The sequence below is a fragment of the Fulvivirga sedimenti genome (genome assembly GCF_020328055.1).
The window spans coordinates 980,415-1,038,085 of the sequence record NZ_JAIXNE010000001.1; the positions used below are offsets into that span (position 1 = coordinate 980,415).

57 protein-coding genes (2 of these 57 cut by a window edge) are annotated in these 57,671 nt (G+C 44.9%); 26 read left to right on the forward strand and 31 right to left on the reverse strand.

Annotated elements, in window-relative coordinates:
* The 3 genes from LDX50_RS04520 to LDX50_RS04530 form a co-directional block, all read left to right on the forward strand.
* A protein-coding gene (locus LDX50_RS04520; protein WP_225697219.1) for a pyridoxal phosphate-dependent aminotransferase crosses the window boundary here: on the forward strand, window positions 1–376 show its final stretch. Its footprint begins 812 nt before the window's first position; 376 of the gene's 1,188 nt are visible here — the last part of the coding sequence; its start codon lies off the left edge, out of view; its stop codon occupies window positions 374–376.
* Between the two features lies 1 nt (window position 377).
* On the forward strand, window positions 378–1,478 hold the full coding sequence (locus tag LDX50_RS04525; RefSeq protein WP_225697220.1) for an AEC family transporter: 1,101 nt from the start codon (window positions 378–380) through the stop codon (window positions 1,476–1,478).
* Window positions 1,479–1,539: 61 nt separating this feature from the next.
* Window positions 1,540–2,331 carry an alpha/beta fold hydrolase gene (locus LDX50_RS04530; RefSeq protein ID WP_225697221.1) on the forward strand — a complete coding sequence of 264 codons (792 nt, stop codon included), beginning with the start codon at window positions 1,540–1,542 and terminating at the stop codon, window positions 2,329–2,331.
* A 168-nt stretch (window positions 2,332–2,499) separates the two neighbouring features.
* Here LDX50_RS04530 and LDX50_RS04535 read toward each other — a convergent pair whose 3' ends face one another.
* Complete coding sequence (locus tag LDX50_RS04535; protein WP_225697222.1) at window positions 2,500–3,042, reverse strand: ferritin; 543 nt, start codon at window positions 3,040–3,042, stop codon at window positions 2,500–2,502.
* A gap of 252 nt (window positions 3,043–3,294) precedes the next feature.
* On the opposite strand from LDX50_RS04535, the gene LDX50_RS04540 reads away from it, so the two are divergent.
* Together LDX50_RS04540 and LDX50_RS04545 are read left to right on the forward strand one after the other, a co-directional pair.
* Window positions 3,295–4,062, forward strand: a complete 768-nt coding sequence (locus LDX50_RS04540; RefSeq protein WP_225697223.1) for a glycosyltransferase — start codon at window positions 3,295–3,297, stop codon at window positions 4,060–4,062.
* A gap of 1 nt (window position 4,063) precedes the next feature.
* Complete coding sequence (locus LDX50_RS04545) at window positions 4,064–4,600, forward strand: DUF1697 domain-containing protein (RefSeq protein WP_225697224.1); 537 nt, start codon at window positions 4,064–4,066, stop codon at window positions 4,598–4,600.
* 32 nt (window positions 4,601–4,632) lie between these two features.
* On the opposite strand, the gene LDX50_RS04550 is transcribed toward LDX50_RS04545, so the two are convergent.
* From LDX50_RS04550 to LDX50_RS04565, 4 genes are all read right to left on the reverse strand, one after another.
* The gene (locus LDX50_RS04550; protein ID WP_225697225.1) at window positions 4,633–5,280 is read right to left on the reverse strand and encodes a hypothetical protein; all 648 of its coding nucleotides are present in this window, start codon (window positions 5,278–5,280) and stop codon (window positions 4,633–4,635) included.
* A 116-nt stretch (window positions 5,281–5,396) separates the two neighbouring features.
* Complete coding sequence (locus tag LDX50_RS04555; protein WP_338029990.1) at window positions 5,397–6,146, reverse strand: 3-keto-disaccharide hydrolase; 750 nt, start codon at window positions 6,144–6,146, stop codon at window positions 5,397–5,399.
* A 23-nt stretch (window positions 6,147–6,169) separates the two neighbouring features.
* A complete protein-coding gene (locus LDX50_RS04560; RefSeq protein WP_225697226.1) occupies window positions 6,170–7,522 on the reverse strand; it encodes a Gfo/Idh/MocA family protein in 1,353 nt (450 codons plus the stop codon).
* A 14-nt stretch (window positions 7,523–7,536) separates the two neighbouring features.
* The gene (locus LDX50_RS04565) at window positions 7,537–8,133 is read right to left on the reverse strand and encodes a 3-keto-disaccharide hydrolase (protein WP_225697227.1); all 597 of its coding nucleotides are present in this window, start codon (window positions 8,131–8,133) and stop codon (window positions 7,537–7,539) included.
* A gap of 222 nt (window positions 8,134–8,355) precedes the next feature.
* On the opposite strand from LDX50_RS04565, the gene LDX50_RS04570 reads away from it, so the two are divergent.
* Window positions 8,356–8,979 carry a thioredoxin family protein gene (locus LDX50_RS04570; protein ID WP_225697228.1) on the forward strand — a complete coding sequence of 208 codons (624 nt, stop codon included), beginning with the start codon at window positions 8,356–8,358 and terminating at the stop codon, window positions 8,977–8,979.
* A 9-nt stretch (window positions 8,980–8,988) separates the two neighbouring features.
* Here LDX50_RS04570 and LDX50_RS04575 read toward each other — a convergent pair whose 3' ends face one another.
* Complete coding sequence (locus LDX50_RS04575; protein ID WP_225697229.1) at window positions 8,989–10,233, reverse strand: NRAMP family divalent metal transporter; 1,245 nt, start codon at window positions 10,231–10,233, stop codon at window positions 8,989–8,991.
* 197 nt (window positions 10,234–10,430) lie between these two features.
* Between LDX50_RS04575 and LDX50_RS04580 the strand changes: the two genes are divergently transcribed.
* Window positions 10,431–10,853, forward strand: a complete 423-nt coding sequence (locus tag LDX50_RS04580) for an Hsp20/alpha crystallin family protein (RefSeq protein ID WP_225697230.1) — start codon at window positions 10,431–10,433, stop codon at window positions 10,851–10,853.
* A 47-nt stretch (window positions 10,854–10,900) separates the two neighbouring features.
* Here the strand turns inward: LDX50_RS04580 and LDX50_RS04585 are convergent, their stop codons facing one another.
* Complete coding sequence (locus LDX50_RS04585; protein WP_225697231.1) at window positions 10,901–11,803, reverse strand: hypothetical protein; 903 nt, start codon at window positions 11,801–11,803, stop codon at window positions 10,901–10,903.
* 42 nt (window positions 11,804–11,845) lie between these two features.
* Between LDX50_RS04585 and meaB the strand changes: the two genes are divergently transcribed.
* The 7 genes from meaB to LDX50_RS04620 all read left to right on the forward strand — a co-directional run bounded on the left by meaB (window position 11,846) and on the right by LDX50_RS04620 (window position 21,193).
* A complete protein-coding gene (gene meaB / locus LDX50_RS04590; RefSeq protein ID WP_338029991.1) occupies window positions 11,846–12,952 on the forward strand; it encodes a methylmalonyl Co-A mutase-associated GTPase MeaB in 1,107 nt (368 codons plus the stop codon).
* Window positions 12,953–12,956: 4 nt separating this feature from the next.
* Window positions 12,957–14,090, forward strand: coding sequence for an ABC transporter substrate-binding protein (locus LDX50_RS04595; RefSeq protein WP_225697232.1), 1,134 nt, complete (start codon window positions 12,957–12,959; stop codon window positions 14,088–14,090).
* Entirely contained in the window at window positions 14,090–15,106 is a 1,017-nt protein-coding gene (locus LDX50_RS04600) for an iron ABC transporter permease (protein WP_225697233.1), read from the forward strand. The genes LDX50_RS04595 and LDX50_RS04600 overlap by 1 nt, the downstream gene beginning before the upstream one ends.
* Window positions 15,103–16,092: an ABC transporter ATP-binding protein gene (locus tag LDX50_RS04605; protein WP_225697234.1), complete on the forward strand. Its 990-nt coding sequence runs from the start codon at window positions 15,103–15,105 to the stop codon at window positions 16,090–16,092. Before LDX50_RS04600 ends, LDX50_RS04605 begins: the two co-directional genes overlap by 4 nt.
* A 100-nt stretch (window positions 16,093–16,192) precedes the next feature.
* Entirely contained in the window at window positions 16,193–17,524 is a 1,332-nt protein-coding gene (locus LDX50_RS04610) for an NAD(P)/FAD-dependent oxidoreductase (protein WP_225697235.1), read from the forward strand.
* Window positions 17,524–19,320 carry a 4Fe-4S binding protein gene (locus LDX50_RS04615; RefSeq protein ID WP_225697236.1) on the forward strand — a complete coding sequence of 599 codons (1,797 nt, stop codon included), beginning with the start codon at window positions 17,524–17,526 and terminating at the stop codon, window positions 19,318–19,320. The genes LDX50_RS04610 and LDX50_RS04615 overlap by 1 nt, the downstream gene beginning before the upstream one ends.
* A 127-nt stretch (window positions 19,321–19,447) precedes the next feature.
* Complete coding sequence (locus LDX50_RS04620) at window positions 19,448–21,193, forward strand: L,D-transpeptidase family protein (protein WP_225697237.1); 1,746 nt, start codon at window positions 19,448–19,450, stop codon at window positions 21,191–21,193.
* Here LDX50_RS04620 and floA read toward each other — a convergent pair whose 3' ends face one another.
* The 4 genes from floA to LDX50_RS04640 all read right to left on the reverse strand — a co-directional run bounded on the left by floA (window position 21,194) and on the right by LDX50_RS04640 (window position 25,666).
* Window positions 21,194–22,183 carry a flotillin-like protein FloA gene (gene floA / locus LDX50_RS04625; RefSeq protein ID WP_225697238.1) on the reverse strand — a complete coding sequence of 330 codons (990 nt, stop codon included), beginning with the start codon at window positions 22,181–22,183 and terminating at the stop codon, window positions 21,194–21,196.
* A 3-nt stretch (window positions 22,184–22,186) separates the two neighbouring features.
* A complete protein-coding gene (locus tag LDX50_RS04630) occupies window positions 22,187–22,654 on the reverse strand; it encodes an NfeD family protein (RefSeq protein ID WP_225697239.1) in 468 nt (155 codons plus the stop codon).
* 32 nt (window positions 22,655–22,686) lie between these two features.
* On the reverse strand, window positions 22,687–24,807 hold the full coding sequence (locus LDX50_RS04635; RefSeq protein WP_225697240.1) for a WG repeat-containing protein: 2,121 nt from the start codon (window positions 24,805–24,807) through the stop codon (window positions 22,687–22,689).
* 100 nt (window positions 24,808–24,907) lie between these two features.
* On the reverse strand, window positions 24,908–25,666 hold the full coding sequence (locus LDX50_RS04640) for an SDR family NAD(P)-dependent oxidoreductase (protein WP_225697241.1): 759 nt from the start codon (window positions 25,664–25,666) through the stop codon (window positions 24,908–24,910).
* Window positions 25,667–26,038: 372 nt separating this feature from the next.
* Between LDX50_RS04640 and LDX50_RS04645 the strand changes: the two genes are divergently transcribed.
* From LDX50_RS04645 to LDX50_RS04660, 4 genes are read left to right on the forward strand one after another with little or no spacing between them, the layout of a single operon-like run.
* Window positions 26,039–26,863 carry an alpha/beta hydrolase gene (locus LDX50_RS04645; RefSeq protein ID WP_225697242.1) on the forward strand — a complete coding sequence of 275 codons (825 nt, stop codon included), beginning with the start codon at window positions 26,039–26,041 and terminating at the stop codon, window positions 26,861–26,863.
* Between the two features lie 13 nt (window positions 26,864–26,876).
* Window positions 26,877–28,949: a glycoside hydrolase family 97 protein gene (locus LDX50_RS04650; protein WP_225697243.1), complete on the forward strand. Its 2,073-nt coding sequence runs from the start codon at window positions 26,877–26,879 to the stop codon at window positions 28,947–28,949.
* A 49-nt stretch (window positions 28,950–28,998) separates the two neighbouring features.
* On the forward strand, window positions 28,999–30,081 hold the full coding sequence (gene gcvT / locus LDX50_RS04655; protein WP_225697244.1) for a glycine cleavage system aminomethyltransferase GcvT: 1,083 nt from the start codon (window positions 28,999–29,001) through the stop codon (window positions 30,079–30,081).
* Window positions 30,082–30,084: 3 nt separating this feature from the next.
* On the forward strand, window positions 30,085–30,795 hold the full coding sequence (locus LDX50_RS04660; RefSeq protein ID WP_225697245.1) for a 2-phosphosulfolactate phosphatase: 711 nt from the start codon (window positions 30,085–30,087) through the stop codon (window positions 30,793–30,795).
* Here the strand turns inward: LDX50_RS04660 and LDX50_RS04665 are convergent.
* Genes LDX50_RS04665 through LDX50_RS04680 form a run of 4 tightly spaced genes read right to left on the reverse strand, consistent with a single transcriptional unit; the run spans window position 30,792 to window position 32,753 of the window.
* Window positions 30,792–31,118, reverse strand: a complete 327-nt coding sequence (locus tag LDX50_RS04665; RefSeq protein WP_225697246.1) for a nucleotide pyrophosphohydrolase — start codon at window positions 31,116–31,118, stop codon at window positions 30,792–30,794. The genes LDX50_RS04660 and LDX50_RS04665 overlap by 4 nt on opposite strands.
* Window positions 31,118–31,570, reverse strand: coding sequence for a D-aminoacyl-tRNA deacylase (gene dtd, locus LDX50_RS04670; protein ID WP_225697247.1), 453 nt, complete (start codon window positions 31,568–31,570; stop codon window positions 31,118–31,120). Before dtd ends, LDX50_RS04665 begins: the two co-directional genes overlap by 1 nt.
* Window positions 31,567–32,232 carry an NAD(P)H-binding protein gene (locus tag LDX50_RS04675; protein ID WP_225697248.1) on the reverse strand — a complete coding sequence of 222 codons (666 nt, stop codon included), beginning with the start codon at window positions 32,230–32,232 and terminating at the stop codon, window positions 31,567–31,569. Before LDX50_RS04675 ends, dtd begins: the two co-directional genes overlap by 4 nt.
* Window positions 32,232–32,753 (reverse strand): DUF7935 family protein, encoded by a 522-nt coding sequence (locus LDX50_RS04680; protein WP_225697249.1) that lies wholly within the window; start codon window positions 32,751–32,753, stop codon window positions 32,232–32,234. Before LDX50_RS04680 ends, LDX50_RS04675 begins: the two co-directional genes overlap by 1 nt.
* A 130-nt stretch (window positions 32,754–32,883) precedes the next feature.
* On the opposite strand from LDX50_RS04680, the gene LDX50_RS04685 reads away from it, so the two are divergent.
* On the forward strand, window positions 32,884–33,198 hold the full coding sequence (locus LDX50_RS04685) for a HesB/IscA family protein (RefSeq protein ID WP_338029992.1): 315 nt from the start codon (window positions 32,884–32,886) through the stop codon (window positions 33,196–33,198).
* Here the strand turns inward: LDX50_RS04685 and folB are convergent.
* The 3 genes from folB to LDX50_RS04700 are packed head-to-tail and all read right to left on the reverse strand — an operon-like array spanning window position 33,181 to window position 35,306.
* Window positions 33,181–33,546, reverse strand: a complete 366-nt coding sequence (gene folB / locus LDX50_RS04690) for a dihydroneopterin aldolase (RefSeq protein WP_225697250.1) — start codon at window positions 33,544–33,546, stop codon at window positions 33,181–33,183. The two genes, LDX50_RS04685 and folB, sit on opposite strands and share 18 nt — an antisense overlap.
* A gap of 2 nt (window positions 33,547–33,548) precedes the next feature.
* Window positions 33,549–34,346, reverse strand: a complete 798-nt coding sequence (locus LDX50_RS04695; protein WP_225697251.1) for a DivIVA domain-containing protein — start codon at window positions 34,344–34,346, stop codon at window positions 33,549–33,551.
* 24 nt (window positions 34,347–34,370) lie between these two features.
* Window positions 34,371–35,306: a WD40 repeat domain-containing protein gene (locus LDX50_RS04700; RefSeq protein WP_225697252.1), complete on the reverse strand. Its 936-nt coding sequence runs from the start codon at window positions 35,304–35,306 to the stop codon at window positions 34,371–34,373.
* 34 nt (window positions 35,307–35,340) lie between these two features.
* On the opposite strand from LDX50_RS04700, the gene LDX50_RS04705 reads away from it, so the two are divergent.
* Window positions 35,341–35,979, forward strand: a complete 639-nt coding sequence (locus LDX50_RS04705) for a 4'-phosphopantetheinyl transferase family protein (protein WP_225697253.1) — start codon at window positions 35,341–35,343, stop codon at window positions 35,977–35,979.
* A gap of 3 nt (window positions 35,980–35,982) precedes the next feature.
* Window positions 35,983–36,564 (forward strand): redoxin domain-containing protein, encoded by a 582-nt coding sequence (locus LDX50_RS04710; RefSeq protein ID WP_225697254.1) that lies wholly within the window; start codon window positions 35,983–35,985, stop codon window positions 36,562–36,564.
* On the opposite strand, the gene LDX50_RS04715 is transcribed toward LDX50_RS04710, so the two are convergent.
* The 7 genes from LDX50_RS04715 to LDX50_RS04745 all read right to left on the reverse strand — a co-directional run bounded on the left by LDX50_RS04715 (window position 36,502) and on the right by LDX50_RS04745 (window position 42,516).
* Window positions 36,502–39,330 carry an efflux RND transporter permease subunit gene (locus tag LDX50_RS04715; RefSeq protein WP_225697255.1) on the reverse strand — a complete coding sequence of 943 codons (2,829 nt, stop codon included), beginning with the start codon at window positions 39,328–39,330 and terminating at the stop codon, window positions 36,502–36,504. The genes LDX50_RS04710 and LDX50_RS04715 overlap by 63 nt on opposite strands.
* Window positions 39,330–39,743, reverse strand: coding sequence for a MauE/DoxX family redox-associated membrane protein (locus LDX50_RS04720; RefSeq protein WP_225697256.1), 414 nt, complete (start codon window positions 39,741–39,743; stop codon window positions 39,330–39,332). The genes LDX50_RS04715 and LDX50_RS04720 overlap by 1 nt, the downstream gene beginning before the upstream one ends.
* Window positions 39,740–40,765 (reverse strand): hypothetical protein, encoded by a 1,026-nt coding sequence (locus tag LDX50_RS04725; RefSeq protein WP_225697257.1) that lies wholly within the window; start codon window positions 40,763–40,765, stop codon window positions 39,740–39,742. Before LDX50_RS04725 ends, LDX50_RS04720 begins: the two co-directional genes overlap by 4 nt.
* Window positions 40,766–40,806: 41 nt before the next feature.
* Window positions 40,807–41,004 carry a hypothetical protein gene (locus LDX50_RS04730; protein WP_225697258.1) on the reverse strand — a complete coding sequence of 66 codons (198 nt, stop codon included), beginning with the start codon at window positions 41,002–41,004 and terminating at the stop codon, window positions 40,807–40,809.
* Window positions 41,005–41,226, reverse strand: a complete 222-nt coding sequence (locus tag LDX50_RS04735; protein WP_225697259.1) for a hypothetical protein — start codon at window positions 41,224–41,226, stop codon at window positions 41,005–41,007.
* Window positions 41,227–41,248: 22 nt separating this feature from the next.
* A complete protein-coding gene (locus tag LDX50_RS04740; RefSeq protein WP_225697260.1) occupies window positions 41,249–41,434 on the reverse strand; it encodes a hypothetical protein in 186 nt (61 codons plus the stop codon).
* A 71-nt stretch (window positions 41,435–41,505) separates the two neighbouring features.
* Window positions 41,506–42,516, reverse strand: coding sequence for an efflux RND transporter periplasmic adaptor subunit (locus tag LDX50_RS04745; protein ID WP_225697261.1), 1,011 nt, complete (start codon window positions 42,514–42,516; stop codon window positions 41,506–41,508).
* A gap of 79 nt (window positions 42,517–42,595) precedes the next feature.
* On the opposite strand from LDX50_RS04745, the gene LDX50_RS04750 reads away from it, so the two are divergent.
* Entirely contained in the window at window positions 42,596–45,169 is a 2,574-nt protein-coding gene (locus tag LDX50_RS04750) for a hypothetical protein (RefSeq protein ID WP_225697262.1), read from the forward strand.
* Here LDX50_RS04750 and LDX50_RS04755 read toward each other — a convergent pair.
* Genes LDX50_RS04755 through LDX50_RS04770 form a run of 4 tightly spaced genes read right to left on the reverse strand, consistent with a single transcriptional unit; the run spans window position 45,084 to window position 49,385 of the window.
* Window positions 45,084–45,929 carry a transglutaminase-like domain-containing protein gene (locus LDX50_RS04755; protein WP_225697263.1) on the reverse strand — a complete coding sequence of 282 codons (846 nt, stop codon included), beginning with the start codon at window positions 45,927–45,929 and terminating at the stop codon, window positions 45,084–45,086. The genes LDX50_RS04750 and LDX50_RS04755 overlap by 86 nt on opposite strands.
* Window positions 45,930–45,949: 20 nt before the next feature.
* Window positions 45,950–47,575 (reverse strand): acyl-CoA carboxylase subunit beta, encoded by a 1,626-nt coding sequence (locus tag LDX50_RS04760; RefSeq protein ID WP_225697264.1) that lies wholly within the window; start codon window positions 47,573–47,575, stop codon window positions 45,950–45,952.
* A 23-nt stretch (window positions 47,576–47,598) separates the two neighbouring features.
* A complete protein-coding gene (locus LDX50_RS04765) occupies window positions 47,599–48,579 on the reverse strand; it encodes an MlaD family protein (RefSeq protein ID WP_225697265.1) in 981 nt (326 codons plus the stop codon).
* 5 nt (window positions 48,580–48,584) lie between these two features.
* Entirely contained in the window at window positions 48,585–49,385 is an 801-nt protein-coding gene (locus LDX50_RS04770; RefSeq protein ID WP_225697578.1) for an N-acetylmuramoyl-L-alanine amidase family protein, read from the reverse strand.
* A gap of 85 nt (window positions 49,386–49,470) precedes the next feature.
* Between LDX50_RS04770 and LDX50_RS04775 the strand changes: the two genes are divergently transcribed.
* Complete coding sequence (locus LDX50_RS04775) at window positions 49,471–52,203, forward strand: putative LPS assembly protein LptD (protein WP_225697266.1); 2,733 nt, start codon at window positions 49,471–49,473, stop codon at window positions 52,201–52,203.
* On the opposite strand, the gene lysS is transcribed toward LDX50_RS04775, so the two are convergent.
* Window positions 52,200–53,939 carry a lysine--tRNA ligase gene (lysS, locus tag LDX50_RS04780; protein WP_225697267.1) on the reverse strand — a complete coding sequence of 580 codons (1,740 nt, stop codon included), beginning with the start codon at window positions 53,937–53,939 and terminating at the stop codon, window positions 52,200–52,202. The two genes, LDX50_RS04775 and lysS, sit on opposite strands and share 4 nt — an antisense overlap.
* A 59-nt stretch (window positions 53,940–53,998) precedes the next feature.
* On the reverse strand, window positions 53,999–55,189 hold the full coding sequence (locus LDX50_RS04785; RefSeq protein ID WP_225697268.1) for a proline dehydrogenase family protein: 1,191 nt from the start codon (window positions 55,187–55,189) through the stop codon (window positions 53,999–54,001).
* Between the two features lie 85 nt (window positions 55,190–55,274).
* On the opposite strand from LDX50_RS04785, the gene pheA reads away from it, so the two are divergent.
* The 3 genes in view from pheA to aroB are tightly spaced (at most 2 nt apart) and all read left to right on the forward strand, a layout consistent with a single transcriptional unit that may run on beyond the window.
* Window positions 55,275–56,348 (forward strand): chorismate mutase, encoded by a 1,074-nt coding sequence (pheA, locus tag LDX50_RS04790; protein WP_255647316.1) that lies wholly within the window; start codon window positions 55,275–55,277, stop codon window positions 56,346–56,348.
* Between the two features lie 2 nt (window positions 56,349–56,350).
* Window positions 56,351–57,433, forward strand: a complete 1,083-nt coding sequence (locus LDX50_RS04795; RefSeq protein ID WP_225697269.1) for a bifunctional 3-deoxy-7-phosphoheptulonate synthase/chorismate mutase type II — start codon at window positions 56,351–56,353, stop codon at window positions 57,431–57,433.
* Window positions 57,417–57,671, forward strand: the beginning of a protein-coding gene (aroB, locus tag LDX50_RS04800; protein ID WP_225697270.1) for a 3-dehydroquinate synthase. The gene runs 789 nt beyond the window's last position; only the first 255 of its 1,044 coding nucleotides appear in the window; the start codon lies at window positions 57,417–57,419; its stop codon lies off the right edge, out of view. Before LDX50_RS04795 ends, aroB begins: the two co-directional genes overlap by 17 nt.

A 57,671-nucleotide genomic window follows, 5' to 3' on the forward strand; every position in this document is an offset into this window, starting at 1 on the left:
CCAACCGGCACTGATCGAAAAGATCCAGACCATCACACGGGGTGGAATGGGAATAACGCAAACCTCTCTTGCGGCCGCGCTCGCCAGTATGGATGCGGCGGACTTCCTAACCATGTCGCGTGAAAAGAATGCCGAAGTACGGGAATACGTTACGACAACAGTAAAACAAATGGGTTACAAACCTGTCCCATCCTCTACCAGCTTCCTGATTTTTCCTATTGCCATGGATGGCAAAGAGTTTTTGAAAAACATGTATGAAAAACAGGTGGGCGTCCGTGCTTTTGAGTTCATGGACAAAAACTGGTGCCGCGTAAGCATGGGCACCATGGATGAAGCGAAACTGTTTACAGAAGCACTGGCTTCGGTTTTGAGCTGATATGTTCCAGCAATCACTCGTTTTTATATTTCTGATTGTTTTGGGGATCCTCCTTCAAAAGAAGATCTCCGATGCCCGGGAATTAAAAGGGCTGAAAATCATCATTCTCAGTATCGCATTGCCGGCAACCATATTCATTGCGCTGCTCTCCATTCAGTTCGACAGCCGCTATTTATTTCTTCCGCTGGGTGCTCTCGGTTTTAATATCCTGATGCTTGTCCTGGTGAAATATTTTGGCCCTGCTTTCGGATTTAATCCGAATTCCAAAGAACACCTGACCGTTATGATGCTGATACCTTCACTGGCTCCCGGTCTGTCCTGTTTTCCGTTTCTGGCGGAATTTATGGGAGAGGACGGTTTGGCATTAGGAGCCCTCGCAGATGTGGGAAACAAGGTCTTCGTCCTGATCCTGCTCTATCTCCTCGCAATCCATTGGTATCATGGGATGTCGAAGGAAAAATCAACCGGAATGGGGAAATTAAAATCCCTGATGGTCGCCATGATCAATGAGCCCATCAATATGATCATCATCATCGCCCTGGTAATGGTGGCATTTGGCATGAATATGAGCACTTTTCCGGCTTTCCTTCGGGATGGGATCGGAAGGGCTTCGATGATCATGACGCCGCTGATCCTGCTATTCATCGGACTATCCGTACGAATCAAATGGAGAGATTTGAAACAGTTATTCTTTCTGCTCACCTGGCGGTCAGGTGTCGCCTTTATGGCAAGTGCCCTGATCATCGGACTGGTTCCCGCACTCACCCCGACCCTGGCGCTGCTCATTGTGGTTTTTCCGCAAAGCGCAACTAGTTTTTGGCCCTATGCACATATGACCGCCATTAATCAGATGGGCGGCCAGCCGGTTTTTGATACTAAAATGGCTATTTCCGTGCTTGCCTGCTCCCTGCCTTTTTCAACACTAACCATACTGGGCGTGTTTTCATTTGAAAGTTACTTTGTCAACCCCTGGTACCTGGGAGGAATTGGAGCCACCCTTTTCCTTATTTCTTTACTTCCCCGGATTTCCCAGCGTGTTATTGCAATACGCACAAATTCGACACAGGTAACTGAGTCCACCAATTATCAGTACGCTGAGTAAATAAAGCGTTTCCTGTATTTCTTATATTAATGTAGATTTAAGATACAATCAACAGGGTCACATGCTTCGATTATTTCTTATTCTTATCTTCCTTGCCCCGGTTTTCGTCCGGGCACAGGTAAAGCAGGAGACCATCAGCCTGAATCACACTGATCTCTATTATGAAGTTTACGGTTCGGGGGAACCCTTGCTTTTGCTGCATGGCTGGGTACAGTCCGGGTCTTACTGGAAGCCTTTTATTAATGATTTCATGGATACATATGAAGTATATGTTCCAGACCTGCATGGCCATGGAAACTCCGGTATTCTGCGTGATGACTTCAGCATACAATCCGCAGCCATGGATATCCTGTTGATGATGGATAAATTGGGACTTGAGCAAGTCCGTATAATCGGCTTCAGCTTTGGCGGCATTCTCGCACTTGAACTGGCCAACCGTCACCCCGACCGTATTGAAGCCATGGTAGTGATTGGCGCGGTCTATGATTTCAACGGAGCAGAACAGAATCAGGGTGAATTCAACTGGAGAGAACTGCCTCCGGAGTATATCAATTATTTATATGAGATCCATCCAGGAGGTGAAGCTCAAGTGGAAGAACTTTTTTCTTCAGACACTAATTATAAGGTACACATCACACGTGGTGAGCTTCAAAATATTCGGGTAAAGACGCTCGTAATCTCCGGTGATCGCGATACAGTGGCCGGCTGGAAGACCGCTGTGGAGCTTCATGATTTTCTTCCCAATTCCCAACTCTGGATGATTCCCGACAAAGGACATACTCCACTGGATAAATTTAATCACCAGGAATTCGTGAATAATGTATTTACCTTCTTTTCGGAAATGATCCGGTGATGGAATTTGATATTTACACCCCCCTGTACCCCCCCTCGAGGGGGGACGTACTTTCTGCCCACAAGGGGTAACAAACAGCCACTACTGACTATCCGCCAGAGGCGGACGCCTTTGGCGCTGACTACCTACCTACGCTCACGCTCCGGCAGGCAGGCTGACTAAAAAGAGTTACGCTTCCGCTTCTCCCTCTGCACCTTCCAGGTTACCGATCTCCTGATCGATCGTCCAGAGTCCGACGCCTTCTTCGCCAATGATATCGAAAAGCTCGAGGGCCCGACGAGCGAGGGTCTCTTCTTCACGCTGTTCGGTCACAAACCACTGAAGGAAATTGAACGTTGCAAAATCCTTGGTCTGAAAACAATGATCCACTATGCTGTTGATAGAAAGGGTAACTTCAATTTCGTGCTTCAGGATCAATTCAAAGACCTCCCGAAGGCTCTTGAATTTGTGTTTAATGCCGGTAATTTCAGGCTGTAACGCATGTCCGCCAGCATCATTCACGTAGTTAAACAAACGAAGCATATGATCGCGTTCTTCTTCCGAATGTGTGTAAAGAAATTGAGCAGAACGTGCATATCCCTGGGTATCACACCAGGAAGCCATGGATAAATAGTAGGCGGAGGACTTTCCTTCCATCATGATCTGCTTATTCAGCAGCGCTTCTGTTTCTTCTGTGAGAGATCTTCTGGGGGTTACTAATTGTTTGGACATGTTTGTTTCAATTATTTTTATAGCACCAAATTACAAATTCCTGCTGGAAATTATGTGATGATAGTAGCCATAAAACAAGAAAACACAAATCTTCCAGTCCTTCCAACAAATCAAAGTTTCTAACGGAGATTACGGAAAAATGCGAGCATAGATAAATATGGTATTTTTACTTTTTGATATGAATTTGGGCCTCAATTCTGCTAAAGAGACCGGCAAGATGGTTAATTTTAAAATTCAGATAATTGCTGAACCATGGATTCATTACCGGAAAGCCGTACCGTATCGCTCGTTCTCACCAGCTGCAATCGCTTTGATCTTCTTGAAAAGACCCTAAAGAGTTTTTTTGAGTTTAATACCTACCCCATTGCTCAGCATATCATCATTGAAGACAGTCCGAATCGTGATAAACTCCTTCGCGTCCTGGCCAAATTTCCGGATATCGCGTTTATTGCACTGAACAATGACCCCCAACTAGGACAGATGAAGAGTATCGAGCGGGCCTATTCAGAGGTGACCTCTGAATTCATTTTTCACTGTGAGGACGACTGGGAATTTTACCGGAAAGGATTTGTGGAAAATTCAATGGCGGTCCTGGATCATGATGAAAAAATTTCGAATGTCTGGCTGCGCGGATTTGAGGAAATACCTGAAAGCCGGTTCGAAAAAGAGGTGCATACCTGCAAAAGTGCTCCGGTCAAATTTAGGTACGTCTATCCAACCTATACACATCCGAAAAATGGAATCACATGGTATGGTTTCAGCCTGAACCCGGGCCTGCGCCGTTATTCCGATTATTTACTCGTTAAACCGATCTCACAGTTCGACCGGGAAAGTGCGATCGGCAAAGCATATTATGAACTTGGCTACAAGGGAGCCATGTTACTGGATGGTTATGTTCGACATATTGGCTATCACAGGGGAATCCGGTATAAGGCGAATCAGCCCGAATGGTATAAAAACTTTCAGGTGAGGTGGCGAAAGTTTAAAGCGAAAGTGCTAAAAACAACCAGACTCGATTAAGATGAAATATGTAGCCTTGCTTCGTGGAATCAATGTAGGCGGCCATCATAAGGTGCCCATGGCCGACCTTAAAAAATGTATTGCGGAAAATGGTTTCAGCGATATAAGTACGTTGTTGAATTCCGGAAATGTGGTATTCAGCTCAACCGACAAACATGATTGTGAAGAATTACGCGAACACTTCGAGTCTTTTCTTGAAAGCCGGTTCGGTTTTTCCATACCCGTTTTTATCATTCCGGGACATGAAATTGAGTCTCTCACGATGGAGAATCCGTTTGCTACTGTAAACATTACACCGGATACCAGAAATTATGTGACCTTCTTCCGTACCATAATTAATCCATTGCCAAAGCTGCCGTGGACGTCGGAAGACGGCGCACTCCGGTTTCTCAATCGACGGGAGAATATACTGATCAGCAGCCTGGATATATCCGTCACAGGAACACCCGAAGCCATGAAAGTCCTGGTATTTCATTTCAGCAAGGATAACACAACGCGGAACTGGAATACCATTGAGAAATTGAGCAAACTGCTTTGACCTTCAACAAACGAATCGCTTTTAAGGATGGATTAGAAATTAAATTTCTGAATCCTCCTGATCAGTTTTTGAATTCGGTGGATGTGAGAATCCTTCACCAGTTCAGGAAGCCTTTGTTGAAGAATTCCAACGACTTTGGGAGTATCTTCAGCCCTAAGCACTTCAAATATCTTTTCACCGTACTGACCTAATTGATTGTCCGGTGCATTGATCAATTGTTCGCAAAACAATTCAAAGGCATCTTCCCGGTACACTGGAATCTGATAAAGTCCGATGAGTATAACCATGCCATGGTCTTTGGTAACTACTGTTCCGTGTTCTATCCTGTCAACAATCAACGGCAAATGGGCATAAAGCTGGTCGGAAATCAAGGAAGTCATATTCGACAGGGTGATCATCGTGGCCCAGACCGCCCTGTTATGTTTACTTTCCAGGAATGGAAAGACTTTATTAACATGAGGCACCAGCATTTCCGGGGCCAATGCCGATAAATGAGACAGGCACAGAAGAATATCTGTTTTAATCCTGATACCGGCTTCCCGATCCAGGCATGAAATCAAATATGCAAGCCCTTGCTGATCCTGGTTACTGATTAGTTTTTCTGCCAGATTCCGGTTAGGGCCCTGGTCTGCCTTGCCCTGGGCTGTGGATAGTAGATTCAGGAGATCCTGATTTGCCATAATGGACTTTACGAAAATAGTTGATCCGGAGTTGACTGAAAGGAATACATTCACAAATCCCTGATGACGTCAGGAAAGAAAAAGGTCCGGCTCTCAAAGAGCCGGACCGTGGATTCTTAAAGTTCCTTAACCTTGATATTCCTGTACCAGGCCAGGTCGCCATGGTCCTGCAAGCCAATCAGTCCGGATTTGAATTCTCCGTAATCAGGGTAATCCTTCCATTTTCCGGCGGCCTTGCGCTCCTTCCAGTCATCAGACCAGGGCACAAAGGTGATAAGCATCTCACCATTCAGCCAATATTCCACCTTTTCAGGCGTAAAGATTATCCGCGTCGTATTCCATTCGCCAGCAGCCTTTACCTTTTTCTTTTCGGGATCACCGACATACATGCCATAGTCAGCCCCAACCTTTTGCCACTCCTCCAGGGGATCAGGATATCCGATATCATCAAGTACCTGGTACTCCGGAGCTGTCTCATAGGGAGCAGCATATTTTTCGCCTTCCTGCACATGATAGAATATTCCGCTGTTGCCGCCTTCAGATATTTTCCACTCGAGGGATAATTCAAAATTATCAAATTCCTGAGGCGCATAAACGATATCACCTCCGATATCGGTATTGCCGCCGGTTCCCAGGGATTTGAGAGCTCCATCCTCGATTACCCAGTTTCCGGGGAGCCCGGGTTCGCCATTATAACTTCTCCAGCCATCGGCACTACTGCCATCAAACAGCATGATCCATTCAGATTCCTGCGGCATTGCAGCTTCTTCCGTTATTTCCTCCTCTGCTTCTTCTGCGGGCTGACTGTTCTGGCACGCGGAAAAACCCAACAGTATAATTGCCAGTAGATATACATTCTTCATCATTTGTTATTCAATTTTTGTTAAGGTTAAACAAGTTCCATTTTTTCGGGATCCCATTGAAGGAATTTCTTCTGAAAATAACTGTCGTTGCAAAGCAACGCCGGCGCAGCGGCCCGGAATCCAAAAACCGGATCCTCTACAACCGTTCCATTATTCCTGATGGCATTGATAAGATTTCCGTGATGATCGTAATGTGCACCCTTCCATCCATCTTCAGCCCTGTAGACCATTTCCCGGGGAGGGAGAATCTTTTTCCTGTCGGATATTTCAATTCCCGCCCGCTTCATTTGCTCTATTTCAAACGGATCATCTGTTGATACCTCGTTTCGCTTAAGAACAACCTCTTCCCATTTTACATCCATTGACCCCTTGCTTCCAACTATTCTTAAATATGTCGTTCCACTTGTTCCATCAACGAAATTACAGCGGAGAGAAAGGTTGAAGCCCGGATGCTCTCTGGCTTCAGGATATGTAAACGTTCCTAACAGAACATCAGGTACTTCCCGCCCGTCTTTCCAGTATCTTAATCCGCCCTGAGCACTAATAACGTTAGGCCCCTTCGATTCTGTAATGAAATGCAGACTTGAAAACAGATGTACAAACAAATCGCCGGACATACCCGTGCCGTAATCAAGATAATTTCTCCAACGGAAAAACCTCATGGCATCAAATTCGCGCTTTGTCGTATTTGAGATGTACCGGTCCCAGTTCACCGTTTCTGGTGAGGCGTCCTCCGGAATGTAATACTGCCATGCTCCTACCGGTGAATGACGCGCCCAAAAACCTTCCGCATAATTAATATCGCCGATTGCACCCTGTGCCAGTAATTCACGTGCCTTTTCATTTCCAAGTGAGGACAAGCCCTGGCTTCCGACCATGAAAATCTTGCCCGATTTTTTCCATGCATTGATTAACTCATGACCTTCCTTCACACTATGGACCATGGGTTTCTCACAGTATACATGTTTACCGGCATTCAAGGCATCAATAGAAATTTGTTTATGCCAGTGATCTGGTGTCGCGATAATCACTACATCAATATCCTTTCTCTTCAGAATATCCTCATATTTATCTGTAGTAAACAACGTTGATCCCCATGACTTTTTAGCTTCCTCGAGCCGACCTTTATACAGATCACACACGGCCACCAATTCAACGCCCTCGTGTTGGAGCATCGTTTTGGTATTCTCGGTTCCCATAATTCCTGCGCCAATCAATGCATACCGGAGCACCTCCTTATCCGCAGACCTGTATTTCCTGTTCAGAATCTCAAATGCAGGATTCTTTTGTCGGGCAGCCACAGGTATCGAAACCAGGCTCATACCGGCGAGTCCGGCAGCTTTAATAAAGGACCTTCTGTTCTTTTTCTTTTCTGTCATGATCCCCCCTCCTGTTATAATTCTTTTACCATAATATTCCGCCATTTCACCTTGATGCCACCGCCATCATGGATCTGAAGTGCAATGGAACCGACACCAGCGCCAATTTTCTCATCTTCCAGAGTTACCATTTGCTTGCCGTTCAGCCAGGTTGTTACAGTTGATCCTGTAACTTTTATGCGCATGGTATTCCAGTCACCCATTTTTAACGCCTTATCGGCTTTTTTGTCAGGCTTAATAAGCCAGCCCCTGCCGTAGCTTTCATAGATTCCTCCCGTATCATGTCCCGGAGGGGCAACTTCCACCTGCCAACCCGTGATCTTGGTTCCCTCGATCGTTGATCGGAAAAAGACACCACTGTTGCCATCGGCTTCCTGTTTGAATTCCAGGGTAAGTTCGAAATCCTTATAAAATTTATCAGTGGCAAGATAACCGTATTGTGCATCCGGGCCACTTTCACATACGAGCAGGCCATCTTCAACATACCACTTTTCTGTTCCGTAAATTTCCCACCCGTCAAGGTTTTTTCCATTGAATAGTGAGGTTTCCCTGCTCTGCCAGGCCACAAGGATGACAGAACTGATTAAAACGAGAATGATTCGACTCTTCATAATGTATCAATTATTAGTTCATTATTTCTTTTGGCTTAAGATATGCGATCCATTTGAAAATCAGAAATGGCAATGTGATAACCGGTTAAATAGATTTCCAACATTCATCAACCCCAAAAGACGGATAACATCAAAAACAGGGAATGTCGGTCATCCGACAATCGTCGAAAAAGAATTTCAGAACTGAACCCTATCCGGCATGCTTCTGTTAACCAACATAATATGAAAACCATGACACACATCCGGCGGGAAACAGATCAGGAAATCTGGCAACGCTACCTCGATCAGGGACAAAATTTTCATACATATTATGAAGAGCTCGTGACCCTGGCCAAGGCTGTAAAAGCAGGAGAGATGACCCATGATAAATATGCCCACTACTACCCACTGAATCTTCAGCGTATGAAACGGGGTGTCAGGCAGGTCGTTCCATCTGAAGAAATTATTCAATTAGTTGATGCCCTGGACAAAAAGATATACTGGATTGTTTTAACGGCACAGTGGTGCGGAGATGCCGCACAGACCCTGCCATTGTTTCACAAGATAGAACAGCTCAATTTGGATAAAATTAAGCTGGTGATGCTGGAAAGAGATGAATACCCTGAATTGATGGACCGGTTTCTCACCAATGGCGGACGTGCCATTCCAAAATTGATTCAGCTCAATGATTCTTTTAAAATAACGGCCACATGGGGACCCCGGCCCCACCCGGCTCAGGAACTCGTCATTAAGCTGCGGGAAAATAACCTTCCGTACGCCGAGGAACTCCACACATGGTATGCCGTTGACCGCTATAAATCGCTTCAGACCGAGGTATATGAATTATTGAAGCAACATCAAAAGTAATTTGTTCTTTCAGAGAATCAGAAGAACATAAAAGTAGATCAGGGTAAAGACCGACAGAAATACAAGACCTGCAATGGCGAGTTTCTTCAGCCAGGGCGGAGGCCTGAAATCCTGAAGGATCTCTTTTGAAAAAATCGCACGATAATTAATATAGGCGGCCGCAGGTGCCACCACAAAAGACAAGATCGTTGCGAAATCAACCAGCTGCTTCAGGTTTCCAAGGAATTGAGATATCACAAAGAAACCGCCCAGGGCAACAACGATTACCCACAATGTATACTGCCGGCTGTGCTTTCTCCCTGTGAGAATTTCGGTCAGGCGCGTCATTACCCTCCCATAGCCGTCCAGCACGGTAATACTTGTAGAAAACATCGTACTGAAGGCAGCAATCGCTATAATAAAATAACTCCACTCACCAATCGAATCTGTATACATGCCGATCAGCTGGCCAGCAAAAACAGGTGCACTATTGGATAATTCCGTGCCGGAGCCATAAATCACCATCGCGCCCAGCGACAGAAATATTACCGCCAGCACAGTACTCATAAGATATCCGATATTAAAATCAAGCAATGTTTCCTTCAGCAAAGGTTTATATCCGGTCTGCTTCACGCGCGCCTCAGCCCACAATCCCGTCCAGGTGGAGATGTCCACTGCCGTAGGCATCCATCCCATCAGGGCAACCGCAAAAATTATCCCGGCCGGTGTCATCACTTCAGGCGGGATAAATCCTTCAACGGGTGGTTTGGTACCCTTAAAAACCGCACTGAAAAACGCAACAATCGTTGAAAGGAGCAGTACCACACTCACTACCTTGAGCAACCCATCCAGCGCGGAGTACTGTCCGCTCGCCAGAATTACAATACATATGCCCATTATTATAGCTGCCCAAACATTGGTATCCAGCGACCAGGGCATCAGGTTGCCAAGCAGTCCGGCAGCCACAAAAGTTACTGCCGCCGTTACAATGAACATCGTTATAACGGTAATCAAAGTATACAGCCAGATGATCCATCTCCCCATCTTGGCATATCCATCGAGGATACTCACCCCCGTTGCACCCGTGTACCGCGAGGCAAATTCAAAAAAAGGATACTTGAAAAGGTTGGCGGCAATCACCGCAATTAACAGAACAAATCCGTAATCGGCTCCCGCACGGGTCGATTGTACCAGATGGGACACTCCAATACACATGCCCGCAAAAACGATTCCCGGGCCCAATGCCTGGAAAAAATGCTTCCGGTTTTGACTCATAACCGCGAAAGTTAAGTGATTATGTTACGCGAAACAATACACTAATTCATGCCATATTGACTTATATTTAGCTCGGATATTCAATAAATCTGTCAGATTGGCGCAATTTATCATGATTTTTAGTGGGTTTCCCGAATTGGGACAGAATTTGATATAGGCCTTGTAAAGTAATTTGAAACTAAAATTCTAAAAATATCATGGCACTAGTAAGATACAACCCGTTGAATGATTTCATTCCTGCCACATTCGGTAATCTGGTAGAGAATTTCATTAATGACCGCGTAAGTGATGAGCCTGTATTCATGCCGGCTGTGGACATAGTACGGGAAGACAATCAGATTCTTCTGCACGTTTATGCACCTGGAATGAAGAAAGATCAATTCACTATTGATTTGAACGAACACCAGTTAATAATCGCAGGAGAGCGCACCCTCGATGATGAAGCCCGCAAGAAATTTACCAAAATCGAAAGCCGGTATGGTAAATTCCGCAGGGTATTCAAATTGAATGAGGATATCAACGAAGAAAAGATAACTGCTGAATATCAGGATGGAATATTGAAAATCGTGTTGCCTTTTGAAAAGAAAAAGGAAACTAAGAAGGTCATCCAGATTAAATAATTCAGGATAAACTCAATAAAAAAGCCCCGGGCGGGGCTTTTTTCATTTTAAAATCGTATCAGATGATTTCGCAGCAGGAATTCCTCGTAAGCCTCCTGGTACAGGGGCACGTCGGGAGCGAGATCTATCGCTTCCAAATAACAGGTTAAGGCATCTGCCAGCAGGTTGTTGTACTCAAAATAACCCGCCATAGTAAAACGGCTGATCGCATCATGGCGTTTATATATAGAAGCCATCTGGATAAGTCCCGCTGATATATCCTCGCGATTGTAGCTTCCTAATCGCTTTAGGGCATAGGTTTCTGACTCATACAACTGATCCGGTGTTGAAACTTTGATCAACAAAATGTTTTCCTGACCCAATTGTTGATCAATTTTTAACATCAACTGATTTTCATTTACTTCAAAGACCGCCAGAGACTCCCGGAACATATTGTAAATTTCAACCCGAAAATGATTCTCACCGGCGGGTTTTTCCCAGCTCAATCGAAGGTCATCCTGATAATATTTTCCAGCACCCGGAATATACATTCGAATATGCTCCTTCTGGCGCATATTATCGCGGATGTAGTATCCTGTAGCACCAAGGCGGTTCTTCTTCCCCTCTGCATTCATCCTGCCTAACACATAATCTGCGTATTTATAGGCCGCGTTCGACTTATTTCCTTTTTCCGAGGTAAATACACCATCATACTCATAATACCCTTCGCCCCTGATTTCCGCAGTTCGGCCATGCTCATCGATCAGACTTATGTAGGCATTTTTGCCCAGGATAAATGTTTCCACACCCTTCAATGACATCCCTGTTACCGGGATTTTCACATCCATGCCATTTACGATCTGAACTTCACCCTTGGAGGCGATTAAACGTGCAGTCTGTGCTCGTAACTCACCATCCAAACCATTCAGAAATAGCAACAATACCCCTAAAACGCTCAAAAATCTTTTCATCACACAAAAAAGTTGGGTTCAGGAGTAAATACCTGTTTTCAAATGAAGGTAAACGGCTTCATTCATTACAACGACTTCATTCATCGAAAAACAGGACCTCTTTCGGCAGATTTTAACAGAATAAGCTATCTTCAACAAATCAAAGAAATTGTGATGCCTGCAAAATTTTCCAGACTTTCAGCCGACGACTATTTTAATGGAATACGTGCGGGAGACCGCATGATACTCAGCCGGGCGATCACCCTGGTCGAAAGCACATTACTAACAGACAAAGCGATCTCCGATGATCTGCTGGAAAGAATACTTCCCTTCACGGGCCAGGCGAGACGAATCGGAATTACCGGAGTTCCGGGCGTTGGAAAAAGCACGTTTATTGAAAGGTTCGGTCAGCTTCTTGTCAGAGAAGGAGAAAAATTAGCCATTCTCACGATTGATCCCACCAGCAGCAAAAGTCACGGAAGCATTCTGGGGGACAAAACCAGAATGGATGTTCTTTCAAAATTGGAAGAAGTGTATATCCGTCCGTCTGCTGCAGGCAGTGCCCTTGGCGGTGTTGCCAACGCGACACGGGAAGCAATGCTCCTTTGTGAAGCCGCAGGTTTTACGACGATATTGATAGAAACGGTAGGCGTCGGGCAATCCGAAACATCCGTACGAAACATGGTGGATTTCTTTTTGCTGCTCATGCTTGCCGGAGCCGGGGACGAGCTGCAGGGTATAAAAAAAGGAATTATGGAAATGGCTGATGCGATCGCCATTACCAAATCAGACGGTGCCAATATTCAGGAATCCGAAAAAGCCAGGATATCATATCAGAATGCCCTGCACCTGTTTCCGCCTGATGAAAGCGGCTGGATTACCGAAGTCCTCACCACCTCGGCGCTGGATGGAGCCGGATTTGAAGAGATCATCGGAGTAATTAACCGGTATTATGAACATATGGAATCCTCCGGAAGGTTGTCTGCTTTGCGAAACCATCAGAAGATTCAGTGGTTAAATGATTTAATAGATTACCTGCAGCGACGGCAATTCTTAGCGACCCCTGGCATGAAAGAGGCATTGAAACTTCAGGAACAGGCAGTTCTGAAGGGAACAACGTCACCCTACAAGGCGGCCAGAACCCTCGTAGAACTTGCGTGGAATGTATAACCAAATGATCAGATATATTATCGTATTCCTCGGAATAATTCCCATCATCAGCTGTAACCCCAAGCCTGAACAGGCTTCTCAACCTGAAGAAGGCCAGCTGCAATTTAAATACGCCAACGGGTTTCGTGTCTTCCAAATCCGTGAAAATATTTACCGCGTTTTCATCGACAGACCGTATCAGGGATCTACGAATTCCCTCGAATATCTCCTGGTTCCGGAAGGTGAATCAATTCCCGATCATGATCAGGATGTAACGGTTATTAAAACACCTGTAAAACGAATTATTTGTACCTCCACAACACACATTCCCCTTCTCGATTATCTGAACGAAACCCAGGCGCTCATTGGGTTTCCTACGCCTGATTACATCAGTTCTCCCGCCATGCGCGCACGTATCGACAGCGGCCTGGTGGAGGACCTGGGAATCGACAAATCGCTGAATGTTGAAATGGCACTCGAGCTCAATCCCGATGCCGTCATGGCATATACAATGGGAGGAGTCAGCGAATCTATCCTCAAGCTCAGGGAATTAAATATCCCCGTACTCATCAATGCGGAATACCTGGAAGAACATCCGCTTGGAAGGGCTGAATGGATACGGCTTGCCGGACTCTTATTTGACAAAAAAGACAGGAGCGATTCGGTTTTCACCGCAATTGAAAAAAGATATATTGATTTACAGAAAATTGCCGGACAAACAGACCTGAGACCTTCGGCATTCAGCGGAGTGATGTATGGCGATACCTGGTTTCTTCCCGGGGGAAATAATTACGCAGCACGGCTCATGAAGGATGCCGGGATCGAATATCTCTGGAATGATAATCCCGAAAATGGCTACCTCGAATTAAGCTTCGAAACGGTGCTCGACCGTGCGGTGAATGCCGATCTCTGGATAGGTGTGGCTTCATTCACGTCGCTGGATCAACTTGGCGCAGAAGATTCCCGGTATACCTTATTCAGTGCATTTGAGAATGGACACGTATACACCTATGATGCACGAAAAGGCGCCCTGGGCGGAAGTGAATTCCTCGAGTTGGGATATTTAAGACCCGACATTATCCTTGCTGATCTGATAAGGATCGCCCATCCCGAAATATCCGGACTTGATTCGATGTATTTCCATGCTAAATTGCAATAATGAAGCAGCCATTCAAATGGACCATATTAGCCATCATTTTAATCATACTGGCCTTTTCAGGCTTGTTGCTGGGTAGTGTGCATATTCCGGCTGCGGAAATTCTTTCCATTTTCCTGAACAGCGAACCCGTTTCGGGCGCACACAGTCATATCATCCTCGATCTTAGGCTGCCAAGGATCATCACGGCAATACTGGCAGGAGCAGCCTTATCTGTAAGTGGTATGCTGATGCAGACCCTGTTCAGGAATCCGCTTGCCGGCCCGTTCGTACTGGGTATCAGCAGCGGCGCAAGCCTTGGTGTAGCATTCCTTATTCTTGCCGGATCCGGACTTTCGATCGCATTTATCATATCCGGCTGGGCACAGGCAATTGCCGCAGCAAGTGGGGCGGTAGCCGTATTGCTACTCACACTCACCATAGCAATGCGTATTCGCGACGTTATGTCGCTGCTCATCATAGGGTTGATGTTCGGGAGTCTTACAGGCGCGATCGTCAGCCTCCTCCAGTTCTTCAGTACCGGAGAAGAAATACAACTTTTCCTGATGTGGACATTCGGAAGTCTCGGCGGACTGGATTACAATGAATTAAAGGTGTTGGTGATTTTTGTTGTCGCAGGACTCTCCCTGGCGTTCATTATGATTAAACCGCTCAATGCTTTTCTGCTGGGTGAACGCTATGCAGAAAGCATGGGGATTCCCATCGCACGGATACGAATAATTGTCATCCTCAGCACCGGTCTGCTTGCAGGGGCTGTTACGGCTTTTTGCGGACCGATCGCTTTCATCGGTCTGGCAATCCCGCATTTTACACGTCTTTTCTTTAAGACATCCAGCCACCAGATCCTTATCCCCGGATGTATGTTCATCGGCTCGATTGCCATGCTGCTATGCGATCTGCTGGCTCAACTTCCGGGCAGTCAGTACGTGCTTCCCATCAATGCCGTGACCTCACTGATCGGTTCACCGGTTGTGATATGGCTTGTTCTGAAACGCGGAAATTTAAGTAAGGCATTTTGAATAAGACTCCCATCATATCGGCCAGGGATCTGCAGATCGGTTACGGAGAACAGGTTGTCCTCTCTGATATCGGAATTAATTTGCGCGAAGGGCAGCTCACTTGTTTCATGGGGCCGAATGGCTCCGGTAAATCCACCTTGTTGCGCACCATATGCGGACTGCAACCTCCTTTGAAAGGCGATGTATGTTATCAGGGAAAATCGATCAGCACCATTCGGCGGCAGGATCGTGCATTTATGTATTCTGTTGTGCTTACCGACCGCCTCACTTCCGACTACATGACCGGCCGTGAACTTGTTGCTACCGGCAGACTTCCGCATACCGGCTGGCATGGATTGTTGTCTGAAGAGGATAATCAGAAGGTAGATCACGCATTGGAAATTACAGGTACCACCCATCTTGCAGACAAATGGTTATTTCGATTGAGCGACGGACAGCGGCAAAAGCTGATGATAGCAAGAGCCCTTTGCCAGGAAACACCGATTATAATTCTTGACGAGCCAACTGCGCACCTTGACCTGAATAACCGGGTGTCCATTGTAAACCTCCTGCGTAATCTCGCTCATGAGCATAACCGCTCGGTCCTTATGGCGACCCATGAACTGGACCTGGCTCTTCAGCTCGCCGATCGGCTGTGGCTTGCAGAACCAGGGAAATCGGTTCTCGAAGGCATCCCCGAAGATCTTGTTCTTGACGGGAGGCTCGATCAGGTATTTCAATTCAAGGGCTACGACTTAAAATCAGGGCAGGTTGAAACCAAAAAGACAGGACGCGAAGTGCGGCTTACTGGAAGCGGCTCCCTTTATCTGTGGACAAAGAATGCCCTGGAACGCAACGGATATGAGGTTAATCAACTTGCCGAATTGCTTATAAATGTGCCACAGTCACCAAATAATCTACGGTGGGAATTGAATAATAAACACTATGAAAGTCTCGAGGAAGTCATTCATGCCCTCACAGATATCTTCAATAGCCGGAACGATTGAATCCCCCCTTCTACCTCCTGAATGTCTGGATAGAGACATTCATACCATAACACTACAGGCTGAGTTCTAAAATGAAAAAAAATCGTCATCTTTAGTATTCATGAAGAAAGTAGTGATTATAGGGAATGGTATCGCGGGGATCACCGCTGCACGCCATATTCGCAAGCATAGTGATTATGCCATTACTGTCATTTCTGCCGAAACGGAATTCTTCTGGTCACGAACAGCACTCATGTATATCTACATGGGCCATATGAAATTTGAACATACGAAACCCTATGAGGATCACTTCTGGAAAGAGAATAATATTGATTTGTTCTTTGGCAGGGTAAATAACATTTCATCCGGCCAAAATATGGTCATATGCACGGATGGAACCAAATTCACCTTTGATTACCTGATTCTGGCAACAGGCTCTAAACCGAACAAATTCGGCTGGGAAGGTCAGGACCTGAACGGTGTTAGCGGTATGGTTTCTTACCAGGATTTGGAGATGATCGAAGCGCATACCCATCAGATAGAACGCGGGGTGATTGTTGGCGGGGGTCTCATCGGGATTGAACTGGCCGAAATGCTACGGTCAAGAAATATAGATGTTACATTTCTGGTGCGTGAAAAAGATTTCTGGACGAACGTACTCCCTTCCGAAGATGCCGCAATGATTTCTGCCCATATCCGGGAACATCATGTAGATCTCCGCCTGGAAACCGAACTGGATAAAATCCTGCCCGACGATAATGGTAATGTTAGGGCAGTACAGACAATAGATGGAGAAATTATTCCCTGTCAGTTCGTCGGCCTGACGGCAGGCGTTCATCCAAATATTGACCTGGCAGCAGATTCGGGCATCGAGACCGACCGCGGATTCCTCGCAGATGAATATCTTCGCACCTCGGTTCCCAATATATTTGCTGTGGGTGATTGCGCTCAGTTACGCAATCCTCCTCCCGGCAGGCAACCCATTGAACCACTATGGTACACCGGCAGGATGATGGGCGAGGTTGCGGCAAAAAACATCACCGGCACTCCGGTGGCTTACACGCCCGGACCCTGGTTCAATTCCGCGAAATTCTTTGATATCGAATACCAAACATATGGACAGGTTCCGCATGACTGTCCGGATAACCAACATGACTTCTACTGGCAGCATCAATCGGGAAGAAAAGCCGTGCATATTCGATTTGGCAAAGAGGATCTGACACTAAAAGGTGTGAATTCCTTTGGAATCAGAATGCGGCATGAGCTTTTTGATACCTGGCTTCGCAAAGGAATTCAGATTCAGGAGTTCATGGATAAGCTGGAAGATGTGAACTTTGATCCTGAATTTTTCGAGGATCATTCCGGTGAAATCAGAGAATTGTTCTCACAAAAATTTCCCCAAATCCGAATAAAGGCCGGAAGGAAAAGAAATAAAATTCTGGGACTATTCTGATGACAGCAATTCAAAAAATAGGCATCACCTTTTTCATTACCGCCTGCGTGCTAACGATTGGCGTATTGTTCGTCAATTCCTATAAACTTAGCGACGAGGTTATTGATGAGGCAATTTCGGGGGAAACAGAACGTGATCAACTGAAAAACATTCTTAATCCGCTCTATGGAACGCCATATTCCACGAGTTTTACTTTTCAGAATGCCTATGGTGAGCGACTTTCAGCAGCTAACGATGAAATTACCAAAAAGTACGCGATCTCGGATTCAGAGATCGCGCGATATCTCACTTCTGCCGGTGAAGAACCTATTACGTACCGCGCCGACATGTGGGATGCCGTATTTGAAGATAATGAAGCGGGTGATTTCAAACGGGACCAGTTCAAGTCTTATACCTCCTGGATGGAAAACAAAGTATATGCAACCTCCGGTGATCTGCGGAATCAGCTCTCCATTACTCAAAATGACATCAATTCCCGGATCAGTGAGTCAAAGGGATTTGGCGGTGAACGATTGAAGTCCATAAACCTCGCCCTGAACCGTCATGGAAGTACCGGGACATTGCAGGAATACCGTCTCCCGTGGCTTCTTGGCACTATCGGACTGGGCATTCTGGGCGCATTGATGTATATACTGCCGAAGAGCCGTCAACTGCCGGGGATCAAAAATAATGGAATATTCAGGCATCCGAATACAAACCGCGGATGGATAGGTATAATTGTGGGTACCCTGTTGATACTGTTCTACATTGTGCTTTACTGGTACCCGGAACACATGACTGGATGGATGATTCTGGTAGATCCCCTGAGTCTCAGGCTCAATGGAGGTATTGCATCACAATGGTTTTTCTACGGACTGTTATATACCCTGTCCATACTGGTTATGGGAATCCGCATGATGATCAAATACCGTCACAGTAAATACCACCTGGTTCGAACCGGGTCTGTGATGTTCTTTCAGACTGCTTTTGCCTTCCTGATCCCTGAAATACTCATCCGTTTGAATATGCCATCGATGGATCTTAAAAATATCTGGCCACTGAACTATACATTCTTCTATGATTACAATCTCCAGCAACTGACTTCCGCGGGAGTGGTGGGTACATCTATGCTGATATGGGGGATTTTGCTCATTGTCATCGGGGTACCGCTACTGACGTATCTGTATGGAAAGCGATGGTACTGCTCATGGGTTTGCGGTTGTGGCGGATTGGCTGAAACGTTGGGCGATCCGTACAGGCAGCTTTCCGACAAATCAGTGAAAGCATGGAAAATTGAGCGATGGATGATCCATTCGGTACTCGTTTTTGCCATCCTGATGACGGCAGGGGTTGTGTATACCTATTTCAGCGGCTCATCCACACTTTTAGGAATCAATACATACTCCCTTCGGTCAGTGTATGGATTTTTAATCGGGGCTGCATTTGCCGGTGTAGTGGGCGTTGGATTTTATCCCTTTATGGGCAATCGGGTCTGGTGCCGGTTTGGGTGTCCGCTGGCAGCATACCTAGGAATTGTTCAACGTTTCAAATCCAGGTTTCGCATCACAACCAATGGCGGTCAGTGTATCAGTTGTGGAAACTGCAGCACTTATTGTGAGATGGGTATCGATGTGCGATGGTATGCCCAACGTGGCCAGAATATCGTCCGCTCCTCATGCGTAGGCTGCGGAGTCTGTTCATCGGTTTGTCCGCGAGGCGTATTGAATCTTGAAAACCGCGATGAAAACGGCCGGTTTGGAACGCCCGAACTAACCGGTTTGGAGCCGGCTTCACTACCCGAGATCGGAAAGCGGTAAATTTATATCTTTAATGCCCTGAAGAGTCCCTTCTTTTTCATAATTTTGAAATAATCCCCAAAATGTTTTTCGGGCAGAGTTGGCAACCACTACTATACCTTAGTCTTGTATCAGACAGATTGAAGAGATGAGAGAACTTTACAAGGTCCTTTGGATCATTATTTTACCCCTGGTGCTGGCAGCCTGTTCCTCCAAAACAGTTGTTCTTGAATCTACCGGAAATGACCTTGACGTAAATGCCGAAGATGACCGGGTAGTTCTGGGGAAAGCCAGTGAGATTGCAAAGGACGATGTTCAAAAACTTATCACCAACTGGCTGGATTCGATCAACATGGAAAATTACGTTTCCCAGCAATCGTTGCGGGAACCGATTTACAATGAACTGAAACGATTCTACAAGTTTAACCTGTATCAGCTGGCATGGTCTGATAAGGATGCTCCTAATTCACAAAGCAAGGCTCTCCTTAATGAACTTGCAGAAGCAAAAGATCATGGACTAAACCCGGATGATTACGGACTGAGACGCCTGGTGTACCAGACACAGCAGGTATACAGCCGCAGAAGGCAGGTGAACCTGCTCGAGGTAATTCAGCTGGATATGAATATGAGTCTCGCCTACCTCACCTATACTCAGCACATTTTTAATGGCCGGTTAAGTCCGACTGATTTAGGCGGACAATGGCAAAATGAAAATAAGAACTCGGAGCTTGCCGCATATCTAAGCGGAAAAGATGTAAACCAGGTACTTTCGATGATTGAGCCTGAAATAGAGGGTTACAGTGAATTAAGGGAACAACTTGCAAACTACAGATCGATTGCCGAGCGGGGTGGATGGGCAACCCTGCCGGAAAGCATCCAGCTGAAAGAAGGCGACAGCGGTCAGGAAGTGTATGAACTTCGTCGGCGCCTGTCAAGGAGCGGTGATATGACCCGCAGCCTTTCCAAGGAATCCGGCAATTCATCCTACTTTGATCCGTCTCTTTCTGAAGCGCTTAGGAATTTTCAGAAACGACACGGCCTGGAACCGTCCGGCGAATTGAACGGGGAGACCATTCTTGAGCTGAACCGGCCGGTTGAAGAACGCATTGAGCAAATTAAGGTTAACCTGGAACGTTTACGCTGGATGCCGCGCAAGCTGGAGAGTGATCGTATCATGATCAATGTTCCGGCCTATACCCTCGAACTTTATACCTCAGGACGAGTTGAGCAACGCTCCCGGGTTTTAGTAGGTCAGGAGTTCAGTCCAACCCCCATATTTCATGCCGACATGGAATATATTGTCTTCAGTCCGTCCTGGAATATCCCGGGACCACTGTTTTACCGCGAGCTTCTTCCAATAGCCAAAGAAGATCCTTCTTTCCTGGAAAAAAACGGCTATATGCTTTATGCAACAATTTACGATGTTGGCAAAAAACCACTTGATCCCAACCGCATTGACTGGTCGACATTTTCAGAGGACTATCCTCACTTCAAAGCCATACAGCAGCCCGGACCAGGGTCTGAAATGGGAAAAATCAAATTCGTATTTCCTAACGAGTTCAATGTTTTCCTAAGCGACGCCTCTGCCGAAGAGAACTTCGACAGGGCGCAGCGCGCCATGAATTATCGTTGCATAAGCATTGAAAAGGCTATTCCTCTTGCCGAGACATTACTCAATGACCGGAAATGGCGTGAAAAGGAAATTAAGGAAAGCATGGATTCCGATGCTCCTGTGAAAGCTGTATTAAAGAAAAAAATTCCTGTTTACATCACCTACAGAACCGCCTGGGTTGATGAAAATGGTCTGCTTAATTTCCGCAGGGATATTTACGGGTACGATGCTGCTCAGTACCAGATGACCCAGCCTGAAGTTGCATTCGAAGAAGACTTTTAATTATTTGTCTTTACTCTTTTTTGAAGTTCCCGTTCCGGGTTTAGCTATCGATTCACGCATTTCTGTGTCCGCCTTAATGTTATCCATGCGATAGTAATCCATGATACCAAGGTTTCCACTTCTGAAGGATTCAGATATTGCTTTGGGAACTTCCGCCTCTGCTTCAATTACTTTTGCTCTTGCTTCCTGCGCCTTGGCTTTCATCTCCTGCTCAAGGGCAACGGCCATGGCCCGGCGTTCTTCAGCTTTGGCCTCTGCAACCTTAAGATCGGCTGAAGCCTGATCGGTTTGCAGTTTAGCACCGATATTTGCTCCTACGTCAACATCGGCAATATCAATGGAAAGAATCTCAAATGCGGTACCCGCATCAAGGCCGCGCTGAAGCACCAGCTTGGAGATCTTATCCGGGTTCTCAAGCACATCTTTATGGGAGGCTGCAGAACCGATGGAGGTTACAATCCCCTCACCTACGCGAGCCAGGATAGTATCTTCTCCTGCACCACCAACCAATTGCTGGATATTTGCCCGCACTGTTACACGGGCTATGGCGATCAACTGGATACCATCAGCAGCAACTGCCGCCACTTTGGGAGTAGTGATCACTTTTGGATTTACAGATATCTGAACCGCTTCAAATACATCGCGACCTGCAAGGTCAATCGCCGTTGCCTGCTTAAAAGACAAATTAATATTTGCCTTATCGGCAGAAATCAACGCCTTAATTACAGATGGAACATGTCCGCCGGCAAGATAATGCGTCTCCAGGTCCTTTGTAGTCACATTCAGTCCGGCTTTCGTGGCGGTAATTAGTGAATTTACCACTATACTCGGGGGCACTTTACGAATTCTCATGAACATGAGTTCGAACAATCCGACTTTCACATTGGAAAAACGCGCTGTAATCCATAATCCCACCGGTATAAAATACAGGAACACAAAAAACGCGACAATACCCAGTAAAATTACTACTACTAATCCGAGACCTTCCATATATCAATTAATTGGTTGTACAAAAATATTATTTCCATCGATTTTGATGATTTCCACCCGCGTACCGCTGTCGATATAATCACCGTGTGATTTTACTTCATAGGTCCTGTTCTCAAATTCAGCCTTTCCCACGGGGCGCAAACTGGAAATGGTTATTCCCTGCTGAGCAACCTGCAGATCGATGGTAAGGTTCTCGTTGAACCTACTCTTAATGCTGTCTTTGAGTGAGAACCGGTCCCAGGTTTGTCCCCTGAACCCGAAATAAAGGGAAGCAGCAAATGCAAGACTGCTTAGGATCAGAAACCACCATCCAACGGTCGCTCCGAAATAAACAAAACTAAGATATACTCCAATGATGGCTGATATGATTCCGGTTATTCCTACGAATGTGGTCCCTGGAACAAAGATTATCTCTACGAGAATCATTCCCAAACCAAAAATAACCAATGCCATTACTATGAACCATTCCATACCTATCGAAGTAGGTAACTAACTTACTAAAATTATCGCAGTGGAATGGTTTTAGAATCTACTTTTTTCATACCCAGATAACACCTGTTGTAGGGATCAAACAGGAGATAATCATAACTGATAGGGATCAAATCTTCACCCTTCCGGCTGATCAGACCGTATTTGCCATAGTTGCGAACAATTACCTGTCCGTCTTCAAGGTCCTGTAGTTCATCATATTTAGCTCCTACTATGATCCGTCCGTTCGAATCCAGTAATCCGGCCTTGCCGTTTTTCACGATAAGATAATGACCATTTTCCATATGACGTACCTGCTCATATTCGGCCCGGATGATCCAGTTACCCTTTATATCAATAACGCCTGCCTTGCCGTTGTCTGTCACAATACAGAGTCCATTCTCAAACTTTCCAATGCCATCAAAGCGCGGCTGAATCACAATGCCCTCCTGCTTATTCAGGAATCCCCATTTTCCAAGCAATTTAAATCCCCCCAGTCCTTCATGAAAATCCGTAACGTCATCATATCGGTTTGCAATGCGCAATCGATCCTGCAAATCAATAAAACCATATCGGCCATTCATCCTGACGGCAATAAAACCTTCGCTTTCCACGCGGATCTCTTCGTATTCCTGCCGCTCAGAAACATTCAGGATCTGTCCGGAGAAATTGATCTTCCAGAATGCATTGTCGCCGCGATTTTCAATCAGGTAACCGTCTTTTACTTCAAGCGGATTCTCTGTAAAGTAAATTGTGCCTTTCTCGATGTGTTTCAGATAGGTCACTCCTCCCTGATGCTGCAGGTAGAACTGGTCATTCACCAGCCGTATGGGTCCGTCCTTGGGCGTAAGAATCCACTGCCCGTCCTCATCAATAATCCCCCACTTCCCTCTGAACTGAACAACAATTTTTCCGGGAATCGACATTCCAATTGAATCATACGTACATGGGATGGATTCTGACCCGTCGCGTTTCATCATCCCCCATTTTAAATTTCGTTTTACAGGAATCAGTCCGGGTGACTGTTCCCGCTGCATGCGCTGATAAGTGAACTCTGTTAGTTTCCTTCCTTCGAAATCAAACAAGGACCAGCCCCTGTCGACGCCACTACCGGCATAGGCATAGATCCTGCTCTGCAGGGAAAACAGTGTATCAAAATTTGCCTTGATGAGATATGAGCCATCTTTAAAAATGACGCCGTACTTATCCTTATCGGCATAGGTGAGCAATTCGGAATTCAGACGGTCGATATGACTGTAATTATCGGGTGTAACCGGATTCAGATCTTGATCTACGATCCATTCATGACCATTTGCGATCACTTTCCAGTATTCTTCCTGCCACGGAAGGATGCTGTCAAATGCTACAGAATGCAATTTTTGATTCTGTTCTGTGAGGATATCCCATTGTGCAAATGGGGTGGCCAATGCAGAAGAGCCATCGATGCTGAGTGAGGAATATTCCGGGCTGATCTTCCATCCTCCCTGTATATCCAGCAATCCCATCGAACGATGGAGCGAAGCTTTTGCATAGCCCTGTTGAAATTCTTCCAATCGGTCGAAGGCAAATGCAGTGAGCGGATTACCTTCCGGATCAAACATAGCCCACTTGCCAGAGTCATTCATAACTGCAAATCGGTTCTCTCCAATAAACCTTATTTGCTGGAAATGACTGGAGATTACAACCCGATGGTGATCGTCTACAATACCAAAACGGATATTGCCGTTATTGTATGATTCCACAATGAACCATTTTCCAGCTCCCTGAATACGCAAATATGAAAAGGGAATGAGTATTTTTCCTTCACTCGAAATTACGCCGGAGGGTATGTATCGCATGGCGGGATTTGGAAGAGCGGCAATAATGGATTCTGCCCCCGCAGGGATGAGAGATCTGTAAACAGGCTTCGAACGGATTTTATCCTGAATACTTATCAGGCCCCACAATCCGTTTTCACGATAACCAATCACATCATTCACTACACGTGTATCACCTGTAGACCAGCCAACCTTTTCATACCTTGCCGGAATTAAAATTTGTCCATTCTCATCTTTCAGCCCTTCTCTTCCGGATTCGGTGTAAACGGTAAGTTTAGCGCCGGCAGAGAGCAGAAGGGCGGGAACGTACAGAAAGAAAATTAGTAAAAAAATGCGCATCCCAACGATCAAAAAATACAACTTCCAAGATAATTAATTTTTCAGACTCAACGCCCTCTACGTAAGAGTTTTATTGATTTTCGACGATCCGGATAATTTCTTAACGAACATAGCTGCCGGCATTTACATCAATCGTAGTGCCCGTGGCATGTGTTGCCAGACCGCTGGACAGAAAAACAAAGAACGGCGCTATGTCCTCCGGCTCTGTGAGTTGTTGCAGCGCAATATCGCTGCTGGCATAATCCTCACCGTATGTATCAATGAAATCCTGGGCCATGTCGGTGCGGGTGAATCCGGGCGCTATGCCGAACACTGCAATCCCCTTCTTGCCATAGGCCCGTGCAAGAGATTTGGTAAGCGCTTCCATACCGCCCTTCGAAGCGGCATACGCCAGGTAATCCTCTGTATCACCACGGTGAGCCGCCCTTGAACTTACGTTGATGATCACCCCTGAGCCCTGGGAAGTAAAAAATGGCAATACTTCCCGGCAAAGAATTGCCGCAGCACGAAGATTAACAGCCATAGTCCGGTCCCAGTCGGCAAGCCACACTTCGTCCTTCCCGCTGACCGCCGAGTTCAGGGCCATCCCCGCATTATTGATAAGCACGTCAATCCGCCCTAATTGATCAGTGACCTTTCTCACCAGTGCAAAAGCTCCCTCTGCCGACTCAAGGTCACACTGAAAAAGGAAAATCCTGTCAGGGTTTTTCGACTTCACCTTTTCAGCCGCCTCCCTGGAGCGCTGGTACTGACAGGCAACTGTCGCTCCGGCCTGAGCGAGGTGTTGAACTGCCGCGGCGCCGATACCCCGGCTTCCTCCTGTGACTAAAACCACCTTTTTCGTTAGATCGATATTCATGTTCAAGTATTGTTAATTGTATTTATCATTTTAATTTTTGAAGATATCTTCGGTGGTGGTGAAAAATATTGTATCTTTTTTCACGCATACTTCGTTATAAAGGTATAGGTCAAAACTCAACAACACAACAACATGAAATTCATTACAACACTTCTGCTATGGAGTATCCTGCTGGTACTCTGTTGGCCATTGGCGTTATTTCTCCTGTTATTTTACCCGATTATCTGGATTCTCGCACTGCCATTCCGTTTACTGGGAATTGCAGTTTCGGGCATTTTTAATTTAATTGAGGCAATAATAATGTTACCTTTTCAGGTCATTTCGCCATCCAGAAAATAAAGCAGGCGGGTGGCCCGCAAAACGCCACCCCAAATGCAGGAATTCAACGTCGACTTACCAAATTTAAAACTCACCGGAGGTCTGGCTGAAGCTGCGCGTCCGGTGGGCATTGTTGTTTTTGTTCATGGCATGGGTGAGCACATTGGCCGTTACACCGGGCTGTTTGATCATCTCAGTTCCCATGGCTTCCATTGCCTCGGCACCGATCATCCCGGACATGGCCACTCACCAGGAAAACGTGGTCATGTAAAAGATTACAATATTTTTATGGACGAACTCCAGGGCGTTATCGGATATGCGCAATCGCATTATCCTGGTTTGCCATTGTTTTTATATGGCCATAGCCTGGGCGGAAATATAGTATTGAATTACCTGCTGCGACGCCCGGTGACGGAAATCAGGGCGGCTATCGTCTCTTCACCCTGGCTGAAACTGGATACAAAAGTGCCGCCGGTTAAGAAATTCTTATCTTCTGTACTGGCCCGTATTAGTCCGGGATTGACCGTATCCAATGAATTGGATCCCCGAGGGATTTCAACCATTCCAGAGGAGGTGGAAAGATATTCCAAGGATCCCCTCGTGCATGATCAAATTTCAGTCGGATTATTTAACAGCGTCACACAGGCAGCTGATTATGTGCTTGAAAACGGCTCGAAGCTTAAAACCCCAATTCTTTTAATGCACGGTACCGCCGATCCCATTACTTCCCACCTGGGTTCAATACAGTTGGAAAAGAGTAATGAAATGCTCATAGACCTGAAACTGTTTCCGGGCAATCATCATGAAATACATCATGACAGAAGCAGGGATTCACTCATTCACGCGGTGGATACCTGGTTAACTTCACATTTGAATTAATTAATCTTATCCAATGAAAAAATCGATTTACCTGATCATATTGGTATGGCTGGTCTGGTCATGTTCAGAAAGTGAAACCAACACACCTCTTGCGGTGTCATCACCCGATGGACGGAATGAAGTCATTTTTCAGATCATCAACGGTAAACCGGCTTATCGCGTTTTCCATGATAATTCAGTAGTAATCGATACCTCCTTTATGTCCTTTGAAATTCGGGGGGCTGGCATATTGGGCTCCAATGTTGAAATTTCAGATCAGCAGGCACGTCCGTTTACAGAAATCTGGGAAATGCCGTGGGGGGAGCAGCGCAAAGTGGAAAATACCTACAATGAACTTAGTATTGAACTCCGGGAAAACTCACCGACTCCACGAACGTTCCGCGTTATTTTCAGGGTCTACGATGACGGACTGGGTTTCCGCTACCATTTCCCTGAACAGGAAAATCTCTCTGAAGTGATTATCGAGAGTGAGCTGACGGAATTCAATCTGACTTCTGATCCGATGGTTTGGTGGATCCCGGGAGATTGGGATATCTACGAGCATCTGTATAATACCACACGGTTCAGCAAAATAGATGCAACAAGCAAACGGAATCACCCGAATCTCGCACAAACCTACATCCCGTATAATGCGGTGAATACACCGGTGACCATGAAGACGGACGACGGCCTTTATCTGAATTTTCATGAGGCTAATCTCACAGATTATTCAGATATGACCCTTCGCATCGATTCGCTCGAACTTAAAATGGTAAGTGAACTGGTCGGTTCTGAAATAACGGGATACAAGGTAAAGCGGAATACGCCGTTTGATACGCCGTGGAGAACTATCCAGATTGCCGATCGCGCCGGGGATTTGATCGAATCCAACCTTATCGTAAATCTGAATGAACCCAACAAGCTGGGTGATGTGAGTTGGTTCACACCGATGAAATATGTAGGCATATGGTGGGAAATGCATATGGGTACCAGGACCTGGGATTACGCCAGCGGCAACCATGGAGCAACGACTGAACACGCAAAAGAGCTGATCGATTTCGCTGCTGAAAATAATATCGGTGGATTGCTGGTGGAAGGCTGGAATACCGGATGGGAACGCTGGATAGGTTTCCCCGATCGCGAAGGTGTGTTTGATTTTATTACGCCCTATCCTGATTATGATCTCCGGGAAGTGGTCTTATATGGAGATAAGAAAGGGGTTCAACTCATTATGCATCACGAAACTTCGGCCGCGCCGCGAACCTATGATCAGCAGATGGACACGGCATATGCATTGATGGAAAGTCTCGGTATTCATTCGGTAAAAACCGGATATGTGGGGAAAATTATTCCGGAAGGAGAATACCATCACGGACAATGGATGGTAAATCACTATCGAAGGGCTCTGGAAAAAGGTGCTGCACATCAAATTGCGATAAATGCACATGAGCCCATCAAGGATACGGGTATCCGGAGAACCTTGCCGAATGCGATCAGCCGGGAAGGATTACGAGGTCAGGAGTTCAATGCCTGGGCGTCTGATGGAGGGAATCCGCCGGAACACCTTCCCATTGTGGCTTTCACGCGCATGCTGGCAGGGCCTATTGATTTCACTCCCGGAATATTCAATATCTCTTTGGATCCTCACAAGCCTGACAACCAGATTAATACTACTCTTGCACATCAGCTTGGTTTGTATGTTGTGATCTACAGCCCGATACAAATGGCGGCCGACCTGATAGAAAATTATGAAGGGGTGAATACGTTTCAATTCATCCGTGATGTGGGTGTGGATTGGGAGCAAAGCAAGGTGCTGGATGGCGAGGTTGGGGATTTCGTTGTCATTGCAAGGGAGGAACGCAATACCGGGAACTGGTTTGTGGGAGGCATTGCCGACGAGAATGGAAAGGAAACCACCGTTGCTTTTGATTTTCTTCCGGAGGGGGAAACGTTCATGGCTTCGATCTACAGGGATTCTCCGAATGCACATTTCAGGGATAATCCGACCGCCTGTGATATTACATCGCAGGAAATTAAAAAAGGAGACGAGCTTGATATCCGAATGGCTCCTGGTGGCGGATTCGCAATTAGTCTGTTGAAAAAGTAATTTTTCTTCGGCCGTATTTCCTATTTTTACGGCCTGATAAAACTGAATTATGGAATTGAAAAAAATACAACTGAATCACATTCACGAACAGCTGGGTGGAAAAATGGTCCCTTTCGCGGGTTATCTTATGCCGGTTCGTTATTCATCAGACATGGAAGAACACAACACCGTTCGTGAGGGAGTTGGTATTTTTGATGTATCCCATATGGGAGAGTTCATGGTCTCGGGTAAAGGTGCACTGGACCTGATCCAGAAGGTCACCTCCAACGACGCATCGAAGCTTGTTAACGGGCAGGCACAGTATTCATGTCTTCCCAATGCCAGCGGAGGAATTGTAGACGATCTGCTGGTTTACAAACTTGCTGATAAACACTACATGCTTGTTGTGAATGCCTCTAACATCGAGAAAGACTGGAACTGGATCAACCAGTACAAAAGTGAAGACGTCGATATGCAAAACATATCGGATGATCTTTCCCTGTTTGCCGTTCAGGGACCGAAAGCAGCTGAGGCATTACAGTCGCTTACCCAAACCGATTTATCCTCAATTAAATTTTACCATTTTGTAACGGCGGAGTTTGCAGGAATTACGGATGTGATAATATCCGCCACCGGATATACCGGTGCAGGAGGATTCGAGCTGTACGTGCCTAATGCATTCGCAGAGAAAGCATGGAATGCAATAATGGAAAGCGGTGCCGCCTTTGGGATCAAGCCTATTGGATTGGGCGCACGTGACACACTTCGAATGGAAATGGGCTACTGCCTGTATGGAAATGATATTGATGACAACACGTCTCCCCTCGAGGCAGGTCTGGGCTGGATCACTAAATTCAGCAAAGATTTCATCAATTCGGAAAACCTTAAAGCACAGAAAGAAGCAGGGGTAACGCGCAAACTGGTTGGTTTCAAAATGGTTGACCGGGGTATTCCGCGTCATGATTATCGCATCTTGGATTCCGGTGATCAGGAGATCGGACGGGTCACATCGGGAACTATGTCTCCAACACTTGGTATTGGGATCGGCCTGGGATATGTGTCAACAGGGTTTTCAGCACCTGGATCTGAAATTTTCATTGAAGTTCGGAATCGCAAGCTGAAAGCCGAGGTTCAGAAGTTACCATTAATCTGAGTCATGAGAGGGCTTGACGTTTGCCTGTCGCCAAATCTGATCGATCTGCATGAAATCGAAGGGCGGGTTATTGTGGTTGTGGATATTCTTCGGGCAACCTCCTGTATGACTGCCGGAATTGGAAGTGGAATAACCGAAATCAAGCCATTCGCGGACCTTGATAGTTGTGTGAAAATGAAAGAACACGGCTATCTCATCGCCGGGGAACGAAACGGACAAAAAGTGGAAGGGTTTGACCTTGGTAATTCACCTTTTGACTATATGGACCCTGCCAATCAAGGCTGTAAGATTGCGGTAACGACTACAAATGGCACCCAGGCCATCGAGAAATCTCTCGCTGGTGAACATATTATCATCGGTTCATTCCTGAATATTTCCGCTGTAGCCAACTGGATTCGTAAAAAAGATATGGATGTGCTGATTGTTTGTGCGGGATGGAAAGGAAAAGTGAACCTTGAAGACAGTCTTTTTGCGGGAGCATTGACCGATATGATCATGCCGGAATTCAGCCCGGTTTGTGACGCTCCTCTCGTCGCCCTGCATTCATACCTGGGAATGAAGGACAATTTACTGGAGCATGTGCTTGACTCGTCACATGCCCGTCGCCTCAGGCGATTGAATATTTCGGAAGATATTGAATATTGCCTGCGCTTTGATGAATTTACCGTCGTTCCGGAACTTGTAGGAGGAGCACTGCGGATGTCAGCGGATTAACGCAATTTGGGGTTATCCCTGTGACGGTCCTGATCACGGATATTCTTTTTTTCCAGGTTTTTCTGAAACGCCTCTGTAAGATCAATTCCGGTCTGATTTGCAAGGCAAATAAGTACCCAAAGCACATCTGCCATTTCATCACCAAGGTCCTTCGCGCTATCACTGGGTTTTTCCGATTGTTCCCCGTATCTCCTTGCCATAATTCGCGCAACCTCACCTACTTCTTCTGTAAGGATCGCCATATTGGTGAGTTCATTGAAGTAGCGAACACCTGTAGAATTGATCCACGCATCCACGGTTTCCTGGGCTTCCTTGATCGTCATTATTTTCGGTCTTTTGTATCTATAATTATTGTAACCGGTCCGTCATTAAGAAGACTAACCTTCATATCCCCTCCGAATTTCCCGGTTTGAACAGGCTTACCCAACAAATTTTCACAGGACCTGATAAACTCTTCATATAGCGGAATGGCGACTTCCGGACGGGCAGCCCTGGAATAGGAAGGCCTGTTTCCCTTTTTTGTACTGGCATGAAGGGTAAACTGACTAACGATCAGTATGTCTCCGGAGACATCTGATACACTTCTGTTCATCACACCTTCGTCATCACCAAAAATGCGCAGATTAACGATTTTCCGGCTCAGCCATTCAATATCCTCACTGGTATCTGCATCTTCAATCCCAAGCAATACCAGCATCCCCTCATTGATTCGGCCAACTTCTTCAGAATCGATTTCTACCGCCGCATGTTTAACCCGCTGAATTACTGCTATCATTGCCCTCCCAATTTTTGCAATTGTTCTGACTCATGGATAAATATACCGTTTTCAGGTACTCCTGCAAGATGTACCATCGCCCTGGCCACGGTTCGTCCATGAATTGCCCTGTATTTCTTTAATGGCCCGGCGAGGAGAAATCCAAATGTGGTCATTATGAATTTTCCGATCGACTCGCCGGTACGCGTTTCATTTCGATCACCCAGCAAAAGTGAAGGTCTTAGAAACCGCACTTCCCGGAATCCGATAGTGCGTATATCGCGCTCGGTCTCCCCTTTTACCCGATTATAGTAAATGGAGGAACCAGCATCCGCTCCCATGGATGAAATAAGAAAAAACCGCTGCACACCAGCCGCATGAACTTTCCTGGCGAAGGAGAGGATATAATCGTGATCAACGCGATAGAATGCCTCTTTGCTACCCGCATTCTTCATGGTTGTCCCAAGGCAACAAAACGCAAGATCTGCACTCATCAAATCCTTGGAATCATCAAGGTGATCAAAATCAACGATGATTTGCCGGATTAATGGTGATGAAACTTCAATTTCCCGTCTGTTTACAAGTTTTAATGTTTTTAGTCCGGGCTGCTGAGTCAATAAATCAACCAACTGATTTCCGATGAGCCCGGTAGCACCGGCAATTATCACATTCTCAGGAAACATTAAAATACCTGACGAATTTCATTCTTCAGATTTGTCATGGCAAGCTGGATTGGGTCCTGTTCACGGCTCATTGTTATTTCAACTATCTTCCGCGAAAGATCGATATTGGTGGCATCTTTACCCAAACTGTCAGTTGCCTGATTGACCGTACTGATAAGTTCTTCTTTGGCGTGAAGGATCAAAGACCAAACCTCATCCGACATATACAATTGCTGTGAGACGTTATGATTATATTCCGATCTAATCTCACTGAGCAATATTTGCTGAAATTCACGTGCAGTGTATTCGCCGTTGTTGAGTCGAACTACGAGATTATTCGGACTGATCCTTTCCAGAAATAGTACCATCCTTTCATAGGCATGAAGCCGGTTTGGCAGGACCGTCTCAATACTTTTATTTCGGATTTCCATGTGCTGTTTCTGAAGCTCCTTGTTTAAGAAGGATTTAACTACCAGATACATGGCGTAGAGAACCGCCGCTGCGGGCAGAACGATCTTAATGAATTCAATAAAAATTTCCATGGTAAATTAAAAAATGAAAAAAGTAAAAATAACAGAAATAACCATGTCGTCAAGTGTTGCGTAATGAAATAACCCAATACGGCTGAATTAACGACCTAAAAACACTTATTTTGTGTTATCGTTATTGAATATGATGAATATATCCATTGAACCGGTAAAAATAACCGAAGAGGCGGCCCGTGAGGTAAAGAATATTATGGACAACAAAAATATTCCGGATGGCTATGCTTTGCGGATTGGTGTGAGGGGTGGAAAGGGATGCGCTGGTGTGAATTATTATGTTGGGTTCGACAAGCAAAAAGACAGTGATCTGCGGTATGAATCCCTCGGAATCCCTGTGCTGGTTAACAAAGCCGAAACCATGTATCTGATTGGTGTGACGCTTGATTTTTATGAGGGGGCGGATGCGCGTGGTTTCACCTTTACTTCAGGTGACGAGACGTGACCGACTCGAGGTAACAATGGCGGCCCGGCATGGCCCGCCAATGGGTGGGTTTAATTTCGACAACTCGATCTCGGCTGAATCAGCTTCAGAGATTTCATCCATAATCCGGTCAAGAATTCGCTGAACAACGTGCTCCAGAAGTTTTGAGGGCTTTTGCATTTCCTCATTAACTATACGATAGATGTGTTCATAATCTACCGTGCCATGTAACTCATCTGAAAATGAGGCATGTGAAAAGTCGGCCTCGACCGATATCGTGACTTCGAAATGGTTTCCCTTCTCTCTCTCTTCATCATAAAAACCATGGTATGCCTTAAACTGAAGGCCTTCAAGTTTTATCCTGCCCATTCCTACTCTATATCGTCAAAGAATGAACCGTTGACCTTTTTCTCTTTTTTAGCGGGGGGTTCTTCCTGGGAAGCTTCCTGATCAACTACGGCATCATCCTGAGCTGCAGGTTCATCATTTATTTCCTCCACGGAAGTATCTTCAGGTTCATCTTCCTTCTTTAGCCATCCCGATGTGAAATTAGCCGGTGCTTCGGGCTGTTCAACTTCCAGCATTTTATAGGAAGTTTTATCAAAAATATTCTTGCGGGCGGTCATAAGCCGTTCCTCAATATCAATGTTCTTAATCTGCTTGTTCAGGCGATCGGCCTTATCTAGTGCATCCTGTGCTGCGCCCTTAATATTGGCGAGCAAGTCCTCGCGCGCGTTTTCAAGACTCCGGTAAAGTGTAGCCAGATTTCTCAACTGATCCTCCATTTCCTCCATGGTATCCCGGGAGCGAACCTCTGCCTCCTCGAGCATAGTCTTGGCCTTTGTTCGGGCATCATTCAACACTGCTTCTGCTTTCATTTCCGTTTCACGCATATGTAGTTTTGCCGCCTTTGTGGCCTGATCGATCATATTTGCCCCGGTATCTTCAGCCGTTTTCAAGGTCTTGAAGAGCGAATTTTCAACTTCTCTAAGTTTTTCCACTTCTTTCTGAGTGGTTTCAAGCTTGATGCGCAACTCCTTATTTTCGTCCATCATCTTTTCCCATTCCTGGGAAAGGGTAGTAAGAAAGGCGTACACCTCATCCTTGTCAAGCCCGCGAAATGCTTTTTCAAAAGTCTTCTGTCGTATCTCTAAAGGTGTAATTTTCATATTAATTCATTTCTCCTCGTAATATTAAAACTTGATATCCCAGGCAGATATTGTTCGATCATCACTTGCGCTGATCAATGTATTTTCATAATCCATCCACAGCAGTTTATTGACAGATGTCCCATGACCTGCATGCCTGGCTTTGTCAATAACCTTAAGAAGCTTAAACCGGTCTGAATCCCAAACCTTAATGGATTTATCCATGCTACAAGTTACAAAATGTTTGCCATCCGGACTAAACTCAATATTATTTATAGCAAACATATGTCCGATGATATTTTCAACCTGAACATAATCACGTTCATTCTCACGAATAATAATTCGCGCATCCCTGCCTGCAGAGAGTAAATACTGGAAGTCGGGGTTATACCGGACTGAAAATACGGAATTGTTATGGTCTGTGATGGTGCTGACCAGGTCGAGTGTTGCAAGATCCAAGATCCTGATCGAATGATCACTGTAACCCACAGCCACCTGACGATTCACCGGATCGACATCTATTGATCGGGCACTTTTGTCTGAATACTTCACCGAGGCCAGGACTGATCTTTTCTCGACATCCAGCATATGAACTGCCCCGGAAGAGTCGCCAACCAGCAACATATTTTTATAGGGCCTCAGAGCGAAGATAGCGCCTTCTGTACACTTAATATTTCCTATTTCCTTTTGATTCTGCCAATCAATAAAATGCACCCCTTCATAGTTATGCCCCACACATAAAAGTTCGCTGGATTCATGATAGGCAATTGAGTAAACACTGTTAGGAACCCTGGCTACCAGCTTACCGCTATCCGGTTCATTTAAATTCCACTTAACCACCATACCATCCCCAGCAGCACTAAAGAACGAAGATTCTTCCGGACAGTCGGCCAGTGAATAGACGCAATCTGTATGCCCGGACATGGTTGCTTTTTTCGTTACATTGATCATTCCCTGGGTCTCTGTTGAAAATATTTGCATAAATTTAGTCGAAAGAAATTACAATCAGTGCAGGATGCCATTGTTAGAACTCAAAGGAGTAGGAAAGGAACGGTTATTGGGATTATACAAGATTGAAGAGCAGTATGACGAGCTTCTTGAAGCATTGAATCCTGATGAACTCGATCGTGAATTGCTGGAATCCTATTCAAATGTTCAAAAGAAACAGGAATGGCTGGCTGCACGATTACTCCTTAGATACATCTGCGAATTTTTGGGTCTCGAATATCAGGGGACAAGAAAAGATTCTAACGGAAAACCTTTCCTACAGGGTCATGCACTTCAAATCTCACTTTCGCATTCTTTCCCGTATGTTGCCGTCGTTGCAGATCCGTCAATGGATGTGGGCATTGATCTTGAGCAGCCAAAAGAAAAACTTCAAAAAATTGCCCCACGCTTTTTGGATGAGCGCGAACTTGAACTTTGCATGAATTTGAATCAGGAAGCTTTGTGTATCTTCTGGTGTGCAAAAGAGGCCCTTTATAAAGTTTACAGTAAAAAAGGGCTTAACTTCAGAAATGAGATCCATCTGTACCCTCAGGGTGAATTTCCTTGGAAAAAACTACTGGGTGTTATTGATAAAAATGGTGAGGAAGCCCGTTATTTACTTCAGAGTGAACAGGGAAGCGACTACATTATGGTTTATAATATTTAAGTTATGAATATTCGAAATTGGGCCGTTATCACATTCCTATCCCTAACTTTCCCGTTTTCAGGATTCACACAGGAACCGGATATTATTGATTTTAACCTGGTCGATGTCACAACAGGAGAGAAATTCATCCTTTCAGGTGTCGATAATAAGAAAGGAATTGTGTTGCTATTTGTAAGCAATGATTGTCCGTATTCCAGCTACTACATTGATCGGTTTAAGAAACTCATCACCACGTATCAGTCCAGGGATATTTTGTTTCTTCTCGTTAACGCCCATCTGGACAGCAACGAATCGCCATCCGCAATGAAGAATATTGCTGCCTCCTGGGATCTTGGCGTCCCCTATCTGGCTGATAAAACGCATGAACTGAAAAATATGCTGGGGGTTGAAAAAAGCCCGACAGCAGTTATTTTAAAAACAATACCGAAAGGATACTCGATATACTATCAGGGTAAGATTGATAATAATCCACAGGTTGAAAGTGATGTGAAAGAAGCATATCTTACAGACAATATAAAAACCCTACTCGCCAACAAACCCCCGGCGCATCCCAATACCCGGGCAATCGGTTGTATGATTCGATAACCGCTGTACCCAGATTAAAAGAACCGGAATAAAAAAAATAGCGGCCATCGTCGATGCTACTACTCCACCCATAATTGCTATTCCCATTGAGCCCTGAATTTCATTGCCAATTCCTTTGAAAAAATACATTGGCAAGCAGGCAAATACCGTCGTGTAGGAAGTGATAAGAATCGGCCGGATTCTCCTACTACTCGTTAATCTCATGGCTTCATTTACCGCCAAACCCTGTCGGATATATTTTCTGAATGTATCAACCTTGAGGATTGCATCATTTACGGATATACCGAGTCCCACCACCATACCCACTGAAGATATCATGTTCAACCCCTCACCTGTAAGATAGAGAGCAATGAGGCTTCCGCTGATACTAACGGGTAGTGAAAACAGGATTATCAGGGGCCATGTAAATGACTGATACTGGAACATCAATAAAATGTAAATTATAAGTATGGTTCCGCAGATCGCCATAACGCCTGTATTCCTGAAGTCGGCGCGTATTCGTTCCTCCGGATCAAACACATAAAATCCACGTTCCCTCAGTTTACTCAAAACACTATCACGCTTCAGGTTTCCCTCCACAAGAAAAAATTCACCCCTTTCATCACGATATACTCGTTCACCGCGTATTTCGGGAAGAACCGTCGCGATTCTTTGAATGGACAACCTTTGACGCCCGGTTCTGAATGTCAGATCTGAATCCGATGCCTTTAACATGATCTGATCAGTTATTTGAACAGGCGCGCTCTTTTCAAAAAGGGATGATAAGGATTGGCCAGACCTTACCACTCTTTCCCATCGTGGTGAAAGGCGCAAAACGGTATCTGCCCTGCTCCCGGTAATATTTAGTTGAGCTACATAAGGAAGATCCTCATTGCGGTATGCGCGGAATGCATAGGCCTGCAGCGAATTTGGGAAAAGCCACGTGATCGCGTTTGCTGAAGGGGTAAACACAAATTTATTTGGAAACAATGCTGTATCTGGCTGTATCCGGCTTACCGGATATTTTAATTTAATGTATGAAGTTTGATTAGGATTCAATCCGTTATTGAAGGCTCCTGTAATGATGCAATCAGGACCACTTTCAAGTACCGCTCCGGATAACACTTTTCTGAATGTTTTCTCAGTAATGAAGGAGGGTATCTTATAATCCCATTCCTGATATGATAATGAAGGAATGACCTTTACCTCCATTTTTGAAAAGAACCAGACTGCAAGTAAAGCGGTAACTAAATGAAGCGCTGTGATGAGTTCTGGTTTGTCGGAAATCATTTTAAAAATTTTTGCATGAACATGGCCACTGATCAGTCCTGCAGAAGAATTTGTTTTTCTCATCCCCGGGGCAATTAGATAAAAAATTGGAAGCACTACCAAGGCTACAACGAGTGAAGAAATCAGCAATGCATAAAGTGTTAGTGCTTGCTCATGAAAAAGCAGGTATGATATGGGGTGAAGGTAGAGTACAGGAATAAAAGAGATAATCGTGGTAATTGTGGCCATCGCCAAAGGCATCACAATTGACTTTAAAGCTTTCACAATACGATCCTTACTGGTTTCACCGCAGCTATTGGAAAGTGTTAACTCATCAATTACAATAATTGCATTATCAATTATCAGTCCCATTCCCAATACTGCACCGCCCAATATGAAAATGTGGATTTGAATCTTAAACAAGGCATAAATTGCAATTACCGGAAACAAGGTTAAGGGAATACTGAGAGAAATAAATAAAGTACGTTTCAGATCGCCGGTAAGTACAAGCACTACGAAAATGCATCCTAGAATGGCTACGACCACAGCTTTGATCAGCAAATGGGAAGTCTGCCTGATTACAGAAGAACGGTTTGAAGTTAAATGAATTTTAATATCACTTTCTTTCCTGTTGAATGCGGATATAAAGTTCTCAACGTCGTGGGATGTTTTTTGTATGGAGTATCCTGATCTGGCGTAAATATCAATGGAAACAGAAGGGGAAAATCCCAGAAAAGCCTTGCCCCGCGGAAAATAATCTTCCTGCTGAACTCTGCACAGGTCTCCTACGCGAAATTTACCTTTCACCTTTCTATTTAGTATTTCACGGAGGTCGGAATTCGAGGATAGTATAAATTTTGCCGAGTTTTTCAATTCAATAGCAGTTGTCTGATTTGATCGGAGAAATTCGGCAAACTGATGAATCTGCAGGTCCATCATGGAGAGCTTGTTTTGATCTGGCACAATGACAAACCGGGTTTTTTGCAAACCACCCAATTCAATAAATCCAACTCCATCTATCTGTTCCAGGCGGGATTTGATGAATGATTCAGAAACTCTTGAAATAGTTTCTATCGAATTTCCTGAAACGTGCAGCGTTGCAAGCGGCAACCGATGATCTGTGGATCGTTTAACAAGAAGTTTATGTTCGTAATTCGGAATGGTCGAAATAACTTTATTCAATACATTTTGAGAGAGATATTGGATATCAGCAATATTAACTCCATGACCCACCTCAATACGAACCACAGCTCCGCTACCTGATTGAGATGAATAAACATCTTCAACTCCAGGGATGATTGTAACCGCCTGCCGAATGGGCTGTAAAAGGTTGTCCTCAACCTTATCTTCAGGCATCTCATCAGCAGTAATTTCTATTTCAAGAAACCTATCTTCTAATTCGGGAAGAAGAGTAAACCGGAGGTGAGGATACCCAAGCACACCACTTATAAATAAAACAACAAAAATTATCAGGATGGATTTTCTGTTTTCCAGCATGACCCTGATTAAACTTTCCATCAGTTTCGGGCCACTTTTCTTGCGAGCACAACGGCCGCGCACAATATCAGAATAAAGTTAATCAGCAAATGACTTTTAAAGGATAAGGATTCAAAAATCCCTCCGCACGAACATGGAGTTCCCGGACTGAGTTTATGCAAGATTAAGAGGTGACCTGTGAAGATGACCATTAGGGGATACATGAGCATTGCAGCTAGCCTCCTCGAACGTTCATCCAGATAAAGCACTACAGAAGTCAGTTCCATAAACGGTATGGCCACACTAACAGGTATGATTAGTGACACCGGAAGATAGTTGACCCGGAGGAGCTTCACCTGAAAGTCTTGAATATCAAATAATTTTAAGCCTGCAGAATATGTAAAAACAACGAGCAGAATGAGTGCCGCAATTTCATCAAAACGGATTCTTTTCATGAGGCGGGAAATATGATCTCAAACGAGGAGATATATAAATCTTCATAAAGAACCCAAAAGAGATTTTTGCCCTTCAATATACTTATCGGGTAATTATTATGATGATTCGGCACTTCCATACTATACCTGTAGCCTTCCTCACTATCATAGACGTCTATCGATAAATTATTAGTTTCTTGAAAAGCAACCGTTGATAGAATATAGAGGTGCTCATCATCTGTGGTAGCTGAATAGTTAACATATTCATCCGGTTGTCTTTCAAAAACGACCATGTTATTCATTCTCCGTTCCACAATCCGGGGTGCAGGTGTTTCATCAATAGTTTTTCCTACATGATCGATCCTGCCATCAGAAGATATTACCAGGTACATACCTGCCCTGTTGCAAACATAAAAGTGCCTATCCCTGCCCTGAACCATTTCACCCTCATAGGCAATGTTCAGATTCTTTGAAGGATCAATGCCGGGCAGGCTATCAAAACGGGTTGTAGCGCTCCGTTCATTCAATCGGGAATCCCATGTATAGAAACCAAATGCTTCAGATTCATCATTCAGCAGCAGAAATTTCTGATCTTTCAGAAATACACCATCCCAAAATGGCTCGTTGAGCTTATCATAAAACACAGGTTCATTATCCATGTCGGTCTGTTTCACCGACATCAGGCTGTTGTCAACTGTAAAAACACCCCGGGGGCCTACACTGAAACGCCTTACCTGCTGATGTTCCCAGGGAGCTTCGCCCTTTACGCCCAGTGTATCCAGCATTTGGCCGTGATAGTTAATAATAAAAAATTGCTGTGCGGCCTGATCGAGTATAAATAATCTGCCATCAAATTCCTGCCAACCATCAACACTGCTGCCCGGATAAACAAAGGTGTCCTTCTTCTTAAGATAGGCCTTCATGTTTCGCGTCCCGTGATCCGAATTCTTCGGAGTTTCAAGAGTTTTCTGATGCATGCCAAAAATGAACAGCAACAATAATAAAGGGACCACAGTGAGTAAAACAAATATTCGATTTTTCATAGTTCTCTAAATAACAGGCCCCTAAAGGCCTGTGTATGTGATTATTTTTCGCTTTTAATAAGAATGCCAGGTCCGTCCTTCTCCTTTTTGGACCAAATCTTGATCCCCAGAACCTTCACATAAGCACACCTTTCTCCCCTTCCAGGGCAGAATTCAGTCTCATCCTCATCAGCCGCCTGCACATTCAGAAAAGAAGCAAGAACCATGATGAGTACAGTGTTTCTGAAATGTCGTTTCATTTACTTTTCAGATTTGACTTCCTTAACCTCCTTTATCCTGATGCCGGGTGCATTTTTGCTTTTAACAAAGGTCATTTTTATTGTCCCGTAATTGAGTGTTGCGCAATGTACACCCGTGCCAAGACATACCTCCTGCACTGTAGATGCGTCCTGGGCAACAGTTTGTTTCCATGAAATGGCCATAATCGCTATGACCAATAATCCGGTTGTTAACTTTTTCATTGGTAATTATTTTGGTTAAAAATTAATTTTCCCTGATTGTGATCTCAGGCTTCCCCTTTGCCTTGACAAGCTCAAGCGTCATATCCAGCATTTCGATATTCATGCAATGAATACCACTGCCTTCACACATTCGAATTTCCCGTTGCTGCCCATGATTCATGGTTAATCCCATTAAGGATAAAGCAAGGATCAAGATGAGTATTTTCATTAGCTGTGATTTTTTATTCTTCCACCAAGTAAGGAACCGTTGCGGACAACTATTTTCCGGCAAGAAAAAAATCAGAATGGCGTGACAGCAATTCCGTCATTTATCTCAAATTGATTGGAGATAATAACGGTGTCACCTGCAAAAATACCGTCGCTGATCTCGATCATATCATTCAGAATCCACCCTGTAGAAATCCCCCTCCAGCGTGCGGTGTCATTATTGACAACAAAAACAACCGGCTCTCCCCCGCGGTCAACGATGGCTTCCGCCGGAAGTACGACCGCTTCACCAACAGGCACATTTACCTCCATTTCGGCGTGCATACCGGGGTATAATCCGGCACTTTTTTTTACTTTCCAGTAGGTCTGAAAAATTCCCGATTCATCAACTCTTGGCTCGTGACCGGAATAAATCGCTTCGATAAATATTCCCGAATAAGCAGTACCGGATGCTGTAATCCCATTTTTCAGGAGTGGAAGATCTACTTCCAGCAACGGCATATTCAACATCGCGGATTCAGGTGCATGAATGGACCCAAGAATTGTCCCCGGAGATATGTACTGTCCGGGGCTAAGATTAAACCCTGTAAGGACACCCGTAATACCTGCGACCAGAATTTTTTTCGAAAGTCGATGGCGGGCTTGTTCAAGAATGATTTCAGCAGTCGCAATTCCACTGGAATATCGGATGGCCTGCTGAATGGTGTCTGTCGCATTTTCAAAACCCATCCGCATACTTTCAAAAGCATAGGCACTCCCGTTATACCTGACAACAGCCTCAGAAAGTGCAAATTTCTCCTCGTCATTCACAAGCTCAAGGAGCGTATCACCCCTGTTCACATATGCTCCGTTGGAAACATGAATTTTACGGATAATTCCCGGAACATCGATATGAAGATCCCAGGTATCCAACATTTCAATCGTCCCTTCCCCCAATATTTTTCTGTGCATAGGCTTGCGGCTGGCCGTCATGGTTTTAACCTTCATGGGCTGATCAGTCCACCCCTTACCAATATCATAATTGTCATGTTCCGTTGCCGAACAGCCTGCTAAAATCAACCAGATGATCAAAAGTCGTTTCATGATTTTCTATCAAAGAATAGCACCGCCACGGACGTTCGCAAAAAATTTGAGGTCTCTGGCACTGTTCATAGCATTCATTATGTCTGTCAGTCTGCTTAGTACGGCGGATATCCGGTACGGGAGGAGGGATAAGACCAAAACCATTGAAATGACTTTTCAGCTCACCGGCACACTTACTCCGGCGGAAACGGAAAAGTGCGCAACACGATTGATCGAAAACATCATGGCTTCCATAAACGGGATCAGTAAGATCAGTTCAGTTACACGCAGCAGTGGCGGATCTATAAATTTAACGTTGAAAAACAATGCCATGGTGGAGTCGGTCATGGCTGATATTGAACGTGAACTGGAAGTAAAGAGAGAGATGCTGCCCAAAGGGCTGCACTTTGGTCAGCCGAAATATACTGAAAACAAAAGCAGTCGTATTTCTTTGATACTTGGTCCGGTCTTCATGCAGGATGATAAGCTAAGAGAGGAATTACAAAACTACCTGTTACAGCTTCCCCAAATCAATGGGTTGAATTGGTCCGGCTTGCCCGAAAAGATAGGATCCGCGCAAATTCAGAAGCGATTCAGACCCGTCATTGAGAAAATAAAACTTGCCAAGAATTCAGATTTGACACCCATCAGGATGGGTAATTTCAAAGCTCTTCCTTCTGAGAAAACACATGTAAAAACCTGGATTGGCCCGGCAGGCTATGACACAGGCCAAATAGTTGAAGGGATCAGGTCAGGCCAACCCATCATGTTTCACTGGAATACTCTTCCGGCAATAAAACTGGATATTAAATATTATGGGATCGGCCAGAATCATAATTTCTTATCAGGTTGGGATAAATTCAACAACCTATCGGATCAAATTAAAATACGAAATGACACTATTGAATTCAAAGCCCATCAACTTCCTTTTTTCGCTGATCTTCTCGTGTTAAACCTGATGTTTTTCCTTTCCGATGTAATCCGAAAACACGGAATTAAATATCAGAAAATTATGTGCTATGGCGTGCTCTGCGGGATTTCCGTGTGTATCCTCAATTCCATTGATGAAATTACTGATCACACATTGCTTTTAAATGCATTGTGCCTTGCGGGATGTTTACCGGGCATTTATTTTGGAAGTCTTCGCTCTGTTTATAGTTTAATTCTGTCCGGGATTGCTGTAATAATTCTGATAATATTATTTAGCAATATCGCCTGTGTGCTTTTGCTTCTAATTCCTCTGGCCTCTTTTCTCTGTAAATTATTTGTTGACCAGAATGATCCATCAAATCATGAATCCGACAACCAGTATCCTCCGATAAAAGTAGTCACCCTTGCCGGAGTTGCTTTGCTGGCGATCACATTGATTTTGTTCATTCAAATTTCGTTTGAAAATGAAGAAAAGCAGAAATCGGTCTTTCTATTACAAGGCCCGGGAATGAATACGATGGACGTACATTTATTTTTCAGGAATGAGCAAACATACAGTGAGATGACAGCATTCGTTCATAAACTTGAAAGGGATCTGGGTAACATAATAAAGGAGAAAAGTGATGTTTACGGCCTGATATCCCAAACAGGATATGCTCACATACAAATTGAATCAAAGGATATTCCACAACCTGTAAGAAAATACCTTACCCGGAGAGCGTTAAGAACATCCGGCGTACTATGGTTTATTTCCCATGGTAATTTCGAGTTTTCAAATAACCCGCGACCCGTTTTCCCCAAACATCACTGGAAACTTATTGGCTATGATCTGGATTCTCTTCAGTCTTATGCAGACTCCGTTTTGGCTCTTTTGACACGCACACCAAGGGTAATTGATGTTCGATTGGGAGACAGGAGCTGGCTGCCCACGAGAATAGAAAAACCTGTACTTTATTTCCAGAATTATGCTGTACAAGGAAGTGCGTTTAAAACCATCGAGCTACCGGTTCTCTCAAATGGAAAAAAGGTCATTGCCAGACCCGACCCTCCGGATCAATGGGAGCTGCTGAACCGAATATATGAAAGTGATAAACGGCAGTTCAGGGGATTCCAGCTATTTATTACAAACAAGGAATCCCGATCTTTAAATATTGTAAAGGAGAACCGTCAATTCGTACTGGAAATTGTTCATGACTATTCAGGAACGGCAAAAATGAACAGGGAATTTATCAGGTCGACGGTCGGCAATATTTCGTCCATATTACCCGTCGGCATAAATCTGGATACAGAGTCCCTCAATATCCTGAGCCAGCAACACGATTCAGCAGATCTCCTGAAAATAATACTGCTCTTCATAATTTGTGTTTCAATATTGCATAATAACCCTATCAGGATTCTGGAACATCAGGCTCGATTCGCACTACTCTATTTAGTTTTTCAAATTTCATTCCTTATCTCGGATATTACCTTTCCTGAAGAATGGCTAATAATTCCAATGATATTGATGCTTCAATGTCTTCTCATGCAATGGAGATTGCAACAGGATAAATGGCATTACCAGGTTATCCTGTTGGCTTTATTCTTCGCATACCAGTTCATGCGGGAATTTCCTGTGATAATACCGGCAGGAATCTTTTTTCTTACAGGAATTTATTTCCTTATTCCCCCGGACTTGAGATGGTTTTCAAAAGTGTCTTTACCTCTTCTGCCTTGGCGTGGTCGCCAATTTTCTCAAAGGAATTAATGAGATTCCGGAAAGAACGTTTAACAATATCCATCGTACTGCAGGGCTGATAATAGGTTTCCTGTGGAGTAAGCCTCAACTCACCGATATAATTGTCAATATCCTCCCTGGAAAAGATAAGTCCGCGATTAAAGGCATTGATATAAAACTGCTTATGAGACTCATCCTTGTAGGTAAGAATGAAGAGATTAGGCAGGTTCACACCAAACACTGGCATTTTCAAGCGCTGAGCAATCAACATATAAATAACACAAAGTGAAATTGGGTTTCCTTTACGGGTCTGCAATACCACGTTGATCATTGAATTGCCGGGAGAGTGAAAATTCTTGGTGTTGGCACCAAACCGCAACTTGCTGTAAATAACCCCGTTGAGAATTTTCACCTGGTCAAAGGGGTGGGCATCAGGTTTAAATTCCAACCAGGCTTCGTAATACAGTTGCTCCAGTTCCTGGCGTAATTTATTGAGTTCGAGATCGGGGTACTGATAGGTAGCTACGAGCCACATTCCTTCCAGCAAATCCGGATTTTCATCTTCACTCCATTTATTCAACCGGGACCTTAGCTGCTCATATTGCAATGTGTGAATTAGATCCTCTATCCGGATCTGAAGGGTAGGGTCCAGGGATTCTTCCCAGGCCGATTCCAGGTACGGAATTATCGCCTCTCCTAAAGAAATTATTTTTTGTTCAACATGCGATATCACCTGGTTGTCCTCATCATCCAGCAGTGATACGAGTGCTTTTAGTTCTGTTTCTTTCATATACCCTTCTTTCGGGGTCGTTAGGTTTGAATAACTCCTACATTAAATTTTTCGACCGGCGCATGATTCGCCGCTTCAATACCCATGGAAATAACCTTTCGCGTTTCCAGTGGATCAATTATTCCATCCACCCAAAGTCGGGCAGCGGCATAGTACGGACTCAATTCCTCATTGTATTTATCAGTAATCTCTTTTAACAACTTATCCTCTTCTTCCCTGGATATCTCCTTACCCTTGCTTTTCAGTGCAGAAACTTTGATTTGAAGCAGGGTTTTGGCTGCCGAAGCACCACTCATAACCGCCATCTGGGCAGTTGGCCAGGCATATATCAATCGGGGATCATATGCTTTGCCGCACATTGCATAATTGCCGGCGCCGTACGAATTGCCGAGAACAAACGTAAACTTGGGAACAGTAGAATTAGCCATCGCATTGACCATTTTTGCACCGTCCTTTATAATTCCCCCCTGCTCGGCCTTGCTTCCGACCATAAAGCCACTCACATCCTGTAAAAACACAAGAGGGATTTTACGCTGATTACAATTCATGATAAACCGGGCAGCTTTGTCGGCACTATCCGAATAAATTACTCCCCCCATCTGCATTTCACCTTTCCGGGTCTTTACAACTTTTCGCTGATTTGCAACGATGCCCACAGACCAGCCGTCGATTCGTGCATATCCGCAAACAATGGTTTTACCATAAAGGGCCTTGTATTCGTCAAATTCAGAATTATCCACCAGCCGGCGGATAATATCTTTCATATCATACGGCTTGACGCGATCTACCGGAAATAAGCCATATATTTCCTCCGCATTTAATGAAGGTTCTTTTGGCTCAGCCCGATCGAAGCCGGCTTCTTCAGACTTACCGATTTTCTCAAAAATGGAACGAATATAATCAAGACAAGACTGGTCGTTCTCAAATTTATTATCCGTCACGCCCGAGATCTCACAGTGCGTAGACGCCCCGCCCAGTGTCTCACTGTCCACATCTTCCCCGATTGCTGCTTTTACCAGGTATGGTCCTGCCAGGTATATCGATCCTGTTTTATCCACGATCATTGCTTCATCCGACATAATGGGAAGATAGGCTCCGCCAGCAACACAGCTCCCCATGATGGCGGCAATTTGAACGATCCCCATAGATGACATTTTCGCGTTGTTGCGGAATTGTCTGCCAAAGTGCTCCTTATCCGGAAAGATCTCATTTTGCATCGGGAGGAATACACCCGCACTGTCTACCAGATAGATAACCGGCAGTCTGTTTTCTATGGCAATTTCCTGTGCCCGAAGGTTTTTCTTGGCGGTAATGGGAAACCACGCACCGGCCTTTACAGTGGCATCATTGGCAACCACCATACACTGTTTTCCATGAATTCTTCCGATAACGGTAACCACTCCTCCGCCCGGACATCCCCCCACATCTTCATACATGCCATCTCCGGCAAGTGCACCAATTTCAAGTGTATCGCTGCCTTTGTCGAGAAGGTACGCGATGCGTTCGCGGGCGGTGAGCTTACCTTTCTTATGCTGGGCCTCAATCTTTTTATCCCCTCCTCCTTTATAAACACGCTGGTGTTCAACACGCACTTTATAAAGCAGTTGTTTCAGTTCGTCTTCGTTTTTATTGAAGGCTAAATCCATGTATCCTATGCTGTAATTTTCAGTTAATCCTGCCGGGCCGCTTCTTTGGCAGCTTTCTTTTCTTCCTTCCGCCGATCCCGCTCAATTTTATCACTGCTCTTTCCCAGAGGCGCCAGGAAATGTTTAGGATTATCATTCAGATGCTGAAGCAAAGCATCAAGACTTTCGGCTGCCTTATTCAGGTTCACATAAAGCGAATCATCGTTGATCAATTTACCCAATGTTCCCTGTGATTCCGTGAATTTGACAATGGCCTCATTGAGATTATCAAGCGCCTTATTTGCCTGGGTAAGTGTTTTATTGATCTCGAGATTTTTTAAAGAATCTGTAAAGACATTGAGATTTTCCAGCGTCGGCTGGGCATTATCAAGCGTTGTCTCCAGCTTCCCTCCAACGCTGTTAAACGTACCTGTAATGGTATTTAGATTTTGTTTGGTCTCAGCAATGGTCGCGTTGAGTAATATCGCTGTTTTATCCAGGCGATCAATGATCTGATTAATCTTTCCGCTATTTCCTGAAAGGTTATCAAGAATAGCGTTGATCTTTTTGATGGTAGATTCGAGGTTGTTTGCAACCGGCTGTGCACTTTCGGCAAGTAACTCGGCAATGCCCTTATCCAATACCGCTATCAATGTATCTCCGTCTTCCATCGGACGCCGGATATCCCCTATCGAAATGAGTATTGATTTATTACCCAGAAAATCACTGTTCAGTGTTGCCGTAGCAGAATCTCCAAGGGTTACATCACCCTTGATATCAAGTTCAACAAGTACCTTATTATTTCTACCCTGTAAAAGACTGATCTTGCTTACCCTGCCAACTGCAAAACCACTGATGAAAACGGGGTTCGAGACATTCAGCCCATTAATATTGTCATATACCGCGTAATACTTTGTGTTGGTGCTGAAGAAATCCATTCCTTTCAGGTAATTAAATCCAAAATAGAGGATTACGCCCCCGATCAGCATAAATAAACCAACTTTAAATTCTTTCGATATTCGCACAAATATTAGTTTAAAGCTTCTATCTCGTTTTTATAATCCCGAAATGCCCTGAATATTCCCGATGCAATATTCGCCTGGGTAGACGGGTCATTTAATTCCTTCTCCTCCTTCTCGTTTGTAAGATAACCAATTTCTATTAATATACTTGGCATCGTGGTACGCCATAACACCCAAAATCCTGCCTGTTTTACTCCTCTGCTGTATCTCCCCGCACGTTTTCCAAACTGCTCCTCGACCCGTGATGCAAGATTGAGACTATTTTCGATATAGGCACTTTGTGTCAGCGAAAAAAGGATCACCGACTCCGGTGAATTCGGATCAAAGCCTTCATATTTTTCTTCATACCCCTCTTCATACAGAATTACTGAGTTCTCCCGCTTGGCGACTTCAAAATTCCCTTCCGATTTATGAAGTCCCATAACATAGGTCTCAGTGCCATAGATGCCGGGTTTACTTGGAAGTGCATTGGCATGGATGGAGATAAACACATCAGCATCCTTCTTATTTGCCATTGATGCTCGTTCCTCTAGTTCGACGAAGGTATCATTATCACGTGTGTAAATCACTTCCACGTCGGGCAGATATTCCTTAACATACTCCCCAACCTTGGTGGCTACCTTCAGTGTGATGTTTTTTTCTTTACTAAATTTACCATGCGTTCCGGGATCTTTTCCGCCGTGACCCGCATCAATTACCACTTTCTTAACTTTGAATTCCGAACTTTGACGGGTATTTGAAGAAGTTAGCAAGAAAATTGCTAGAAGAAGGAAAATAATGGTGGTATTCTTTACGATATTTCGCTTCATAAAAGTTATGTCCATAACTTTAAGCAAAAATGTAAATTTTTCCTTAAAAGAGAAAAGCGCCCCTTTGAATTTGGAACTTTCCACTATGGTTGTGAGATGTTTTTTAATCTTCTTCATTTTTTGCGCTTCGGTTCAAACTGTTGTAGCCCAGAATCCTGAAAACAGGGTTCGTACGCCGGAAAATACCCTTGGCCGTCAACAACTTGATTCCCTGAGACAAAACGATCCTAACAGGGTAATTGTTGCTGATACGGTTAATAACGATTCTCTGGTGGTTCAGGCCCCCAGAAGTGATATCGAAACAACGATCGACTATTCCGCTCGGGATTCCATCAATTTATCCGTCGATTCAAAAGTGATCAAACTTTATGGAAATGCAAAGATTACCTACGGAACAATTGAACTGGAGGCAGACCGCATCATCATCGATTACAACCTGAATACACTCACTGCCTTTGGCAGACTGGACTCAACCGGCCAGCGTATCGGTTATCCTATCTTCAAAAATGGTACCGAACTGTACGAAACAAAGGAGATCACCTATAATTTTAAAACCGGCCGTGCCCGTATTACTGAAGTGGTCACCCAGCAGGGGGAGGGATTCCTCCACGGTGAAACGGTCTATAAAAACTCTAAAGACGAGCTCTTCAGTATTAATAACACGTATACAACCTGTAACCTGGCACATCCGCATTACCAGATCAGGTCCAAGCGCACCAAGGCCATACCGAAGGACAAAGTGGTAAGCGGCCCGTTTAACCTGGAAATTAACGACGTTCCTACACCGCTGGGATTTCCCTTCGGAATGTTCCCGGACCAGCAGGAAGCCAGCTCAGGGATTCTTGTCCCCTCCTTTGGTGAAGAACGAAGACGCGGGTTCAAACTTGAGAACGGGGGTTACTTTTTTGATATCAGCGAATACATCAAGCTTACCCTCACAGGATCTATCTACAGTAAAGGAGGCTATGCCCTGAATGCCAATTCAAACTATCGGAAGCGATACAAGTATAACGGTAGCTTTAACTTTGCATTCACTAAGCTTCGCGTCTCTGATAATATTGAGGACAATTCAGTACAGAACGATTTTCGTCTCACCTGGTCCCACAGTCCGCAATCAAAGGGAACCAGCCGATTCTCGGCATCAGTGAATGCTGCAACCGCATCATATAACCAGAATAACTATTTAGGTGTAAACAGCATCGACCCTTCAGGGGCAAGTAATAGCGCCATTGACAATACAACACGAAAGCTGTCATCCAATGTGTCATTCAGCAAGACTTTCCAGGGCACACCCTTCAGTCTTGCGATTTCTGCCAGACACAACCAGGATGTGGCACCCAGGGAAATCGGGGGCGGGCAGGTAGATCTCCTCCTCCCTTCACTCACGTTCAACATGAGCAATATTTATCCATTCCGCGGAAAGACCGGCGGAAACTCATGGACAGACAAGATCACCTTGCGTTATTCACTGGTAGGATCTAACAACCTGACCAATAATCTCGGCAGAATTGGCAGCGATCCCACCATCGATAGTATCGCACCCTTTACGGTGGAGAACATGAGCACGTTTTTCAAGAACTCCAACAAGGGATTCCGTCACCAGATCCCGCTTTCCACCTCCTTCCGTTTTCTGAAACATTTTACTGCCAGTCCTTCGATCAACTATGAGGAACGCTGGTATTTCGATAAACTGAATTGGGGAATTGATCCAAATAATCCGAACAGGGCTATCATTACCGATACGATACCTGGCTTTAACCGGGTATATAACTATAACGCGGGCATATCCTTTGCCACCCGGTTGTATGGAACGGTGAAATTTAAAAAGGGGTCGGTTCAAGCCATCCGCCATGTGATGAACCCCTCGGTGTCGGTCAACTACCAGCCTGATTTCGGGGCAGAAAATTATGACTATTACCAGCGCCTTACGACCGAAGATGGCCGCGAACTTGTACAATCTCGCTATCAGGGCTATCTCTACGGGGCCCCTTCTTCGGGAGAGATCGGATCCGTATCCCTTTCATTAAGCAACACCCTGGAGGCCAAGGTAAAAACAAAGAAGGATACCTCGGATATCCCAAGGAAAGTTCCGATCCTGAATAACTTCGGTTTCAATACCGGATATAATTTCGTAGCCGACTCCTTCAATCTTGCCAATATTTCATGGAGGGCCAATACCACTATTTTCAAAGGTAAACTTAACATCAATCTGAGCGGAGCCATAGACCCCTATGTTTACCGGCTTGACAGCATTGGCTACAACAGCCGGGATGAACAAATCGTTTATCAGCGAAGGGTCAACGAATATGCATGGAATAATGGCAATGGCATTGGTCAGCTTACAAATGCCACCCTGGCACTAAGTACAAACCTGAACCCAAAAGCGAGGGACAAAGATGAAGACACGCGGGAAAGGATAATGGAGGCAAATATTTCAGATGCAGAAAAGGATTACCTGATCAATAATCCGGATTATTATATCGACTTTACCATACCCTGGACTTTCCGGATCAATTATAACCTGCGTTATACCAGGAGAGGTTTTGAAGATGCCAAAATTATTCAATCCATCCGCTTTTCAGGAGATTTTGCACTCACAGAAAAATGGAAGATCACATTCAATTCCGGGTATGATTTTGAGCAGAGCCAGTTCACACAAACGAATATTGGTATAGCCCGAGACCTGCATTGCTGGGAAATGAATATCAACTGGACACCTTTCGGTTTCTACCAGAGTTACAACTTTACGATCCGCGTAAAATCATCTATTCTGCAGGATCTGAAATTAAATCGCAGCCGCACATTCTATGACCGTTAGTGTGCAGCGGCGATCCATCCTTCAACCTCTTCTTTGGATGGGTTCTTTACATCATTCAACTTTAGTTTTTTGCGCATTCCGCAAACGTCATTGAATAATTTGTTCGGATTTGCATCCCTGATCTGTTCCTTCTTGAGTAATCCAAGTTTTTGCACTACCGGTACCAGTTCTGATGGAATTCCCATTGAAACATAATCACTCTCAGAAAGAACCACTTCCTTCTTCTCAGGCTTCATCTGCGGGAAAAAGATAACATCCTGGATTGAAGGGGAATTGGTCATGATCATCGACAGTCGATCAATCCCAACACCCAAACCAGCCGTTGGAGGCATTCCGTATTCCAGTGCACGGAGAAAATCCTCATCGAGGGTCATTGCTTCATCGTCACCGCGTTTACCCAATTCCAGCTGTTCCTCAAATCGCTTTCGCTGATCTATCGGATCATTCAGCTCTGAAAACGCATTGCAGATCTCTTTCCCGTTGGCGATGGCCTCAAATCGCTCCACAAGTCCTTCCTTCTCGCGATGTTTTTTAGCAAGGGGAGACATTTCTACCGGATAGTCGGTAATGAAGGTTGGTTGGATCAAATGTGGTTCACATTTCTCACCGAAGATCTCGTCGATCACCTTTCCTTTGCCCATGGTTTCATCTACCGGAACCTGCAGCTGCCGGGCCGTTTCTTTCAGGGCTGCTTCATCCATTTCACTGATATCGATACCGGTAAAATGTTCAATCGCCCCGAACATCGTATAACGTTTCCAGGGGCGCTTAAAATCAATCACATGCTCACCTACCTGAACCTGTGTATTCCCGTGAAGATCGATCGCCACTTTCTCGATCATCTCCTCAACGAGATTCATCATCCATTCATAATCCTTGTAGGCTACATAAAGCTCCACCTGCGTGAATTCCGGATTATGGAAGCGCGACATTCCTTCATTCCGGAAATCTTTCGAAAACTCATAGACACCATCAAATCCTCCCACAATGAGTCTCTTCAGGTAGAGCTCATTTGCAATACGCAAATACAACGTCATATCGAGCGTATTGTGATGCGTTTTGAAAGGCCGTGCAGCGGCGCCTCCATAAAGCGGCTGTAGTACCGGTGTTTCAACTTCAAGGTAACCCTTCCCGTTCAGGTAATCTCGCATTGAATTCACAAGCTGTGTACGCTGGCGGAATGTTTCGCGGACATGCGGATTTACAATCAGATCAGTATAACGCTGACGGTAACGCTGCTCGGGGTCGGTAAAAGCATGATGACGTTTAACATTGCCATGTTCATCTTCGGTTTCCTTCACGACGGGCAGCGGGCGGAGTGACTTGGCCAGTACCGTTAATGAGGTTACATGAATACTGATTTCCCCGGTTTGCGTGGTAAAAACATACCCTTTAATCCCAATAATGTCCCCGATATCGAGCAGCTTCTTGAAAACGGTGTTGTAAAGTGTCTTATCCTCATCAGGGCAGATATCATCGCGACGGACATAAATCTGGATTTTCCCAGTGCTGTCCTGCAGTTCAGCAAACGAAGCTGAACCCATGATCCGGCGACTCATGATCCTGCCGGCGATCGAGATATTCTTATAATCGAGTTTATGTTTTTCATAATTCTCCAGAATATCACGGGCGGTAACGTTCACTTCGTATTCATCAGCAGGATATGGATTTATTCCCGCCTGCTCAAGGGCTTCCTTGGCCTGTCTTCTTATTATTTCCTGTTCGCTTAATGGCATGTCAACTGTCCTGATTTAAAAGAGGATGCAAAGATAAATAAACTGATGGGCTTCTTCCACTAACTGGCACCATTCTGCTTTCGGCGCTCGATTTCACGCCGGATCATGGATAATTCCCGGCTGCTCTGTCCCGCAACTGATGTATTCTCCGCAGCACGGCGGAACAGATACGGCATCACCGATTTAACCGGCCCGTAGGGAACGTACTTACATACGTTGTAGCCTGCTTTTGCCAGGTTGAAGGAAATATTATCACTCATACCATACAACTGGGAAAACCAGACACGCGGATCATTATGCGCCACATTATGTTTCTCCATCAATACGGTAAGGTAATAGTTGCTGTATTCATTGTGCGAGCCCGACAAAAATGAAACGCGCTGTTTATTGTCTATACAGAAGGCAAGACCCTTATTATAACAGTCGTCGGTTGCTTCCTTGGTAGGATGAATCGGTGACGGATAGCCTTTATCTTCAGCCCGTTCCCGCTCCTTTTCCATGTAGGCTCCACGTACAAGCTTGGCACCCAGGTAATAGTTGTTCATAGCCGCATAGTGAAAAGCCTTGCGCAGATTGTCAAGCATATCCACGCGGTACATCTGATATGTATTGTAAACAATCGCACGCTTTTTATTGAATTCAGCCATCATTGCATAGGCCATGGCATCGATCGGTTCCTGTATCCAGGTTTCTTCTGCATCAATAAGGATTGGCACATCCGCTTCATAACCGGCTCTGCAGATGGACTCCACGCGTTCACGAACTCTTCGAAAAGCATCCTTTTCCTTATCAGAAAGTTTCTTTTTCTCCTGTATTTTCTGAAGAAGGGGTGTACTTGCAAGACCGGTTGTTTTAAAAACACAGAATGGTATGTCCTTATGTGTCTTTGCGTATGCGATGGTCTTCAGAATCTCTTCACATGTCTTGTCGAAGCCTTTTTCCGTCTCACCACCCTCGACAGAGTAGTCAAGTATGGTACCGATATGATATTCCGCCAGTTCATCAATCGTATCCTGACTGTCTTCAATGGTTTCACCACCACAAAAGTGTTCAAAAACCGTGTGTTTAATGATTGATTTTATTGGCAGCCCAACAGCAAGGGATGCCTTAACCAGACCTGTTGCAACCTGGTTTATCAGTGGATTGTTAACCACTGTAAACATCATATTTGCTTTCTTTAACGCCTTATCGGATTTGGCTTCAAAAGCAATGGAGGTATCGTCAAATGATATGTGCGAAGCGCTTTGCATAGGTGAAATTTAGAGCCACAAAGATATAAATTAACTCAGACAGACGGAGATTTGTTTGTTTAATATAATATCTTTAACCCTTGTCATGGGCACAATTAACATAGATAATATCCGGAAGCAGATTGATCGCATAGATCAGCAGATACTCAATTTGCTGAATGAGCGCATGGAACTGGTTAAGGAAATTGGTCAGTTAAAACGGACTTCCAATGCGGCTATTTACCGGCCGGAGCGTGAACGGGCAATTCTTGAGAGGTTGACCAAATCCAGTTCAGGGAGACTTTCCCAGCAGGCGATCGAGGCGATCTACCTGGAAATTTTCGCCGTATCCAGAAATATTGAACTGCCGGAAAAAGTAGCCTATCTTGGCCCTGAAGGGAGTTTTACCCATCAGGCGGCTGAAGCCAGATTTGGAGCGCTCAGTGACTATATTCCGCTTCGCTCCATCCAATCGGTATTTGAATCCGTTGTGACAAAGCGGGCGAGGTTTGGCATCATTCCGATAGAAAACAACCAGGAGGGTATTGTTAGTGAGTCTATTAAACTCATGAGTGAGAATGAGGTTCATATAGTGGCAGAAGTTCCTATGCCAATTCACCTTGCGTTCGCCTCCCTGGAGGATCGGATCAGTCAGATCAGGAAGATCTATTCGAAAGATATAGCTTTCCGTCAATGCAGTCGATTTCTGGATGACTATTTCTCAGACCAGGTCGAATTGATTCCGGTAGAATCCACCTCCACGGCAGCACGACTGGCATCGAAGGAAAAAGGATCTGCTGCGGTTTGCGCAAATATTGCGGCTAAAATGTATGATCTGCCTGTGCTCTTTGAAAATATTGAGGACAGCGGTGATAACTACACCCGCTTTCTGATCATCAGTCACGATTTCAAGAATGACCGCAGCGGAGAAGACAAGACCACGGTTCTTGCGCAAATCTCTGCTGAACCGGGCAGCCTGGCAACATTCCTGCAGGAATTTCATCAGGCTAATATAAATCTCACAAAAATCGAAAGTTACCCCGCAAAAAAGGGGAAGACCTTTCATTACCAGTTTCTGCTTGAATTCGACGGTCATATTGACGACAGTCATGTTAAGCCGATTATGGAAAAACATGCAGATATCATTAAATGGCTCGGCAGTTATCCCAAGTTATGCTAAATATGGATCAAAGCTGGATAAAAGAATATAGTCACCCCCTCTTCATTGCCGGTCCGTGCAGCGCGGAATCAGAAGAACAGGTATTAAATGTGACCCGCGCACTTAAAAATCAGGGCATTAATATCATCAGGGCCGGGATCTGGAAACCAAGGACAAGGCCGAATTCATTTGAAGGGATCGGCCATGCTGCACTTCCCTGGCTTGAACTTGCAAAAAAGGAAACGGGGGTAAAATTCGCTATTGAAGTCGCGAATCCCAGCCACGTCGAACAAGCGCTTAAGCACAATATAGACATCCTGTGGATTGGTGCCAGGTCTACTGTAAATCCATTCACAGTCCAGGAAATTGCTGAATCCCTGAAAGGCATTACCATTCCGGTTCTGGTAAAGAACCCGGTTAATCCAGATCTGGCACTCTGGATCGGGGCAATAGAACGTCTTCTGAACCAAGATATTCAGAAGGTTGGTGCTATTCATCGCGGTTTTTCCTCCTTTGGTAAACAGCGATACCGCAATGAACCGCTGTGGCAGATACCCGTAGAACTTAAACGTCATTTCCCCGAGTTGCCGCTTATTTGTGATCCGAGTCATATCGGGGGCCGTCGCGACCAGATTGCTCCATTAAGTCAGAAAGCACTTGATCTGAATTATGACGGATTGATGATCGAAGTACATCCGAACCCCGACAAGGCCCTGAGTGACGCCGCCCAGCAGGTCACCCCCGAAGCATTCGCACAAATACGTCAGAATCTACATGTTCGCCGGGCTACATCCGACAATGAATTATTCCGCAGCAAGCTGGAAGAACTCCGTGAACGTATAAATAGCATTGATCATGATTTGGTGGATACACTGGCGGCCCGTCAGAAGGCCATTGAAGAAATCGGTATCTACAAAAAGGAAAATGACGTAATGGTCTTTCAACTGGAACGATGGAATGAGATCATGCGTACGCGCCCCGAATGGGCAAGCGCCCAGGGATTGGATCGTGAACTGATCGAAGAAATCTACAAGCTCATCCATGCGGATTCATTAAAAGTACAGACACGGATTTTAAATGAGGAAACCAATGACTCAGCTTCCTGATTATCTTTCTATTGTTTCCGATCTCCAACCTGTTTTTACTGAATTAAAACAAAAATACGCTGACGGCAAGTGGGTGATTCTTGTAGATGAAAATACGGAGAAACATTGTCTGCCGCTGATTTCCAACTATTTACCCAAATACCAGGTAATTCAGATCCAGAGTGGCGAAACCAATAAAAACCTGGAAACATGCGCATATATCTGGCAACAATTAACCGACTTTGAAGTAGACCGGAAG

Excerpts from the sequence above, each read along its gene's own strand:
- LDX50_RS04575 (WP_225697229.1), bottom strand. The coding sequence starts at position 10,233 with ATGAGTCAAAACCGGAAGCATTTTTTCCAGGCATTGGGCCCGGGAATC.
- LDX50_RS04675 (WP_225697248.1), bottom strand. The coding sequence starts at position 32,232 with ATGTTTCCTGAGAATGTGATAATTGCCGGTGCTACCGGGCTCATCGGA.
- LDX50_RS04530 (WP_225697221.1), top strand. The coding sequence starts at position 1,540 with ATGCTTCGATTATTTCTTATTCTTATCTTCCTTGCCCCGGTTTTCGTC.
- LDX50_RS04580 (WP_225697230.1), top strand. The coding sequence starts at position 10,431 with ATGGCACTAGTAAGATACAACCCGTTGAATGATTTCATTCCTGCCACA.
- LDX50_RS04695 (WP_225697251.1), bottom strand. The coding sequence starts at position 34,346 with ATGAAAATTACACCTTTAGAGATACGACAGAAGACTTTTGAAAAAGCA.
- LDX50_RS04750 (WP_225697262.1), top strand. The coding sequence starts at position 42,596 with ATGTCTGTCAGTCTGCTTAGTACGGCGGATATCCGGTACGGGAGGAGG.
- LDX50_RS04795 (WP_225697269.1), top strand. The coding sequence starts at position 56,351 with ATGGATCAAAGCTGGATAAAAGAATATAGTCACCCCCTCTTCATTGCC.
- LDX50_RS04740 (WP_225697260.1), bottom strand. The coding sequence starts at position 41,434 with ATGAAAATACTCATCTTGATCCTTGCTTTATCCTTAATGGGATTAACC.
- LDX50_RS04710 (WP_225697254.1), top strand. The coding sequence starts at position 35,983 with ATGAATATTCGAAATTGGGCCGTTATCACATTCCTATCCCTAACTTTC.
- LDX50_RS04775 (WP_225697266.1), top strand. The coding sequence starts at position 49,471 with ATGGTTGTGAGATGTTTTTTAATCTTCTTCATTTTTTGCGCTTCGGTT.
- lysS (WP_225697267.1), bottom strand. The coding sequence starts at position 53,939 with ATGCCATTAAGCGAACAGGAAATAATAAGAAGACAGGCCAAGGAAGCC.
- pheA (WP_255647316.1), top strand. The coding sequence starts at position 55,275 with ATGGGCACAATTAACATAGATAATATCCGGAAGCAGATTGATCGCATA.
- LDX50_RS04615 (WP_225697236.1), top strand. The coding sequence starts at position 17,524 with ATGACAGCAATTCAAAAAATAGGCATCACCTTTTTCATTACCGCCTGC.
- LDX50_RS04705 (WP_225697253.1), top strand. The coding sequence starts at position 35,341 with ATGCCATTGTTAGAACTCAAAGGAGTAGGAAAGGAACGGTTATTGGGA.
- floA (WP_225697238.1), bottom strand. The coding sequence starts at position 22,183 with ATGGAAGGTCTCGGATTAGTAGTAGTAATTTTACTGGGTATTGTCGCG.
- LDX50_RS04745 (WP_225697261.1), bottom strand. The coding sequence starts at position 42,516 with ATGAAACGACTTTTGATCATCTGGTTGATTTTAGCAGGCTGTTCGGCA.
- LDX50_RS04600 (WP_225697233.1), top strand. The coding sequence starts at position 14,090 with ATGAAGCAGCCATTCAAATGGACCATATTAGCCATCATTTTAATCATA.
- LDX50_RS04640 (WP_225697241.1), bottom strand. The coding sequence starts at position 25,666 with ATGAATATCGATCTAACGAAAAAGGTGGTTTTAGTCACAGGAGGAAGC.
- LDX50_RS04760 (WP_225697264.1), bottom strand. The coding sequence starts at position 47,575 with ATGGATTTAGCCTTCAATAAAAACGAAGACGAACTGAAACAACTGCTT.
- meaB (WP_338029991.1), top strand. The coding sequence starts at position 11,846 with ATGAAGGTAAACGGCTTCATTCATTACAACGACTTCATTCATCGAAAA.
- LDX50_RS04700 (WP_225697252.1), bottom strand. The coding sequence starts at position 35,306 with ATGCAAATATTTTCAACAGAGACCCAGGGAATGATCAATGTAACGAAA.
- LDX50_RS04555 (WP_338029990.1), bottom strand. The coding sequence starts at position 6,146 with ATGATGAAGAATGTATATCTACTGGCAATTATACTGTTGGGTTTTTCC.
- LDX50_RS04645 (WP_225697242.1), top strand. The coding sequence starts at position 26,039 with ATGCAGGAATTCAACGTCGACTTACCAAATTTAAAACTCACCGGAGGT.
- LDX50_RS04635 (WP_225697240.1), bottom strand. The coding sequence starts at position 24,807 with ATGCGCATTTTTTTACTAATTTTCTTTCTGTACGTTCCCGCCCTTCTG.
- LDX50_RS04785 (WP_225697268.1), bottom strand. The coding sequence starts at position 55,189 with ATGCAAAGCGCTTCGCACATATCATTTGACGATACCTCCATTGCTTTT.
- LDX50_RS04565 (WP_225697227.1), bottom strand. The coding sequence starts at position 8,133 with ATGAAGAGTCGAATCATTCTCGTTTTAATCAGTTCTGTCATCCTTGTG.
- LDX50_RS04725 (WP_225697257.1), bottom strand. The coding sequence starts at position 40,765 with ATGAAAAATCGAATATTTGTTTTACTCACTGTGGTCCCTTTATTATTG.
- folB (WP_225697250.1), bottom strand. The coding sequence starts at position 33,546 with ATGGGCAGGATAAAACTTGAAGGCCTTCAGTTTAAGGCATACCATGGT.
- LDX50_RS04730 (WP_225697258.1), bottom strand. The coding sequence starts at position 41,004 with ATGAAACGACATTTCAGAAACACTGTACTCATCATGGTTCTTGCTTCT.
- LDX50_RS04525 (WP_225697220.1), top strand. The coding sequence starts at position 378 with ATGTTCCAGCAATCACTCGTTTTTATATTTCTGATTGTTTTGGGGATC.
- LDX50_RS04610 (WP_225697235.1), top strand. The coding sequence starts at position 16,193 with ATGAAGAAAGTAGTGATTATAGGGAATGGTATCGCGGGGATCACCGCT.
- LDX50_RS04560 (WP_225697226.1), bottom strand. The coding sequence starts at position 7,522 with ATGACAGAAAAGAAAAAGAACAGAAGGTCCTTTATTAAAGCTGCCGGA.
- LDX50_RS04550 (WP_225697225.1), bottom strand. The coding sequence starts at position 5,280 with ATGGCAAATCAGGATCTCCTGAATCTACTATCCACAGCCCAGGGCAAG.
- LDX50_RS04535 (WP_225697222.1), bottom strand. The coding sequence starts at position 3,042 with ATGTCCAAACAATTAGTAACCCCCAGAAGATCTCTCACAGAAGAAACA.
- LDX50_RS04650 (WP_225697243.1), top strand. The coding sequence starts at position 26,877 with ATGAAAAAATCGATTTACCTGATCATATTGGTATGGCTGGTCTGGTCA.
- LDX50_RS04770 (WP_225697578.1), bottom strand. The coding sequence starts at position 49,385 with ATGAAGCGAAATATCGTAAAGAATACCACCATTATTTTCCTTCTTCTA.
- LDX50_RS04665 (WP_225697246.1), bottom strand. The coding sequence starts at position 31,118 with ATGACGATCAAGGAAGCCCAGGAAACCGTGGATGCGTGGATCAATTCT.
- LDX50_RS04570 (WP_225697228.1), top strand. The coding sequence starts at position 8,356 with ATGAAAACCATGACACACATCCGGCGGGAAACAGATCAGGAAATCTGG.
- LDX50_RS04585 (WP_225697231.1), bottom strand. The coding sequence starts at position 11,803 with ATGAAAAGATTTTTGAGCGTTTTAGGGGTATTGTTGCTATTTCTGAAT.
- LDX50_RS04540 (WP_225697223.1), top strand. The coding sequence starts at position 3,295 with ATGGATTCATTACCGGAAAGCCGTACCGTATCGCTCGTTCTCACCAGC.
- LDX50_RS04660 (WP_225697245.1), top strand. The coding sequence starts at position 30,085 with ATGAGAGGGCTTGACGTTTGCCTGTCGCCAAATCTGATCGATCTGCAT.
- dtd (WP_225697247.1), bottom strand. The coding sequence starts at position 31,570 with ATGATAGCAGTAATTCAGCGGGTTAAACATGCGGCGGTAGAAATCGAT.
- LDX50_RS04630 (WP_225697239.1), bottom strand. The coding sequence starts at position 22,654 with ATGGAATGGTTCATAGTAATGGCATTGGTTATTTTTGGTTTGGGAATG.
- gcvT (WP_225697244.1), top strand. The coding sequence starts at position 28,999 with ATGGAATTGAAAAAAATACAACTGAATCACATTCACGAACAGCTGGGT.
- LDX50_RS04620 (WP_225697237.1), top strand. The coding sequence starts at position 19,448 with ATGAGAGAACTTTACAAGGTCCTTTGGATCATTATTTTACCCCTGGTG.
- LDX50_RS04685 (WP_338029992.1), top strand. The coding sequence starts at position 32,884 with ATGATGAATATATCCATTGAACCGGTAAAAATAACCGAAGAGGCGGCC.
- LDX50_RS04715 (WP_225697255.1), bottom strand. The coding sequence starts at position 39,330 with ATGGAAAGTTTAATCAGGGTCATGCTGGAAAACAGAAAATCCATCCTG.
- LDX50_RS04595 (WP_225697232.1), top strand. The coding sequence starts at position 12,957 with ATGATCAGATATATTATCGTATTCCTCGGAATAATTCCCATCATCAGC.
- LDX50_RS04720 (WP_225697256.1), bottom strand. The coding sequence starts at position 39,743 with ATGAAAAGAATCCGTTTTGATGAAATTGCGGCACTCATTCTGCTCGTT.
- LDX50_RS04545 (WP_225697224.1), top strand. The coding sequence starts at position 4,064 with ATGAAATATGTAGCCTTGCTTCGTGGAATCAATGTAGGCGGCCATCAT.
- LDX50_RS04680 (WP_225697249.1), bottom strand. The coding sequence starts at position 32,753 with ATGGAAATTTTTATTGAATTCATTAAGATCGTTCTGCCCGCAGCGGCG.
- LDX50_RS04755 (WP_225697263.1), bottom strand. The coding sequence starts at position 45,929 with ATGAAAGAAACAGAACTAAAAGCACTCGTATCACTGCTGGATGATGAG.
- LDX50_RS04735 (WP_225697259.1), bottom strand. The coding sequence starts at position 41,226 with ATGAAAAAGTTAACAACCGGATTATTGGTCATAGCGATTATGGCCATT.